General features: G+C 69.6%; 59 protein-coding genes, 1 tRNA gene and 1 pseudogene (2 of these 61 running past the window's edge). 30 read left to right on the plus strand and 31 right to left on the minus strand.

What is annotated here, in order from left to right; translation table 11 throughout:
- The 3 genes from HKK72_RS00570 to HKK72_RS00580 form a co-directional block, all read left to right on the plus strand.
- Positions 1-46 carry the 3' portion of a GNAT family N-acetyltransferase gene (locus HKK72_RS00570; protein ID WP_187232190.1) on the plus strand. Its footprint begins 554 nt before the window's first position, so only the last 46 of its 600 coding nucleotides appear in the window; its start codon lies beyond the left edge, outside the window; the stop codon is at positions 44-46.
- Positions 47-534: 488 nt separating this feature from the next.
- Positions 535-1,029, plus strand: coding sequence for a hypothetical protein (locus HKK72_RS00575; protein ID WP_187232191.1), 495 nt, complete (start codon positions 535-537; stop codon positions 1,027-1,029).
- Between the two features lie 85 nt (positions 1,030-1,114).
- Positions 1,115-1,414 carry a type II toxin-antitoxin system VapB family antitoxin gene (locus tag HKK72_RS00580; RefSeq protein WP_187232192.1) on the plus strand — a complete coding sequence of 100 codons (300 nt, stop codon included), beginning with the start codon at positions 1,115-1,117 and terminating at the stop codon, positions 1,412-1,414.
- A 69-nt stretch (positions 1,415-1,483) separates the two neighbouring features.
- On the opposite strand, the gene HKK72_RS00585 is transcribed toward HKK72_RS00580, so the two are convergent.
- The 6 genes from HKK72_RS00585 to HKK72_RS00610 form a co-directional block, all read right to left on the minus strand.
- Complete coding sequence (locus tag HKK72_RS00585; protein WP_187232193.1) at positions 1,484-2,227, minus strand: RDD family protein; 744 nt, start codon at positions 2,225-2,227, stop codon at positions 1,484-1,486.
- Between the two features lie 114 nt (positions 2,228-2,341).
- A tRNA-Ser gene (locus HKK72_RS00590) sits at positions 2,342-2,428 on the minus strand.
- Between the two features lie 10 nt (positions 2,429-2,438).
- Entirely contained in the window at positions 2,439-2,876 is a 438-nt protein-coding gene (gene tadA / locus HKK72_RS00595) for a tRNA adenosine(34) deaminase TadA (RefSeq protein ID WP_187232479.1), read from the minus strand.
- A gap of 49 nt (positions 2,877-2,925) precedes the next feature.
- Positions 2,926-3,375, minus strand: a complete 450-nt coding sequence (locus HKK72_RS00600) for a tRNA adenosine deaminase-associated protein (protein ID WP_187232194.1) — start codon at positions 3,373-3,375, stop codon at positions 2,926-2,928.
- Positions 3,376-3,471: 96 nt separating this feature from the next.
- A complete protein-coding gene (locus HKK72_RS00605; RefSeq protein ID WP_187232195.1) occupies positions 3,472-3,957 on the minus strand; it encodes a tRNA adenosine deaminase-associated protein in 486 nt (161 codons plus the stop codon).
- A gap of 91 nt (positions 3,958-4,048) precedes the next feature.
- Positions 4,049-4,231: a hypothetical protein gene (locus HKK72_RS00610; protein WP_187232196.1), complete on the minus strand. Its 183-nt coding sequence runs from the start codon at positions 4,229-4,231 to the stop codon at positions 4,049-4,051.
- Between the two features lie 70 nt (positions 4,232-4,301).
- Here HKK72_RS00610 and upp point away from each other — a divergent pair, with 70 nt between their 5' ends.
- The 5 genes from upp to HKK72_RS00635 all read left to right on the plus strand — a co-directional run bounded on the left by upp (position 4,302) and on the right by HKK72_RS00635 (position 7,652).
- Complete coding sequence (upp, locus tag HKK72_RS00615; protein WP_187232197.1) at positions 4,302-4,940, plus strand: uracil phosphoribosyltransferase; 639 nt, start codon at positions 4,302-4,304, stop codon at positions 4,938-4,940.
- 169 nt (positions 4,941-5,109) lie between these two features.
- Positions 5,110-5,361: a hypothetical protein gene (locus tag HKK72_RS00620; RefSeq protein WP_187232198.1), complete on the plus strand. Its 252-nt coding sequence runs from the start codon at positions 5,110-5,112 to the stop codon at positions 5,359-5,361.
- A gap of 75 nt (positions 5,362-5,436) precedes the next feature.
- The gene (locus tag HKK72_RS00625; RefSeq protein ID WP_187232199.1) at positions 5,437-5,598 is read left to right on the plus strand and encodes a hypothetical protein; all 162 of its coding nucleotides are present in this window, start codon (positions 5,437-5,439) and stop codon (positions 5,596-5,598) included.
- Entirely contained in the window at positions 5,595-6,122 is a 528-nt protein-coding gene (locus tag HKK72_RS00630; RefSeq protein ID WP_187232200.1) for a PH domain-containing protein, read from the plus strand. Before HKK72_RS00625 ends, HKK72_RS00630 begins: the two co-directional genes overlap by 4 nt.
- A gap of 159 nt (positions 6,123-6,281) precedes the next feature.
- Positions 6,282-7,652, plus strand: a complete 1,371-nt coding sequence (locus HKK72_RS00635) for a helix-turn-helix domain-containing protein (RefSeq protein WP_187232201.1) — start codon at positions 6,282-6,284, stop codon at positions 7,650-7,652.
- 351 nt (positions 7,653-8,003) lie between these two features.
- On the opposite strand, the gene HKK72_RS00640 is transcribed toward HKK72_RS00635, so the two are convergent.
- The gene (locus tag HKK72_RS00640) at positions 8,004-8,864 is read right to left on the minus strand and encodes a DMT family transporter (RefSeq protein ID WP_187232202.1); all 861 of its coding nucleotides are present in this window, start codon (positions 8,862-8,864) and stop codon (positions 8,004-8,006) included.
- Entirely contained in the window at positions 8,864-9,541 is a 678-nt protein-coding gene (locus HKK72_RS00645; RefSeq protein ID WP_315987003.1) for a B3/4 domain-containing protein, read from the minus strand. The genes HKK72_RS00640 and HKK72_RS00645 overlap by 1 nt, the downstream gene beginning before the upstream one ends.
- A gap of 197 nt (positions 9,542-9,738) precedes the next feature.
- Here HKK72_RS00645 and HKK72_RS00650 point away from each other — a divergent pair, with 197 nt between their 5' ends.
- Positions 9,739-10,302, plus strand: a complete 564-nt coding sequence (locus HKK72_RS00650; RefSeq protein ID WP_187232204.1) for a helix-turn-helix domain-containing protein — start codon at positions 9,739-9,741, stop codon at positions 10,300-10,302.
- 139 nt (positions 10,303-10,441) lie between these two features.
- Positions 10,442-11,485: a WD40/YVTN/BNR-like repeat-containing protein gene (locus HKK72_RS00655; RefSeq protein ID WP_187232205.1), complete on the plus strand. Its 1,044-nt coding sequence runs from the start codon at positions 10,442-10,444 to the stop codon at positions 11,483-11,485.
- A 50-nt stretch (positions 11,486-11,535) separates the two neighbouring features.
- Here HKK72_RS00655 and HKK72_RS00660 read toward each other — a convergent pair whose 3' ends face one another.
- A complete protein-coding gene (locus tag HKK72_RS00660; protein WP_187232206.1) occupies positions 11,536-11,826 on the minus strand; it encodes a hypothetical protein in 291 nt (96 codons plus the stop codon).
- Positions 11,827-12,010: 184 nt separating this feature from the next.
- On the opposite strand from HKK72_RS00660, the gene HKK72_RS00665 reads away from it, so the two are divergent.
- Positions 12,011-13,195 carry a lipase family protein gene (locus tag HKK72_RS00665; protein WP_187232207.1) on the plus strand — a complete coding sequence of 395 codons (1,185 nt, stop codon included), beginning with the start codon at positions 12,011-12,013 and terminating at the stop codon, positions 13,193-13,195.
- A gap of 499 nt (positions 13,196-13,694) precedes the next feature.
- On the opposite strand, the pseudogene HKK72_RS40460 reads toward HKK72_RS00665, so the two are convergent.
- Positions 13,695-14,168: pseudogene (locus tag HKK72_RS40460) on the minus strand (aminotransferase class I/II-fold pyridoxal phosphate-dependent enzyme); the annotation flags it as partial.
- Between the two features lie 417 nt (positions 14,169-14,585).
- On the opposite strand from HKK72_RS40460, the gene HKK72_RS00675 reads away from it, so the two are divergent.
- Positions 14,586-15,128, plus strand: coding sequence for an NADPH-dependent FMN reductase (locus HKK72_RS00675; RefSeq protein ID WP_187232208.1), 543 nt, complete (start codon positions 14,586-14,588; stop codon positions 15,126-15,128).
- Between the two features lie 27 nt (positions 15,129-15,155).
- Here the strand turns inward: HKK72_RS00675 and HKK72_RS00680 are convergent, their stop codons facing one another.
- From HKK72_RS00680 to HKK72_RS00690, 3 genes are read right to left on the minus strand one after another with little or no spacing between them, the layout of a single operon-like run.
- Positions 15,156-15,932 (minus strand): ABC transporter permease subunit, encoded by a 777-nt coding sequence (locus tag HKK72_RS00680; RefSeq protein WP_187232209.1) that lies wholly within the window; start codon positions 15,930-15,932, stop codon positions 15,156-15,158.
- On the minus strand, positions 15,929-17,494 hold the full coding sequence (locus HKK72_RS00685) for an ABC transporter permease subunit (protein WP_187232210.1): 1,566 nt from the start codon (positions 17,492-17,494) through the stop codon (positions 15,929-15,931). Before HKK72_RS00685 ends, HKK72_RS00680 begins: the two co-directional genes overlap by 4 nt.
- A complete protein-coding gene (locus HKK72_RS00690) occupies positions 17,491-18,423 on the minus strand; it encodes an ATP-binding cassette domain-containing protein (protein ID WP_187232211.1) in 933 nt (310 codons plus the stop codon). The genes HKK72_RS00685 and HKK72_RS00690 overlap by 4 nt, the downstream gene beginning before the upstream one ends.
- A gap of 109 nt (positions 18,424-18,532) precedes the next feature.
- On the opposite strand from HKK72_RS00690, the gene HKK72_RS00695 reads away from it, so the two are divergent.
- Both HKK72_RS00695 and HKK72_RS00700 read left to right on the plus strand, forming a co-directional pair.
- Positions 18,533-19,744: a sensor histidine kinase gene (locus tag HKK72_RS00695; RefSeq protein ID WP_187232212.1), complete on the plus strand. Its 1,212-nt coding sequence runs from the start codon at positions 18,533-18,535 to the stop codon at positions 19,742-19,744.
- Entirely contained in the window at positions 19,741-20,409 is a 669-nt protein-coding gene (locus tag HKK72_RS00700) for a response regulator transcription factor (RefSeq protein WP_187232213.1), read from the plus strand. The genes HKK72_RS00695 and HKK72_RS00700 overlap by 4 nt, the downstream gene beginning before the upstream one ends.
- On the opposite strand, the gene HKK72_RS00705 is transcribed toward HKK72_RS00700, so the two are convergent.
- The gene (locus tag HKK72_RS00705) at positions 20,390-21,250 is read right to left on the minus strand and encodes a class I SAM-dependent methyltransferase (protein WP_187232214.1); all 861 of its coding nucleotides are present in this window, start codon (positions 21,248-21,250) and stop codon (positions 20,390-20,392) included. The genes HKK72_RS00700 and HKK72_RS00705 overlap by 20 nt on opposite strands.
- A gap of 95 nt (positions 21,251-21,345) precedes the next feature.
- Here HKK72_RS00705 and HKK72_RS00710 point away from each other — a divergent pair, with 95 nt between their 5' ends.
- From HKK72_RS00710 to HKK72_RS00730, 5 genes are all read left to right on the plus strand, one after another.
- On the plus strand, positions 21,346-21,933 hold the full coding sequence (locus HKK72_RS00710; protein WP_187232215.1) for a TetR/AcrR family transcriptional regulator: 588 nt from the start codon (positions 21,346-21,348) through the stop codon (positions 21,931-21,933).
- 99 nt (positions 21,934-22,032) lie between these two features.
- Entirely contained in the window at positions 22,033-22,431 is a 399-nt protein-coding gene (locus tag HKK72_RS00715; RefSeq protein WP_187232216.1) for an ArsR/SmtB family transcription factor, read from the plus strand.
- Positions 22,428-23,081, plus strand: coding sequence for an SRPBCC family protein (locus HKK72_RS00720; protein WP_187232217.1), 654 nt, complete (start codon positions 22,428-22,430; stop codon positions 23,079-23,081). Before HKK72_RS00715 ends, HKK72_RS00720 begins: the two co-directional genes overlap by 4 nt.
- Before the next feature lie 13 nt (positions 23,082-23,094).
- Complete coding sequence (locus tag HKK72_RS00725) at positions 23,095-23,790, plus strand: DUF998 domain-containing protein (RefSeq protein ID WP_187232218.1); 696 nt, start codon at positions 23,095-23,097, stop codon at positions 23,788-23,790.
- The gene (locus HKK72_RS00730) at positions 23,787-23,972 is read left to right on the plus strand and encodes a hypothetical protein (protein ID WP_187232219.1); all 186 of its coding nucleotides are present in this window, start codon (positions 23,787-23,789) and stop codon (positions 23,970-23,972) included. The genes HKK72_RS00725 and HKK72_RS00730 overlap by 4 nt, the downstream gene beginning before the upstream one ends.
- A gap of 52 nt (positions 23,973-24,024) precedes the next feature.
- Here HKK72_RS00730 and rox read toward each other — a convergent pair whose 3' ends face one another.
- A complete protein-coding gene (rox, locus tag HKK72_RS00735; protein ID WP_187232220.1) occupies positions 24,025-25,572 on the minus strand; it encodes a rifampin monooxygenase in 1,548 nt (515 codons plus the stop codon).
- A gap of 266 nt (positions 25,573-25,838) precedes the next feature.
- Positions 25,839-28,250, minus strand: a complete 2,412-nt coding sequence (gene dnaB, locus HKK72_RS00740) for a replicative DNA helicase (protein WP_187232221.1) — start codon at positions 28,248-28,250, stop codon at positions 25,839-25,841.
- Positions 28,251-28,581: 331 nt separating this feature from the next.
- Between dnaB and HKK72_RS00745 the strand changes: the two genes are divergently transcribed.
- Together HKK72_RS00745 and HKK72_RS00750 are read left to right on the plus strand one after the other, a co-directional pair.
- Positions 28,582-29,910, plus strand: a complete 1,329-nt coding sequence (locus HKK72_RS00745) for an MATE family efflux transporter (RefSeq protein ID WP_187232222.1) — start codon at positions 28,582-28,584, stop codon at positions 29,908-29,910.
- A 53-nt stretch (positions 29,911-29,963) separates the two neighbouring features.
- Positions 29,964-30,152: a hypothetical protein gene (locus HKK72_RS00750; RefSeq protein WP_187232223.1), complete on the plus strand. Its 189-nt coding sequence runs from the start codon at positions 29,964-29,966 to the stop codon at positions 30,150-30,152.
- Here the strand turns inward: HKK72_RS00750 and HKK72_RS00755 are convergent.
- The 7 genes from HKK72_RS00755 to HKK72_RS00785 form a co-directional block, all read right to left on the minus strand.
- Complete coding sequence (locus tag HKK72_RS00755; protein ID WP_410050271.1) at positions 30,131-31,045, minus strand: peptidoglycan recognition family protein; 915 nt, start codon at positions 31,043-31,045, stop codon at positions 30,131-30,133. The genes HKK72_RS00750 and HKK72_RS00755 overlap by 22 nt on opposite strands.
- A 200-nt stretch (positions 31,046-31,245) precedes the next feature.
- Entirely contained in the window at positions 31,246-32,094 is an 849-nt protein-coding gene (locus HKK72_RS00760; protein ID WP_187232224.1) for a peptidoglycan recognition family protein, read from the minus strand.
- 162 nt (positions 32,095-32,256) lie between these two features.
- Positions 32,257-32,703: a 50S ribosomal protein L9 gene (gene rplI / locus HKK72_RS00765; protein ID WP_187232225.1), complete on the minus strand. Its 447-nt coding sequence runs from the start codon at positions 32,701-32,703 to the stop codon at positions 32,257-32,259.
- 14 nt (positions 32,704-32,717) lie between these two features.
- The gene (gene rpsR, locus HKK72_RS00770; RefSeq protein WP_187232226.1) at positions 32,718-32,954 is read right to left on the minus strand and encodes a 30S ribosomal protein S18; all 237 of its coding nucleotides are present in this window, start codon (positions 32,952-32,954) and stop codon (positions 32,718-32,720) included.
- Positions 32,955-33,085: 131 nt separating this feature from the next.
- Positions 33,086-33,667, minus strand: coding sequence for a single-stranded DNA-binding protein (locus HKK72_RS00775; RefSeq protein ID WP_187232227.1), 582 nt, complete (start codon positions 33,665-33,667; stop codon positions 33,086-33,088).
- Between the two features lie 41 nt (positions 33,668-33,708).
- Positions 33,709-33,999: a 30S ribosomal protein S6 gene (rpsF, locus tag HKK72_RS00780; protein ID WP_187232228.1), complete on the minus strand. Its 291-nt coding sequence runs from the start codon at positions 33,997-33,999 to the stop codon at positions 33,709-33,711.
- A 120-nt stretch (positions 34,000-34,119) separates the two neighbouring features.
- A complete protein-coding gene (locus HKK72_RS00785) occupies positions 34,120-34,287 on the minus strand; it encodes a hypothetical protein (protein WP_187232229.1) in 168 nt (55 codons plus the stop codon).
- A gap of 134 nt (positions 34,288-34,421) precedes the next feature.
- On the opposite strand from HKK72_RS00785, the gene HKK72_RS00790 reads away from it, so the two are divergent.
- Both HKK72_RS00790 and HKK72_RS00795 read left to right on the plus strand, forming a co-directional pair.
- Positions 34,422-34,724 (plus strand): hypothetical protein, encoded by a 303-nt coding sequence (locus HKK72_RS00790; RefSeq protein ID WP_187232230.1) that lies wholly within the window; start codon positions 34,422-34,424, stop codon positions 34,722-34,724.
- A 30-nt stretch (positions 34,725-34,754) separates the two neighbouring features.
- Positions 34,755-35,525, plus strand: coding sequence for a deoxyribonuclease IV (locus HKK72_RS00795; protein ID WP_187232231.1), 771 nt, complete (start codon positions 34,755-34,757; stop codon positions 35,523-35,525).
- A gap of 37 nt (positions 35,526-35,562) precedes the next feature.
- On the opposite strand, the gene HKK72_RS00800 is transcribed toward HKK72_RS00795, so the two are convergent.
- Both HKK72_RS00800 and HKK72_RS00805 read right to left on the minus strand, forming a co-directional pair.
- The gene (locus tag HKK72_RS00800) at positions 35,563-36,030 is read right to left on the minus strand and encodes a barstar family protein (RefSeq protein WP_187232232.1); all 468 of its coding nucleotides are present in this window, start codon (positions 36,028-36,030) and stop codon (positions 35,563-35,565) included.
- A gap of 136 nt (positions 36,031-36,166) precedes the next feature.
- Positions 36,167-36,832, minus strand: a complete 666-nt coding sequence (locus tag HKK72_RS00805; protein WP_187232233.1) for a helix-turn-helix transcriptional regulator — start codon at positions 36,830-36,832, stop codon at positions 36,167-36,169.
- Positions 36,833-36,981: 149 nt separating this feature from the next.
- Here HKK72_RS00805 and HKK72_RS00810 point away from each other — a divergent pair, with 149 nt between their 5' ends.
- On the plus strand, positions 36,982-37,911 hold the full coding sequence (locus HKK72_RS00810) for an oxidoreductase (RefSeq protein WP_187232234.1): 930 nt from the start codon (positions 36,982-36,984) through the stop codon (positions 37,909-37,911).
- Here the strand turns inward: HKK72_RS00810 and HKK72_RS00815 are convergent.
- The 4 genes from HKK72_RS00815 to HKK72_RS00830 all read right to left on the minus strand — a co-directional run bounded on the left by HKK72_RS00815 (position 37,884) and on the right by HKK72_RS00830 (position 43,628).
- Positions 37,884-38,981 (minus strand): hypothetical protein, encoded by a 1,098-nt coding sequence (locus HKK72_RS00815; protein WP_187232235.1) that lies wholly within the window; start codon positions 38,979-38,981, stop codon positions 37,884-37,886. The two genes, HKK72_RS00810 and HKK72_RS00815, sit on opposite strands and share 28 nt — an antisense overlap.
- A gap of 12 nt (positions 38,982-38,993) precedes the next feature.
- The gene (locus tag HKK72_RS00820; RefSeq protein ID WP_187232236.1) at positions 38,994-40,484 is read right to left on the minus strand and encodes a glycosyltransferase family 87 protein; all 1,491 of its coding nucleotides are present in this window, start codon (positions 40,482-40,484) and stop codon (positions 38,994-38,996) included.
- Between the two features lie 9 nt (positions 40,485-40,493).
- A complete protein-coding gene (locus HKK72_RS00825) occupies positions 40,494-42,692 on the minus strand; it encodes a transglycosylase domain-containing protein (protein WP_187232237.1) in 2,199 nt (732 codons plus the stop codon).
- Positions 42,693-43,232: 540 nt separating this feature from the next.
- A complete protein-coding gene (locus HKK72_RS00830) occupies positions 43,233-43,628 on the minus strand; it encodes a DUF5318 family protein (RefSeq protein WP_315987004.1) in 396 nt (131 codons plus the stop codon).
- A 195-nt stretch (positions 43,629-43,823) separates the two neighbouring features.
- Here HKK72_RS00830 and HKK72_RS00835 point away from each other — a divergent pair, with 195 nt between their 5' ends.
- The 3 genes from HKK72_RS00835 (at position 43,824) to HKK72_RS00845 (ending at position 47,018) form a co-directional block, all read left to right on the plus strand.
- Entirely contained in the window at positions 43,824-44,432 is a 609-nt protein-coding gene (locus HKK72_RS00835; protein WP_187232239.1) for a PadR family transcriptional regulator, read from the plus strand.
- A 48-nt stretch (positions 44,433-44,480) separates the two neighbouring features.
- Complete coding sequence (locus tag HKK72_RS00840; RefSeq protein WP_187232240.1) at positions 44,481-45,560, plus strand: inositol-3-phosphate synthase; 1,080 nt, start codon at positions 44,481-44,483, stop codon at positions 45,558-45,560.
- 117 nt (positions 45,561-45,677) lie between these two features.
- The gene (locus HKK72_RS00845; RefSeq protein WP_315987005.1) at positions 45,678-47,018 is read left to right on the plus strand and encodes an MFS transporter; all 1,341 of its coding nucleotides are present in this window, start codon (positions 45,678-45,680) and stop codon (positions 47,016-47,018) included.
- Between the two features lie 23 nt (positions 47,019-47,041).
- On the opposite strand, the gene HKK72_RS00850 is transcribed toward HKK72_RS00845, so the two are convergent.
- On the minus strand, positions 47,042-48,340 hold the full coding sequence (locus tag HKK72_RS00850) for an adenosylmethionine--8-amino-7-oxononanoate transaminase (RefSeq protein WP_187232241.1): 1,299 nt from the start codon (positions 48,338-48,340) through the stop codon (positions 47,042-47,044).
- 24 nt (positions 48,341-48,364) lie between these two features.
- Positions 48,365-49,813: a CCA tRNA nucleotidyltransferase gene (locus tag HKK72_RS00855; protein WP_187232242.1), complete on the minus strand. Its 1,449-nt coding sequence runs from the start codon at positions 49,811-49,813 to the stop codon at positions 48,365-48,367.
- Positions 49,814-49,881: 68 nt separating this feature from the next.
- Here HKK72_RS00855 and HKK72_RS00860 point away from each other — a divergent pair, with 68 nt between their 5' ends.
- The 3 genes from HKK72_RS00860 to murJ all read left to right on the plus strand — a co-directional run.
- Entirely contained in the window at positions 49,882-50,436 is a 555-nt protein-coding gene (locus HKK72_RS00860; protein WP_187232243.1) for an aminoacyl-tRNA deacylase, read from the plus strand.
- A gap of 96 nt (positions 50,437-50,532) precedes the next feature.
- The gene (locus HKK72_RS00865; RefSeq protein ID WP_187232244.1) at positions 50,533-52,749 is read left to right on the plus strand and encodes a DUF6049 family protein; all 2,217 of its coding nucleotides are present in this window, start codon (positions 50,533-50,535) and stop codon (positions 52,747-52,749) included.
- On the plus strand, positions 52,715-54,430 hold the 5' portion of the coding sequence (gene murJ, locus HKK72_RS00870; RefSeq protein ID WP_187232245.1) for a murein biosynthesis integral membrane protein MurJ. It continues 9 nt past the right edge of the window; only the first 1,716 of its 1,725 coding nucleotides appear in the window; its start codon is at positions 52,715-52,717; its stop codon lies off the right edge, out of view. Before HKK72_RS00865 ends, murJ begins: the two co-directional genes overlap by 35 nt.

The raw sequence follows: 54,430 nt of genomic DNA on the forward strand, positions 1-54,430 counted from the left end.
CGATGTGAATCACCCCCGGTCCGACTCCGGGACCGTAGCCCCTTGACAAGCTCGTCGACCTGGCCGAGGTAATTCTCAATGGTTAAATGGCATCCGCCGAGATCCGCCGGCGGCAGTGGGGCCAAAGGTCCGTTCAAGGCCGCCGAGAGTTTTCTCCGGTGGATGCAGAGGCATGGCCAGGGCGCGAAGCCGTCCGACGCGCTGCCGCATCACGGTGGGATTCCCGCACATCCCGTCGGGATCAAAGGCGCCAAACAACGCGAACATGTCCCGGGAACCCCTGAATTCGAAGCCCGGAAAAGGCGCGGTCAACAAGGATCGGCCTGGAACGGGGACGAGAGATATGCGAACGAACACACCTATGAGGCGTGGTCGCGCGGAACGACCAACCCGCGCAACCCCAGACAACGAGATCTTGACTTTGGGTACACTACCGGCCATACGGTCGACGGCAAGCCTCAGACGAAGGTCCGTGTGCACATGGACGACAAGGGCATGATCCACGGACATCCAAAGACTTAACAGGTGAAATCAATGGATGAGATTCTACGGAGAATCGAGCAGACCTACGGGTCACTATCGGATCCGAAATTCTTCTTCGTCCGCAGGGCCTTGGAGGAACGCCCTTACGATGCCCTCGTCGAGTCGATCGCCAAGAACTTCAAAGTCACCGAGGACACCGACGAGAACGACGACCTCGCTTTCAATTATCTCGTTTCCAGCGACAACCGTACATGGGCGATGTCGATCTCCATGGTCGGGCCGTACGCGCTGCTGGCCCGGGTCGGCCAGGCATGGGACGAGATTCTTACCCCCTCCACCGACGACCTCTCCGACCATGAGCGTTGGTTGCTGAGCCGGCTTACCGATTCCGGCCTCCGGCCGCTCGGCCGAGAGGAGCTCGAAACCCCCGTGGCCCTCAAGCTCACCGGTCCGGATGACGTCCGCGTCTATCACGCCCTGTTCACCGACACCGACGGTCTGCCGTGGGACAAGGAGACGCTACGGCGACTCGGACTGATCGACTGAGGCCGATGCCACCGACCGGGGCCGGGGCGACCATTCCTGTTCCTCTGGTCGGCCCGATCTCGCCGAGCCACGTAGACTCCACTGCGTGATCTTTAAGTCGGTAGGCGAAGGGCGCCCTTATCCCGAGCACAGACTCGAGTCTCGGGACTGGGCGAAGATCCCCCCGCGCCAGGTCCGCCTGGACCAGCTGATCACCACGAAGCGGGAGCTCGACCTGCACTCGCTGCTCGCCAGGGACTCGACGTTCTACGGGGACCTCTTCCCGCACGTCGTGCAGTGGCACGGCGAGCTGTACCTGGAGGACGGGCTGCACCGCGCTCTGCGCGCCGCACTCCACCAGCGGCTCGTGCTGCATGCCCGGGTGCTGGACCTCGACGCCCAGTGAGCGGGCGGCCTCCGGCCGACGTGCCGGCGCCGCGCCTCTCCTCCCCCGTGTTCACGCGCCCCCTGCGGCCTACCGCCCGTCCCACGGCCCGGGCACGGCGCCCTGGCCGGGCGTGATCTTGACGACCACCGTGCCGGCGAACTTGTCGTGCAGGCACTGGCGGTGCGGCCTGTCCCAGAGATGCCACAGCACATCCAGCAGACCCAGTACGGGGATCTGCCCCGCGACGGCATAGGCCCCGGCGCGCTTGGCGGCGGTGCCCCCGGTCAGAGGAGCGCGGTCGGGCAGCGCGACGACCCTGGTCTTCATGACGCGCTTGCCGACGGTCTGCCCCGATCTCCCCTGCTGGAGCCAGTCGTAAAAGAACGTGATCACCGCCTGTACCAGGCCGATCAGCAGGCTGAGGCCGAAGAACGCCAGTTCCTGCCTCAGCGCCGCTTCCAGGTCGGGCTCGCCTGCGGCGGTCTCGGGGTACGGAAGTCCGAAGTACCAGACATAGAGCCAGATCCACAGCGGCAAGACCACCAGGCCGATGATGACGGTGTCGACGATCCGGGCGACCAGCCGCTGCCACCACTCGGCGAGGGTCGGGTCGGCCGGTGGCGGCGCATGGAGGTAAGGAGGGGCTTGGGGGTACGGCTGATAGGGCGGCGGCGCCCCATGGGCGCCCGGCGAGCTGCCGGGCACCGGTCCCGGCGTCCCGTAAGGCCGTCCGTATGGTGGCGGCTGAGGCTCGGCGGCCGGACCAGGGTCGGGCAGCGGCTCGGACGGCGGGGCGAAGCCGGGAGGGTCGTCCTTGGAATCCTGCGACATGACCGGATCATCCCCGGCGAGCCCGGCGCCAACAAGGGCACGGCCGGGTCCGGAAAACGACGAAGCCCGCTCCGCGGGGGGAACGGGCTTCAGCGTGCTCGTTGGTCGGCTCGGCGGTGGAGGTGGGATTTGAACCCACGGATGAGTTGCCCCATCACACGCTTTCGAGGCGTGCGCCCTCGGCCACTAGGCGACTCCACCGCGGGGAAGCCTACCCGACTCTGCGGCGCGCGAAGAACTCGGTGAGCAGAGCTCCGCACTCCGGTGCGAGCACCTCGGCGATCACCTCGGGCCGATGGTTGAGCCGGCGGTCCCGTACGACGTCCCAGAGAGATCCGACCGCGCCGGCCTTGGGGTCGACGGCGCCGTACACGACCCGGTCGACCCGGGCGAGCACGGCCGCGCCGGCGCACATGGTGCAGGGCTCCAGTGTGACGACCAGCGTGCAGCCCTCGAGCCGCCACGCGTCCAGCCGGGCGGCGGCCCGGCGAAGCGCGACCATCTCGGCGTGACCGGTGGGATCGGCCGTGCGTTCCCGCTCGTTGTGACCGGTGCCGACGATCTCCCCTGCGGCGTTCACGACCACGGCGCCCACCGGGACCTCCCCGGCCTCGCCCGCCCGCCGGGCCTCGGCCAGCGCCAGCCGCATGACCTCGTCGAACTCCGTCGGCTCGGCGAGCCCGCCGGGGTCGGTCGGCTCAGTCACGGAGGCGGTCGAACTCCTCGGCGAATCCGGTCTGCTCGGCGACGGTCAGCAGCGCGTCGCCGGGCAGCGCCCGCTCGCTGAGCTCGAGCAGCCGCTTGGCGTCGACGCCCAGATCGTCGAGCAGGTCGGCGTCACCGCTCGCGTCGCCGTCGAGTGGTGTCTCTCCGACCGACTGGCTGAGCAGGCCCGCGAGGTCGCTGGTCAGACCGGCGGCCGAGTCGGACACGAAGACGCGCGGCTCATCCTGGTCGTCCATGCGGATGACGGCGAACCACTGGTCGTCCTCTTCGAGGAGCAGCAGGACGGGGTCGCCGGTCGTCTCCATCGCGACCTCGCGCATCACGTCGGCGACGTCGTCTATGCCCTCTGCCTCGGCCAGTTCGGTCTCGGTGCCCAGCCAACCCTGCTCGGTGCGGGCGAAGACGGCAGCGAAGTACGGCATGTCTCTCATTGTGACCTAGTGACGACCGCGAAGCATCCGTGTCAACGATGCGGTCAAGGGATTCACGGCACATCGGGCCCCGCCCACGGGGCGGGATCAGCCGATGCTGTCGATCGCGCGCTCGAACGGGTGGCCGAAGCCGAGACGGCCGGCGATGCTCAGCAGCATCTCGTCAGGATAGAGGTCGAGATCACCGGAGAGCGCGCCGAGCTCCATCTCGTCCAGACCCAGGTCCGCGAAGATCGACATGTCCCCCACGGGCAGCACCTGATCGAGTTCCTCGTCCTCGGGCACCGGAATGTCGAGGTAATCGAGGACCTGCCGGGCCAGTCCCCACTCGACCGACGCGGTCACGTCGGAGAGGAACACCATGACGTCGTCGCCCAGCACGCGGATCGCGACGAAGAAGTCATCGCCGACCGCCGCCAGCCCGATCGTGCCGCCGATGCCGGGCTGCTGCCGCAGAGCGTGCACGAACCCCGCCAGATCACCGGTGAGGGCGACCGGGAGCAGCTCTGTCTCCCAGCTGTCGTCCTCCCGGAAAACCACAACAGCGAAGTCAGTCATGCTTACGTCCGTCATCGTCACCCCACCGCCGCGGTACCTGCCTGGGAATGGTCGCAGATGCGGCGTGCGGACGCGCGCTCCACCCCGAAACTCGCGGTGCCCTCGGTCAGATGATCCGGAACGTACGCATGCGAAGCGTCGCGCGGATGGCGGCACGGCGAGATCGGCGGGGGGCGACCCTCCGCCGGAGCTCCCGGGCCTCGGCAAGCTCGCGCAGGAAGATCGCGCGGCGTTGGAGCCGCTCCCGGACCTCCTCGGGACTCGGTTCTTCGGGACGTTCAGCGGTCATGCGCCACTTCCTTCCCAGCCCAACGGCATCCATTCGGCACAGCAAGAGACGGCTGGGTACCTTTGCTCACATGAAAATCCTGGCGGTCGCGCACCCGCTTGTCGCGCACAAACTGACCACGCTACGTGACGTGCGAACCGACTCGCCCACCTTCCGCCGGCTCGCGGACGAGCTGGTCACGCTGCTGGCGTACGAGGCGACGCGCGACGTTCGTGTCGTCGACACGAGCGTGGACACCCCGCTTCAGTCCACCGAGGGCGTGCGGCTCGCGCGGCCCGCCCCCGTCGTGGTGCCCATCCTGCGGGCCGGGCTCGGCATGCTCGACGGCATGACGAGGTTGCTGCCGACCGCCGAGGTCGGCTTCCTCGGCATGATCCGCGACGAGGGGAGCCTCCAGGCCCAGACGTACGCCACGCGGCTGCCCGACGACCTGTCCGGCCGGCAGTGCTATGTCCTCGACCCCATGCTGGCCACCGGCGGCACGCTCGCGGCGGCCATCCGATTGCTGCTCGAACGGGGGGCGCGTGACGTCACCGCGCTGTGCCTGCTCGCGGCGCCCGAAGGGTTGAGGTTCCTGGAGGACGCGTTCACCGACGCCGCCGCGCCCATCCGGGTCGTCACCGCGGCGATCGACTCGCACCTGAACGAGCAGGGATTCATCGTGCCCGGTCTGGGCGACGCCGGAGACCGGCTGTACGGGGTGGTCTGACCGCAGGCTCGCTGGGGATCCCTTTAATCCGGCATGGGTTGATCGCTGGACTACCGAGGGTAATGAACCGCTACGGAACGGCTACGGTCGTTCCCTCCGCCGCCGTGACCATCGGGGGTCTGACGGAGGGCGCCGACCAGGGGCGCGTGAGCGATGTTCGAGGAGCGTCATGGCCCACCCAGCGGGAAGCGAACTACCCGGTTACGAACAGGTGACCGCGAGCCTCATCGAGGAGTTCACCGGCGTCCACCCGCCGGCGCTGGTGTCTCGCTGCGTCGCGGCGGCCCGGCACAGCTCCGAGGACGTGACCGGCTCGGCCACCCCGGAGCTCGTCGAGAGCATCGCGCGCAAGCATTTGCGGATCCTGGCCACGGTGGCCGCGGAGCGACGACGCCAGATCACCTTGGACAACACGCCTTGACCTGCTTTACCGGGCGTTGCCGCTAGTGTAGAAACGGAGCTGGGTCTGTGGGTCAGCACGTTTCGGGAGGCAGTCGTGCCCGCCAAGGATTACATCCCCTGGGTGGCCACGGCGATCACGCTGTGCCACCCGCTCGAATCATCCGTGTGGACGGCCCCCGACGTTGAGTCCGGCGCCGACGGCCTCGCCTCAGCGGCCGGCGCCCTGCCCGCCCTCGTCCACACGCCCACCTCATGAGGCTCGTGACGCCCGGCGACTCCGCCCCGGCGTCCGTCAACCGCTACCTCCTTCCGCATGAGAATCAGGTCATCACCGTGCGGCGCCACCCGGCGGTGCTCATGCAGCCGGTCGCGCTGGTGCTCGGCGGGCTGATCATCGCGGGATTCCTCAGCAACACCATGGCCGGCACCGCGGGTTCCGCGGTCAGCTGGATCTGGTGGGCCTGGTTGATCCTGCTCGCATGGTTCGTCTGGAAGGTCGCCGAATGGTCGGTCGATTACTTCGTCATCACCAACCAGCGCATGATCCTCACCACCGGCCTGATCACCCGCAAAGTGGCGATGATGCCGCTGACCAAGGTGACGGACATGGGCTTCCAGCGTTCCATCACCGGGCGCATCCTCGGCTACGGCGAGTTCGTCCTCGAGTCCGCGGGGCAGGAGCAGGCGCTGCGTACCGTGGACTACCTGCCCTATCCCGAGCAGCTCTACCTCGAAGTCTGCGAAATGATCTTCCCCAACAAGAACCCCTCTGATGATTGACGAAGACGCCCACATCCGGTTCAAGGCGATCCGGCCGATACGACGAGAACTGCATAACTTTGTCTGCAATGCTTGGGTTACTCTCGATGTGAGCTGTGTCTCAGCATGCAATCATGTCGGAACCAGTACCGCCTGATTACTTCCGTTAAGTGAGTTCACATGCCGGGTCTTGGCAATGTCGGTGAGCGAGTCCGCGACCTGCGTCTGACAAGGCGCCTGTCACAGGCGCAGCTTGCCGGGCATGACCTTTCTGACAGTTACATCTCATTGATCGAGTCCGGCAAACGCACCCCCACGCCGGCGGTGCTCCGGCTGCTCGCCGAACGCCTCGGCTGCACGGCCGAGTACCTCTCGGAGGGAATCGCGCCGGAACAGCGCGCCCACCTCGAGGTGCGTGAGCGCCACGCCGATCTCGCGCTGCTGGCCGGCCGGCCGGCCGTGGCGCTGGCGGGTTTCGACGAGGTGATCGAACACACCGACGACCCCGAGCTGACGGCCCGCTCCCTGCGGGGACGCGCGCGCGCACTCGAGGCGATGGATCGCTACGACGATGCCATCGGAGCCCTCGAGTCGCTGCGCGAGCAGGCGGAACGAGACCCGGGCCGATCGAGCTGGCTGCCGCCCGTGATCTCGCTGGCCCGCTGCTATCACGCCGCCGGCGACCTGGGACAGGCCATCGCGCTGGGCGAGCGGGCGCTCGCCCGGCTGCACGAACTCGAACTCACCGTCGGGCAGGAGCACACCGAAGTCAGCCGCGTGCTGCTGCTGGCCTATGTGGACCGGTCCGAGCCGGACCGCGCGCACGGACTCGGCCGGAGCGTCCTGGTCGACGCCGAGACCGGCGGCGTGCCGATCTCGCTCGCCTACCAGCGGGCCAGTGCCAAGGCCCTCGACGAGAGCGCCGTCGGCGACGCGCTCTACTTCGCCGAGCAGGCACTGGCGGCGCACGTCGAGGGAGAGCGGCTGCAGGCCCACGCCCGGCTCCAGATGGCCGGGGCCCGGGCGCTGCTGCGCGGCACCGCGCCGTACGGCATCGGCGCGGCCGGATGGGACGCCGCACAGGAGGCACTGGGCCTCTTGCGCGCGTCCGCGCCCGTACTGCAGGGAGCCGAGGCCACCCAGTGCGCGATCGAGACGGCCCGGGCGCTGGTGCTGCTCGGTGAGCCGGCCCGGGCCGTGCACACGGCCGAAGAGGCGCTCACCAACCTCGTCGGCGACTCCCCGCTCGAACTCGTGGACAGGACGCGGGCGCTCGAGACGGTGCGGGCCCGGCTGGTCCTCGCCCAGGCTCGATTGGCCCAGGCCGACCGCGGCGCCGCCACATCCGTGCTGCGCACCGCGACCACCGAACTCGACCGGATCACTCCCAGTAGGCCGACCGCGCACCTGTACCGCGAGCTCGGCGATCTGTACGAATCCGCCGGCGACACCGCCGGAGCCACCGGTGCCTACCGTCGGGCCCTGGAGGCCGCCGGGCTGCGTCCGATCTCACGAGCGCAGCACGTCGCCTCTCACGTGGTCGGGCTGTAGGAGCATTCGCGCGCCGGCCTCCGCCCCGCGCGTACCGCCCGCTCGGGAGGCACCGGGGCGGCCCCGGACGAGTGGCGGCGAAGAGCTCCGCTCGGCCACCCACAACCGCCCTACGCTGGGACGAAGCGTTCATCCGGTTGGCCTAACATAGGTCCGGGGGGATGCCCCGCTCGTCGGAGGGACCTTGGCTTCGCGCACGGCCCGCTGCGCGTCCCCGGCCGTTTCGAAGCGCCGATCAGGCAGCCGATCGGCCGGATGACGCGAGGAATCGGGGGCGCGGACCGTGCGGGACAAGGTCCCTCCCGGGCCGGGCCCCCGGACCGGTCGCCCATTCGGCCGAGGGCGACCGCCTCAGCCGAGGGTGACGAGGGCGACACCGGCGACCGCCACCGCCAGCCCGGCCCGCTGGATCACCCGAAGCCGCTCGCTGTAGACCACCCGGGCGAGCAGCACGGTCACCGCGGGATAGAGCGAGGTCAGCACGGCGGCGAGGCTGAGCATCCCCTGCTGGGCGGCCAGGAAGTACAGCGCGTTACCGGCGGCGTCGAGCACGCCCGAGAACGCCACGAGGACCAGGGTCGCGGTCCCGGACAGGCTCGCGCCCTTCGGCCCACCCGCGATCAGAGCGGTGACCAGGAGCAGAGCGAATCCGCTCGTCCGTGAGGCGACGAGCGGCCACAGCCCGCCGTCGTCACCTGCCTCGTTCAGCATGATGAAGAAGCCGCCGAAGGCGAAGCCGGATACGGCGGCCATGAACGGACCGCTGTCCAGCAGCGTCCGGCGGGAAGCACCCTCTTCGGTTCTGCCGCCGTCCTCCATGCTCACCAGAGCGACGGCCGCCACGCAGAGGACGACCCCGGCGAGGACGGTGCCCTCGAGCCGTTCGCCGCTCAAGGCGCCGGCCGCGACGGGCAGGATCGCGGCCGCGAGTGCGGAGACCGGCGCCACGACGCTCATCGGACCCTGGGCGAGCGCGCGGTAGAAGGTGAGGATGCCGGTGCCGCCGGCCAGGCCTCCCGCGAACCCCCAGGCCATGCCGTCGCTCGGCGGCGCTCCCGTGGTGAGGACGGCGGCGGCGAGCAGCAGCACCAGGCCCACCGGCATGCTCAGCAGCAGGACCCTCAGCGCACTCGAACGCCGTGAAGCGGCGCCGCCGAGGAAGTCGGCGACTCCGTAGCCGAGCGCCGCGCCGATGCCGAGCAGCGTCACCATCAGGTGCCCAGGGGACCGACGAGCCGGCTCTCGATCTGGACGTCGGGCGCGATCACGCGCAGCCGGGTGGCGAGGTCGTCGGCCGCCGCACGGAGTGTGCCGAGGGCGTACGGCTCCAACCGCTCGAAGATGAACAGCGCGTTCTTGGTCGATTCGGTGATGCGGGTACGGGTGCACTGGCGCCAGTTCCAGCGGCGGCAGGTGACTCCCTCGTCGTCGCGCCAGACGACCTCGCCCGGCTCGGGGTGCTCGACCACGGGCTCCCCTCCGGCCACCGTCTCGAACGCCTCGTCGCCACCGGCCCGCACCAGCCGGGCCGCGCCGCGGTAGCCGTCGAGATCCTCGCCCCCCACCGGCAGGACGTACTCGACGCTGACGGCGTTGTAAGCGTCCACGACCCGGTTGATCGCAGGCAGCGATTCAACCCGCCGCAGCAACGCGTCGACGGAGGGCCGAGTCCGCTTCGGCTTGGCCCCGAACCCTCGGTAGGCCTCCTGCCAGGCCGTCACGTGCGGATGGGCGGCCGCGTCCGCGGCGCCGTCCGCGGCGGTGTGCAGCCAGCCTGCCGAGACCGGGTCGCTCGGCCCGTTGCTCAACCCCTCGGCGGTCATGAGCAGAGCCGCGAAATCCGGCCGAAGGCTCCACACGGCGCCATCAACCGCGATCTTCTCTAGCACGCTGACGCTCCCTCTGCCATGACAGTCCTTCTGCCGTCGGTCATCATAATGTAATGCAGAGTGCATTATAACGACCGAGCGGCCGATTCATCGCCAGTCGGCCCGGCCCGGTTGGCCCTACTGTTGTCGCAGCCGGGTGAGCCGACGGCGAGGCGACCGCTCCAGGCCGCCGCCGGGGCGGCGGACCAGGAGGTGCGATGAAGGAGTCGGAACCGGTCGGCGAGGCGGTGGCGAGGACCGTACGCGCGCTGCGCTCCGAGCACGCGTGGAGCCTCGACCAGCTGGCCGGCCGCGCCGGGGTGAGCAAGGGCGTCCTCGTCGCACTCGAGCAGGGGCGGGGCAATCCCAACCTGGGCACGCTGGTCCGCATCGCCGACGCGCTCGGCGTGCCGCTGACCCGGCTGGTGCAGGTCGAGGAGGAGCCTCCGGTGCGGGTCTTTCCCGCGGACCGGCACGTCGTCCTGTGGCGCGGCCCCTCGGGCGGAAGGGGAACGCTGCTCGCCGGCAGCGATCCGCGCCCGTCGGTGGAACTCTGGGAATGGGAGATACAACCCGGCGAACCCCATGAGAGTGACGCGCACATCCCGGGTACCCGTGAGATCGCCTACGTCGAGCGAGGAACTTTGACTCTCACCGTCGACGGCAAACGGCATGTGATCGGGACGGGCACGGCGGTGGTGTTCGCCGGAGACCGGCCGCACTCGTACGGCAACGAGCACGACGAGGTGTGCCGCTTCTTCCTCGCCGTCCTGGACCTCTGACGCGACACCGCACGTGAGGTGCCTTTTCAGGAACCGCCGCCGCATTCGCAATCGTTGACCGGTGAGGGCGCCGCGACACCCGCCCGTCACGGCCTCCACGTCACGCACGGGCATCCGACCATCGGGAGGGCCACGGACGGTGAGCCAGAGCAGAGCCCCCCTCAGGCCTACCCGGGTGCGGGGCGCCACGATGCTGCTGGGCGACGGAGCGGCCGCCTGGACGGCGGTGCCGGCCGACGTCTCCGAGCCGCAGTACCTGCTGAACGACGTGACGGCGTTGTCGCCGTCCGAGGCGTGGGCGGTCGGGCAGGCTCAGGACCATCCGGTGGTCGCGCACTGGGACGGCACGCATTGGACCGCCGCGCCGGCCGAACGGCCGCCCGGTGCCGTCGGCGCGGGGCTGCTCGGCGTGGACGTCGCCGCCCGGGCGGCCGCCATCGCCGTCGGGGGTGCCTTCGATCGGCTGGCCGGCGAGAACATCCCCCTGGTCCAGCACTGGGACGGCGCCCGATGGAACGCCGTCGAGCTCGGCCGCGGGCATGTCCTGACCGACGTCACCATGCTCTCGGCCGCCGAGGCATGGGCGGTCGGTCACGGGTTCCGCCCAGGCGACGAAGACCTCACCCCCGTCGCGCTCCACTGGACCCCGGGCGGCTGGGCCCGCGCCACGACGCCGCCGATCAGCAGGGGCCGCCTGCTCGCCGTCGCGGCGACCTCGCCACGGGACGTGTGGGCGGTGGGCGCGGCGGGCCGGAGTCCACTGATCCTGCACTACGACGGCCGAGTCTGGAGCCGGGTGCGGAGCCCGGCCGGGTCGCGGCCGCTCACCGACGTGGCCGCGCTGACCCCCTCCGACGCCTGGGCGGTGGACGGCGGCGGCGTGCTGTGCTGGAACGGCCGGTCATGGCGGCGCATGGACACCCCGCTGCTCACGTCGGCGAACACCGTCAGCGCGCTCGCGCCGTCGGACGTCTGGGTGGCCGGGGCGAGGGGCGAGCTCGCCCACTTCGACGGCCGGAACTGGAGCCGGGCCGGCTCTCCCCCACCGCTGGGCGAGGCGGCCGTGTGGCTCGGCTCGGCCTCGGCGGCGCCCCGCACGGTGTGGATGGTGGGCTCCCAGCAGACCGCCGACTCGGCACCCGCCCTGCGGCACACGTACGCGACCGATCGCGGCAAGAGCTGAGACCTGGACCGTGCAAGCGCTCCCCGCGCACCTGACCGGCCGGGCCCTCGTCAGCGGGGCATCCGGTCGGCGGTCTCGGTGACCAGCTGGTGCAGGAGCGGCGTCAGCTCAGGGCGGTCCTCGAGCAGTTCGTCCAGGCGCGCCCGCCAGGCTCCGGCCTCCGCATACGTCACGTCCTCGGCTTGGAGGCGTATGCGCGTCTCGGCCAGCTTGAGCTGGAAGATGACGCCGAGGTGCTCCCCCACCATCTCGCTGAGCCAGTAGTAAGCGTCGGCGTTCGCCGCTGCGGCGAAGATGCGTCCGCCTTCCCAGGCGACGCGCGGCCGGTGGAGGACACCCATGGCTGGACGTTAGCCCCTGCCGCCATTGCCGACAAGACCTGATCGCGCGGACGGAATTCCAGGGTCAGAAGTGAACGTGAAAAGTACTCGCATGTCTATTGACCGCTTCTCTACTCGAGGGTAACAATCCGCCTAGCGGCCGCTCCAGAGTCAGTTCTCCCACCCCCTCCCCGAGGAGCCGACCATGAGCGCACGCGTCCGTCTCGGGCGCGCCCCGGCGATTCTGGTCGCGTTGATCGTCGTGTTCAGCATGGCGATTCCGCACCGTGCCGCCACCGCCGCCGACTTCTACACCCCGCCCTCGCCCCTGCCCTCGGGCAATTCCGGTGACGTGATCCGGTCCGAGCGCATGAACTACAAGGCGACCATTCCGGCGCTCGCCCGGGCGTGGCGGGTGCTCTATCTGTCCACCTCGGCCACCGGGCAGCGGATCGCCGTTTCCGGTGCGGTCATCGTTCCGGTCCTGCCCTACGGCGGACCACGCCCGATCATCGGATACGCACCGGGTTCACACGGCCTGGGTGACCAGTGCGCGCCGTCCCGGGAGATCGACGCCGGCACCGACACCGAGGCCTCACTGATCTCGGTGCTGCTGGCCCGCGGCTGGGCGGTCGCGGTGACCGACTACGAGGCCTTGGGAACGCCAGGCGACCACACGTACATGGTCGGGCCCTCGGCGGGGCACGCGGTCCTCGACGTCATGCGCGCCGCCACCCGGCTGCCGGGCGCCGGGCTCAGCGCGTCGGCCCCGATGGCCGTCAGCGGCTACTCGCAGGGCGGAGGCGCCGTCGGGTGGGCCGCTCAGCTCCGCGGCGACTACGCCCCCGAACTGCCGATCAAGGGCATCGCCGCAGGCGGAACGCCGGCCGACCTGAACGCGGTGGCGGCGAACCTCGACGGCGGTCCGGAGTTCGGCTACGTCGCCATGGCCGGCATCGGTTTCGACGCGGCCTATCCGGAGCTGCCCTTCCAGGAGCTCCTGACCCCTGAGGGCCGTGCGCTGTTCGCCGACATCCGTGACGACTGCCTCTCGGAGATCCAGAGCAAGCTGGCCGATCGCCGGATGAACGAGTTCACGACCGTGCCGGACGTGCTGAGGCTGCCCGCGTGGCAGGCCCGGCTGGCCGAGAGCAGGCTCGGCGGCGCGACCCCCCACGTGCCGATGCTGCTCTACCACGGCCTTCTGGACGTGACGATCCCCATCGCACAGGCCGGCACGCTTCGCCGCGCCTACTGCTCGCGCGGCGTCTCGGTGCAGTGGAACGTCTACCCCGCCGACCACGTGGGCACGGCGGTCCTCGGTGCGATCCCGGCGGGCGGCTGGCTGTCCGACCGGCTGGCCGGCCGCGGCGCGCCGACCAACTGCTGACCGCGTGCGGCGGATCCGCCCATGGCCGGGTGCCGGCGCGGCGCCCGGCCGTGGGTCTCGCTAGATCCGGGCCCGAGACGGCGCCCGCATCGCGGCACGAGGCCATTCGCTCGACCGCCTCGGTGACCCGCTCGGGTGCGGTGGCGAAGTTCAGCCGGGCGAATCCGTGACCGGGGGCTCCGAAGTCGGGGCCGCTGGACAGGGCGACCCTGCCCCATCGCAGGAAGATCCCGGTCGGATCCTCGCCGAACAGGAGCCGGCGGCAGTCCAGCCAGGCGAGATAGGTGGCCGCGGGCGGCGAATAACCGATCTCGGGCAGGTGTTCGGCGAGCAGACCGCCGAGCGGGCGCCGGTTGCCGTCCAGGCCCGCCATGACCTCGTCCAGCCACGGCTCACCGCTGGTGAACGCGGCCCCGTCCAGCGACCCGAACGGCACATGACGTGCCTTTGGATAGGTCAGCGGCGCGTGGATCTCGTCGACCACGACCCGTACCCCGTAACGGTCCGCGAGTTCCGCGACCGCCAGCAGTTCGGCGCGGTCGAACACGACGCCGGTCGGGTTGTGCGGGCTGCACAGCAGGTACGCGTCGGCGCCGGCGGCGAAGTCGCGTTCGAGCCGGGCGAGGTCGAGCCCGTGACCGGACGGACCGAGTGCGAGCGGGCTCTCGACGATCCGGCGGCCGATGCGCGGCAGCCAGTAGAAGAACGGCGGATATGCGGGGGTGTTCACGACGACCCGGGCGCCGGGCTCGGTCACCAGCTGGAGAGCCTCGACGATGCCCGCCATCACGTCCGGCACCAGCCGGATGCCGGCCGGATCCGGCGACCATCCGTAGCGCCGGCCGGCGAACGCGGCGAACGCCTCCGGCAGCCCCCCGGCGAACGCGTATCCGGTGTCGCCACGACGGACGGCCTCGGACAGCGCCTCCGTCACCGGTTCGGCGAGCGGTGTGTCCATCTCCGCCACCCACATCGGAAGCACGTCCGGTGGATGCGCCCGCCACTTGGAGCTGCGCCGTTCCCGCAGCTCGGCCAGGCTGTGCAGGGTGAGGGGCCCCTTCCTCCGGCCGGTGCCGACGGTGAAACCGGTGCTGTTCAACGAACACGCCTCCGTTCGATGCGGCCCCGCGGCGGTGGCTGCTCATGGTGGTGCGGGTTCACGCGCCGAGTCGCCGCCGAGGCGATGGTCCACAACCGATGCCCACCTATCGCCGTTTCTCACCACCTGACCGGCCTTCATCACGTGGTGGTTGACCTCGATATTGCTTGAGGTTCTAGCGTTCGTCCTGATCAGGACACGGACGTGGCCCGTGCGGCGGACGCAGGCTTGTCGCAAGGTCACAGGCATTCGTGGTCAAGGAATCAGCATCCGTTCAGAAGGGATCCCGTCATGTCCGAAGAACCGTTCCAGCTCGCGGTGTTGATCGGCAGCGTCCGGAAGGGCCGGTTCGGCCCGACCGTCGCCGACTGGTTCGTCGGCCGGGCCGAGCAGCGCGGCGACATGAAGGTCGATGTCGTCGACCTGCTCCACACCGAGATACCGAGTGCCGACTTCACCTCCCGCGTCGGCGCCACGGACGCCTTCGTCGTCGTCACACCGGAGTACAACCACGGCTATCCGGGAGAGTTGAAGCTCGCCATCGACTCGGTGAACCGGGAGTGGCACGCCAAACCGGTCGGCTTTGTGTCGTACGGCGGGCTGTCCGGCGGCCTGCGGTCGGTCGAACAGCTTCGAGCCGTCTTCGCCGAGCTCCACACGGTCACGGTCCGCGAGACGGTGAGCTTCCACAACTCACGGGTCAACTTCGACGAGAAGGGCGACCCTCGCGACCCCGAGGCCGTGAACGCGGCGGCCGGTGTCCTTCTCGACCAACTGGCGTGGTGGGCGCACGCGCTGCGCGAGGCGCGGGCGGCCCGTCCCTACGGCACCTGATCTCGCGCTCCGTCGGCCACGTGCCCCTCACGCATCGCGCAGCCGGAGCAGCAGCCCGCCGGTGAGAAGTGCCGCCGCGGCCCAGGCGGTGAGTACGCCGAGGCCCGCCCATGGGTCGAGGGGCAGGTCGGTGAGATCGATGGTGGCCTGAATGGTGAGCCCGGCGTTCATGGGCGAGATCCTCCACAGCAGCCGCTGCCAGTCCGGATCGCGGATCATGCTGCCGATGATCGGGAAGAGGTAGAGCACGCCGAGCACGGCACCGATGGCCGCGGCGGAGTCCCGTACTGCGGCGGCGATGCCGAGGCTGAGCAGGGCGATCAGGACGAGGTAGAGGACCGAGCCTGCGGCCGCGCGCAGCGTCGGCCCGTCGGCCAGTGACAGAGGAGGGTAGCCGTGCGCGAGGGTGAAACCGTTGCCGGGCAGGATGAGCCGCCCCGCCAGCACGGACGCGAGCACGGCGATGATCCCCGCGGCCATTGTGAGGCCGATCAGGACGGCGGCCTTGGCGGCCAGCACGGTGGCCCGGCGCGGCATCGCGGTGAGGGTCGTGCGGATCATGCCGGTGCTGTACTCACCGCTGATCGCCAGTACGGCCAAGATGGCGACGATCGCCTGGCTCACCTGGATGCCCATGAGGCTGAGCTTGACGGCATCGTAGTTGCAGCGTGCCGACGTGCAGGTCGCGGTCGCGGCCGCCGCGGCGCTCACGGCGGCGGTCAGCGCGACGAGGGCGAGCAGCAGCCAGGCGGCGCCTGTCACGGTGCGCACTTTCGTCCATTCCGCGTGCAGTTCCGGTCTCATGCGTCCCTCCGGCGCAGCAGGAGGACGGCCGAGCCGAGAGCGAGCGCGGTGTAGCCACAGAGCACGGCGAAGCCGGCCCACGGCGCCAGCGGGTAGTAGCCCATCTGCGGCGCGTAATGGCTGATCACCTGCGGGTATTCCGGAATGCTCTGCTGGATCGCGAAGCCGGCGGCCGGGGTCAGCCGCAGCAACCACTGCGCCGCGCCCTCGGGCAGAACGGAGATGGTCGCGAGCATGTAGGGGAGGACGATCACCACGACGGCGGTGATGACCGCCATCGCACTGCGCCGGAACAAGGCGCCGAGCGCGAGGGCGAAGACGGCGGCGACGGCGAGCAGCGCCGCGGTGCCGACCACTACCCGCAGCTCGGTGAGGGGGGTGACGGGGAGGACATAGTTGCCGTTGGAGCGCAGGATCCGCGTGCACACCGGGACCGCGACGCCGGCGGCGGCCAGCCCTGCGACGAAGGTGACCGTGCCCATCACCATCGCCTTCGCCGCCAGCACCCGGCCTCGCCGCGGGTCGGCGAGCAGCGTGGTACGGATCAGGCCCCGTCGGTATTCGGCGGTGACGAACAGCACCGCCACGACGATCACCACGATCAGCCCGGTGAAGACGCCGCCGAGAGTGCGCTCGATGGCCTGACCGTCCTCGGCCCCGAGTGGTCCGATGTCGCCGGTCCCGGTCACGGTGAGCGTGCCGCCGGACTGCTCGAGCCCGTTCGGGCGATGGAAACGCTCCCAATCGGTCATTTCTGGGCTGTCCCCTACCTCGACGCGGCTCCACGCACCGCCGGCCGCCTTGCCCTGCAGGGTGACCTGGTCGAAGACCGCCGTGGTCTGGGTGAAGCGCATTTGTCCTCTGCTCCCACCGAGCCCGACCCGCTCCACCGTCAGATCGCCGGGCGAGTTGGCGAAGAGCCCCACCCGCACCGTCGCCGGCAGCCCGGCCAGGCGAGCCGTGCCGACCTTGGTCCACTGCTTGCCGTCGGTCGACTCGTAGCCGGTGAGCGTGTCACCGGAGCGGGTCAGCCGCAGCCATCGCGGGGATGCCGCCGAGACACCGCCCGGTCGGCCGGCCGTGTCGTGCGTGAAATCGTGCTGCATCCGCACCCCGTGCTCGCCGGTGAGCATCACCGCCGCGTAGGCCGAGCCCGGTTCGGTGCTCTGCTTGATGATGATCCCGGCCTTCGCCCACGGCACCAGGCCGGGAACGAGCTGGTCGTGGTTCGGCGGAGGATAGGTGATGATGCCGGTCATTGAGGTCAGGCGGGCGGTGATGCTTCCGTCTCCGGCCAGTGGCTGGTGCACGAAGTAGAACCTGTCGTTCACCGCTTCGCCGCCCGGCCCCACCGGCGGGGTGGGGCAGGGACCTTCGGGGCATGACGTGTGACTGCCTGCCGCGGTGAGCAGCCCGAGCAGCACGGTGAGCAGCGCCGCGACCACCATGGCGATCACCCAGCCGCGGACCGTCCGGAATTTGGTCCATTCCGCGTGCAGCAGGCGCGCCATGCCACCGCGCCCGGCCCGCAGGTCCGAGCGGTCGGGAATCGTGGTGCTCATCGCGACGCCTCCTGTCCTGTGACGGCGCGGAATTCGGCCGCGTCCCGGGTGAGCTCCAGGTAGGCCTCCTCGAGCGTCGCGCGGTGGGCCGCCACCTCGAAGAACGGCACCGCCCTCGCACCGAGGAGCGCCACCACTCTCTCCGCCGCCAGCCCGGACAGCGTCAGCGTGTCGTCGCCGAGGGCGGCGACGGTGGCCCCCGCGTGCTCCAGCACCCTCGCCGCCTCCGACGGCGCCGTGGTACGGAGCGTCACCCGGTCGCCCGACACCGCGGCGAGCAGCTCCGCCACGCCGGCGTCGGCGATGACCTTGCCGCGGCCCACCACCACCAGATGGGCGGCGGTGTCCTGCAGCTCACTCATCAGATGGCTGGACACCAGTACGGCGCGGCCCTGCCCGGCCAGCTCGATGAGGAAGGCGCGCATCCACACGATGCCTTCGGGGTCCAGGCCGTTGAACGGCTCGTCCAGAATGATCACTGGCGGGTCGCCGAGCAGTGCGGCGGCGATTCCGAGCCGCTGCCGCATGCCCAGCGAATAGCCGCCCGCCTTCCGCCGGGCCGCCTGCCGCAGACCGGCCTGCTCGATCACCTCATCGACCCGCTCGGTGGTCAGCCCCTGGGAATGCGCCAGCCACAGCAGGTGGTTGCGGGCGGAGCGGCTCGGCTGCAGCGCCGCGGCGTCCAGCAGGGCCCCGACGTGGCTCAGCGGGCAACGCAGGCTCTGGTACGGCCGCCCGCCGATCAGCGCGCTGCCCTCATCGGCCGCGTCCAGGCCGAGGATCACCCGCATCGTGGTGGACTTGCCCGCCCCGTTGGGGCCGACAAAGCCGGTGACGTGCCCCGGCTGCACCGAGAACGACATCCCGTCCAGTGCCACGGTCGGCCCGAAACGTTTGCGCAGGCCGTTGACTTCGATGGTTGCTTCCATGCGTTCGGTTGTACGGATACCGCCATAACGTGGGCCGAACGGAGACCGTAATGTCGTTGTTAGGTCCGGGGCGGCATCCTGGGGGTCAGCACGGAACGGGAGAGGACTGATGGGGATTCCGCGACGTCCGGCGCTGCCGCGCCGCACTGTACGGCAGCGCTTCACCGCCCTGTACGGCGCCTTGTTCCTGCTGTCCGGCGCCGGGCTGCTGACCATCGCGTACCTCGTGACCTCCGGATCGATGAGCTCCTCCCGGAGCGCGCCCTTCCAAAACCCTCCGCGCCCGCAGTCGTCGCTCGCGGCCGCCCAGGAGCACATCGCCCGGCTGCAGGAGCAGCTGTCCCGGCAACAGACGGCCCAATCGCGTCAGCTCCTGCTCGGATCGGTGGTGGCGCTCGCCGTCATGGCCGTGGTGTCGGTCGTGCTGGGCCGGATCGTCGCGGGCCGGGTGCTGCGCCCGCTGCGGATGATGACCACGGCCACGCGGCGGATCTCCGCCGACAACCTGCACGAACGGCTGGCCGTACCCGGCCCCGCCGACGAGGTGAAGGATCTCGCCGACACCATCGACGGACTGCTGGAACGGCTCGAGGGCGCCTTCACCGCTCAACGCCGCTTCGTCGCCAACGCCTCCCACGAACTGCGCACCCCGCTGACCACCATGCGCGCGTCACTGGACGTCGCCGTGGCCAAACCGGAGCCCGTACCGCCCCAGACCATCGCCCTGGCCGACCGGCTGCGAACCGAACTCGACCAGGTCGATCGGCTCCTGGACGGCTTCCTCATGCTCGCCCGCACGCAACACGGCGCCCTCCCCGAACCCGCGACACTCTCGCTCGGCAGCGTCGTGTCCGCGGCACTGGCCTCCCGGGCCGCCGACATCGGCGCCAGGGACCTGACCGTGCACGACGCCATCCGCCACGACGGCGCGCTGGTGCGGGGCAGCCGGACGCTCCTGGGTCGGATGGTCGACAACGTGATCGACAACGCGATCGGCCACAACCACGACGGCGGCTGGATCCGCGTCGCCGCCGGTACCGAGGGCGCGACCGCGAGCCTGGTCGTCGAGACCGGCGGGCAGGTTCTCGACCAGCGGCAGGTCGCGCAGCTGGCCCAGCCCTTCCGCCGGCTCGGCGCCGACCGGACCAACGCAGGCGACGGGGCAGGGCTCGGGCTGTCGATCGTGGCGGCCATCGCCACGGCGCACGGCGGCACCCTCGACCTGCGTGCCCGACCCGAAGGCGGCCTGCTGGTCGGCATCTCGCTGCCCCTGGCGGCCCACCCGGTGGCCGGCCCCGGGCGGGCAGGTGCCCAGGCGTGAGAGTGCTCGTCGTCGAGGACGCGCGGTCGCTCGCGGCCGTCCTGGTCGAGGGCCTGCGCGACCAGGGCATGGCCGTCGACGCCGCTCACGACGGGCTCGAGGCCGCGGCCAAGCTCGACGCCAACTCCTACGACGTGGTCGTGCTCGACCGTGACCTGCCGGGAATCCACGGCGACACCCTCTGCCAGATGATCACCGATCGCGACGACCGGGTCATGGTCTTGATGCTGACCGCGGCCGGCTCTCCCGAAGACCGGGTCAGCGGCCTGGGCCTCGGAGCCGACGACTACCTCGCCAAGCCGTTCCATTTCCCCGAACTCGTGCTGCGCGTCCGCTCCCTCGCCCGCCGCCGGCCCTCGGCGCGGGCCCGCGTCCTGCGCGCGGCGGGGATCGAGCTCGACGCCCTGCGGCACACCGTCACCCGGGACGGACGCCGGCTGGACCTCTCGGTCAAGGAGTTCGGGGTCCTCGAAGCACTCCTGCGCGCCGCCCCCGCCTTCCTCAGCGCCGAGGACCTGCTCGAACAGGTCTGGGACGAGCACGCCGACCCGTTCACCAACACCGTCACGGTGACCATCGGCCGCCTGCGCCGCAAACTCGGCGGCCCACCCGTCATCATCACCAGACCGAGTGTCGGCTACCGCATCACCGACCCGCCCGGGTAGGTCCCGAAACCCTCGGCTCGACGGCGCCGGTTCGCGCCGCGGCGACCACGACGGCGGTGTAACGCAACGTGAACTCGCCCCCGAACGCGTCGATCGCGGCCCCGATGCCCGCCAGCACCGACTGCAGCCCGGCCGGCGGGAGCCGGGTGTGGCCGCCGGTGGTCGGCAGCTGGTCCAGCCACTCGTCCCGGGTGTAGGACCGCTCCCAGTCGAATCGCCAGTGCTCCGGCTCGCCGAACGCGCCCGCCTGCCGTATCCCGTCGGCCGCCTTGGTGCGCAGCAGCGCGTACCCGTCCGAGCCGGACCCGGCCCATCTGGCGGCGAGCGAGTCCGGCATCAGCCGGCGGTAGACCGCGGCGAAGGCCTCTGCCACGTCGGGCGGCGGTTGGCTCACGTTCCAGAACACTGCGAGCGTGCCGCCGGGCCGCAGCGCCTCGGCCGCCTTGGCCGCTCCCGCGATCGGGTCCACCCAGTGCCAGGTCTGGCCGGCGACGACCGCGTCAAACGCTCGGTCGGCGGGGTCCCAGGCTTCGAACGTCGCGACCTCGACCTCGAGCCCGTGCCGTCGCGCCCAGTCGGCCATCCGCGCGTCGGGCTCGACTCCGAGTACCTTGCAGCCGGCCGCCTGGAACTGCCGGGCCGCTATGCCGGTACCGCAGCCGACGTCGACCACGTCGGGCCCGGGAATGGCGGCGACGATCCGGTCCACCATGGCATCGGGATAGCGGGGCCGGGTCCGGTCGTAGCGTTCGGCGTCCACGCCGAACGACTCCGCCACCTCCCGGTGTCGATGAGGCTCTGGTTCGGTAAGAGGCGCTCGCTCCGGCGGTATAGTGGGCATGCGCCCACTATAAATGGGCATGCGCCCACTCGTCGACCCGGGCAGGACCCCGAGAGCCGAGAGAGCGACGACCACATGAGGGACGGAGATGCACGGTGCCGACAGGGGTGGCCATCCGCGACGCGCGTGAGCAACTGTTCGACGCCGCAGAGCGCGTACTGCTCCGGGACGGGCCGAATGCGCTGACCAGCCGGGCGGTCACCACGGAGGCGGGCTGCGCCAAGGGCGTTTTGCACCGGCACTTCGCCGACTTCGACGCCTTTCTCGCCGAGCTCGTGCTGGACCGCATCGCCCGGATCGACCACCAGGCCGCCTCCCTGCGCGAGTCCGCCGGGACCGGCACCGTCGCCGGCAACCTCACCGGCGCACTGACGGCCCTGTTCGGGTCGGTCGCCGTGGCCATCGTCGCCCTCATCACCTTCCGGGATGACCTGCGCGCCCGGCTGCGCCGGTCCAGGCCGACCGGCGTTCCGGTCCTGACGGAGGCCACGGCCATGATCGCCTCCTACCTCACCGCCGAGCGCGAACTGGGCCGCATCGCGGCCGACGCCGACGTCGACACGCTCGCTCCCACGCTGATCGGGGCCGGGCACCTGCTGTTCGCCGACCGGAAGGGCACCCCGCCGGAGGCCGGAGCCGTCCACAGGGTCGTGACCACGGTCATCGCCGGCGTCATGCGATGACGATCGGTTCGTGGACGTGGCCTCGGCTCTCGGTTGGCCTTGCCTGCACGCGGTATTCACTCTTGACTTATATAAGCTGCAAATGACATCCTCATTGCCGTGCAGGCCTTCGACGTTCTCGGCGACCCGGTCAGACGCCGGATCTTGGAGTTGCTCGCCGACGGCGAACTGACCGCAGGCGCGGTCAGCGAGGGCATCCGGGCAGAGTTCGGGATCTCGCAGCCGGCGGTATCGCAGCACCTGCGGGTGCTGCGGGAGTCCGGGTTCGCGACCGTCCGCGCGGACGGCGCCCGGCGCCTGTACTCCGTCGACTCGGCACCACTACGGGAGGTCGACATCTGGCTGGAACGCTTCCGCCGGTTCTGGATCCGGCGCCTGGACGCGTTGGGCACCGAACTCGTGCGCGGCAAGCGCCGACGCCGCAAGCAACGCGAGAACACTGCCGGGCCGCGGTCTGCGGGCAGGCAACCGTCTACGAAGAGCGAGGAAGACAAGTGATCGACATCGTCAACCAGATCAACGCCACGCACCGGGAGATCGGCGACCACGCGGTCGCCACCGGCGAAGGACGGTCGCTGCTGCTGCGCCGCACCTATGACGCCCCGATCGAGGATGTGTGGAGCGCGTGCACCGAACCCGACCGGATCAGCCGATGGCTGGCCCCGATCGACGGCGACCTGAGGCCCGGCGGCACGTTCCAGCTGAAGGGCAACGCCGGCGGAGAGATCCTGCGCTGCGAAGAGCCCCGCCTGATCAAGGTGACCTGGGTCCTCGGGGAAGGCATGGTCACCGAGCTCGAAGTCCGCCTCGCGCCCGGCGATGACGGCGACACCGTCCTGGAGCTCGAGCACGCCACGCCCGCCGAGATCCTCGACGAGCTGGTGCGAACCTACGGGCCCGGCGGCACGATCGGAGTCGGCGGCGGCTGGGACCTCACGCTGCTCGGCCTCGACCTGTTCCTACGCGGCACCGAGTTCGACCCCGCCACCTGGGAGGACACCGCCGAGGCAAAGGAATTCGCCACCCAAAGCTGCCACGCCTGGGGACCCGTCATCCAGGCCGCCTGGGGAACCAGCGACGACGACATCGCCGCGGCCATCGCCTTCGGAGTGCAGCACTTCGCCCCCGAGACCACAGAGGACCCATGAGAGGCGCAGACCGATGACCGAGAACGTCATCACCACAGGGGACGGTAGGGCGCCGGGTGCGGCCGTGGGTCCGACGAGGACGCTGCTGACCTGCGGCATCGTCGCCGGCCCGCTCTATATCGTCGTGGTCGTCCTGCAGATGCTCACCCGGGACGGGTACGACATCAGCCGCCACCCGGCCAGCATGCTGAGCAACGGCGACCAGGGATGGATCCAGATCGCCAACTTCGCGGTCAGCGGCCTGCTGTTCGTGGCGTGCGCGATTGGGCTGCACCGGGTGCTCGGTCCGGCGGCGGGCCGGGGCGGCATCTGGGGACCGCGGCTGATCGGCGTCTTCGGCGCCGGGATGGTCGCCGCGGCCGTCTTCTCCGCCGACCCCTCCGACGGCTTCCCGCCGGGGACGCCGACCGGTCCGCCCACGAGCATCAGTTGGCACGGAGCCGTGCACTTCCTCGTCGCCGGGATCGCGTTCTTGGCGTTGATCGCCGCGTGCTTCGTGTTCGCCCGGCGGTTCGCCGCGGCCGGCCGCCGCGGCTGGGCCGCCTTCAGCAGGGTGAGCGGCGGGCTCTTCCTGGCGACCTGGATCTCGATCTTCGCGCTGCAGGGCGCCCGGGTGGCCAATGTCGCCTTCGCCGTCGCGATCGCGCTCGTCCTGGCATGGACGTCGCTACTGGCCGCACACCGGCTGACCCGACCCGGCGAGGAATGAGAGCCGCAGGACAGACGGTGTACGCGCAGGCGTTCAACGCCGTGTTGTACGGCTACCTCGCCGGGGCCCTGGCCGAGACCCGGACAGCGCGACTGGCTACGGACGCCGGCATGGCCGCCCATGCCGGCGGGCGGTGGATGTCCGACGAGAACGCCCACGACATGAACCAGCCCCCGCCATGATCTCGACCCGAGCCGGGCGTGTTCGCATTCACTTTCGGTTGCTCAGGCGAGATCAGTTGGCGGGCTTGCCGAACCAGCGGGAGAGGTGGTCGTCCAGGTCCTGCTGATCGTCGCCGATCCAGGCGACGTGGCCGTCGGGGCGTAGCAGGACGCACGGAACATCCAGTACCGCAGTGGGATCCGCGAGGTGATCGACCCGGTCCGACCAGCCGCCGACGGTCAGGCGTTCGGTGCGGTCCAGCAGCAGACCGCGGCCGCGATGCAGCAGACTGTAGAGGTGGCCCTGTTTCACGTCGATGTCGCGCAGGCGGCGGCCGAGCAGGTCGGGGCCTTCGCCGAAGTCGTAGCGGATGCCGATCGCGGTGATCTTCTCGATCAGATGGCGGTTCACCTCGTCGAAGTCCATCAGTTCGGTGAGCAGCCTGCGCACGGCCTGTGGGCCCGGTTCGGTGGACATCAGTTCCATCTGGGCGCGGGTGTTGTCCAGCACGTCCTCGGCGACCGGATGACGTTCGGCCTGGTAGGTGTCCAGCAGTGTTTCCGGCGCCCAGCCGCGGATCTGCGCGGCCAGTTTCCAGCCGAGGTTGAATGCGTCCTGAACGCCCAGGTTGAGGCCTTGACCGCCGGCGGGTGGATGGATGTGCGCCGCATCGCCGGCCAGTAGCACCCGCCCGACGCGATAACGCTCGGCCAGCCGGGTGGCATCCCCGAAGCGGGACAACCAGCGCGGGGAGTGCACGCCGAAATCGGTTCCGGCGATGGTGCGCAACTGTTGTTTGAAATCTTCGAGGGTGGGCGGTTCCGCGCGGTCGCTGACTCCCGCGGAGAAGACTACGACGCTATAGACCCCTTCGCCGAAGGGCCTGAGCCAGAATCGCTGATAGGTCTCGCTGATTTCGGTCACCTTGGCGGCGATCTCCTCCTGCGGCACACCCACTTTCATCTCGCCCATGAGCGTGTCGGTCCGTGAGGGCTCGCCGGGGAAGCCGACGCCGAGCAGTTTGCGCACCGTACTGCGCGCGCCGTCACAGCCGATGAGGTAGCGCGAACGCAGCTGTTCCCCGTCGGACAGCTCGACGGTCACGCCCTCGTCGTCCTGCTCGAAACCGGCGACCGCACAACCGCGCCGGACCTGCGCGCCCAGTTCGATCGCATGTTCTTCGAGCAGATGTTCGATGACCGGCTGCGGGATGCCCAGCAGATAGGCGTACGCGGAATCCAGGCCCTCGGGCGCGGGTTTGGTGATGGCGGCGAAGATACCGCCGACCGGACGCTGTCTTCCGCGTTCGAGAATGCGATCCAGCAGTCCGCGCATTGCCATCAGTTCGAGACTGCGAATATGCAGACCGACTATGCGGACGAACGACACGGGCTCGGTTTCCTTCTCCAGAACGAGTACCCGCACATCGTGCAGCCGCAGTTCGGCGGCCAGCATCGCACCGGTCGGCCCGCACCCGGCAATGATCACATCGAAGACGAGGGGCGCGCGATCGGCGCCGGAGGCCGGCGACCAGAGAACTCCGGGGACGTCGCCCACCGTGGAGTCACGCTCGACCCTGTCGTTCGACGGCGGCTCGGCGGTGACCTGCTGAGAGTGCATAGGTGTTGCCTTTCGGGAGTGCCTTGTCGGCGAGGCGCTCCCGGCGACACCTACGTCAAATCGCCCGACCGTGACGGAAGGGGGAGCACCCACATCGATACAGCGTTCATGGGTCTCACCTCCTCGGGCGGTGTCACGGTCAACGGCAAGCTACAAGCCCGAGCACCATCCCGTCCAACCCTTTCCCCGCCACGTGATCACGACTCCCAACGGGCCCGTGCGGTTGCAACTGTTCACCGAGCCGCGGAACCTACAATGTCGACGTCTTACTGGGCCATGTCGACGAAGCGGCTGTAGTGCCCCTGGAAGGCGACGGTGACGGTGGCGGTGGGGCCGTTACGGTGCTTGGCCACGATCAGGTCCGCCTCGCCTGCCCGAGGCGATTCCTTCTCGTACGCGTCCTCACGGTGCAAAAGCACCACGACGTCCGCGTCCTGCTCCAGCGATCCCGATTCGCGCAAATCGGACACCATCGGCTTCTTGTCCGTGCGCTGCTCGGGACCACGGTTGAGCTGGGACAGGGCGATGACCGGGACCTGGAGCTCCTTGGCCAGCAGCTTGAGCGACCGGGAGAACTCCGAGACCTCCACCTGGCGGCTCTCGGCGCGCTTACCCGATGACATGAGCTGCAGGTAGTCGACCACGACGAGCCGGAGGTCGTGCCGCTGCTTGAGCCGGCGGCACTTGGCCCGGATCTCCATCATCGACATGTTCGGGGAGTCGTCGATGAACAGCGGTGCCTCGGCCACCTCGCTCATGCGCCGGGCCAGCCGGGTCCAGTCCTCGTCCTGCATCGTGCCCGACCGCATCGCGTGCAGGGCGATCCGGGCCTCGGCCGACAGCAGCCGCATGGTGATCTCGTTGCGGCTCATCTCCAGGCTGAAGAAGGCCGAGGTGAGGCCGTGCTTGATCGACGCCGCCCTGGCGAAGTCGAGGGCGAGTGTCGAGTTGTGGGTGGGGATCATCGATCGGGTGGCGAGGTACAGATGGTCCGGATGATCGATCTGGACGCACCGCACCGGCACGCTCCGCACCGGACGCACCGACGTGATGGTGCGCGACCCCGCACGTGCGTGCGCGACCGAGCCGCTCTCCTTGTGCGCCAGCTTCTTGCGCTCGAGCATGAAGACCTCGTCCGAGGTCGAGAAGGCCAGGGTGAAACCGCCGGGCGACGTGGCGCGGCCACTGACCCGATCCGCACGAAGGGAACACCGGTAGCCGAGGCTGTTGACGAGTTCGTGGACGTCCTCGGCGAGCCCGCGCCCCGTCACGCCCAACCGGACCCGGCCGCCCCTCGCCACCGTGCCGCCGACGTCGAGCAGGCCGGCCAGCAGTGCACGGCGCTGCGCCGCGGACGCGCGCAGATAGGCGGCCGGGACGCGCCGCTCGTCCAGCACGCCGAGCTTTCGCAGGATCGCCTGAACCGTGCCGTGGCCGCGGGTGCCCTTGGGGCAGGGAAGCTGGAGCGCGTACGTCGATCCCATGACCGGGACCGGCTGGACCCCCGCTGCCTCGATACGGACGAGGATCTCCGGCTCGGCGGTGGTGATGCGGGCCGCGGCGGTGTGCCCGCCGCCCAGCCACGCTCCGAGCGCGTACGGCGCGAGCACGAGATCGCGCTCGGGGAGTTCGAGCTGCCGGGTGTTCACCACCGAATGGTTCAGGCGCCGGTCGCCGGTGGGATGCCGGATCGTCGCTGCGATCTGGCGGGTGGTCTTCACCGAAGCGAACACGCGCCGGCGGCCACCGCGTTCGGGAGCGGCCGCCGCCCGGGCCGCCCTTCGGGACGCGTGCGTATCGGTGAGCCACTGATGCTCGGCGTCGGCTATGACGGCGCTGCCGTCCTCGAACGTGATCTCGTAGCACGGCCGGCCGGCCATCACCTCGGTCGCGCCGACCACCCTCGTCGGCGAACCGTCGGCGGCGAGGAGCCGGTCGCCGACCTGAACCTGGCCCATGGTGGTCCAGCCGTCCGGCGTCGGCAACGGCGTGTTCAGCGCGAGCGCCTTGCCCATGGCCGGTCGCGCGGCCACGATGATCATCTGACCGGGGTGCAGGCCGTTGGTGAGCGCGTCGAGATCCTGGAAGCCGGTGGGGACTCCGACCATCTGGCCGCCGCGGCTGCCGATGGCCTCGATCTCGTCGAGCGCGCCGGGCATGATCTCGCTCAGCGGCACATAGTCCTCACCGGTCCGCTTCTCGGCGATGGAGAGGACCTCGGCCTCGGCCCAGTCGAGGATCGCGTCGGCGTCGGCCCCGTCGGCCGCGTAGCCGCGCTGGGTGATGCGCGTGCCCACCTCGACCAGCTTGCGCAGGACCGCCCGTTCCTGAACGATCTTGGCGTAGTAGCCGGCGTTGGCGGCCGTCGGCACCGATGAGATGAGCGTGTGCAGATAGGGCGCCCCGCCCACGCGGGCGATCTGGCCGTTCTTGGTGAGGGTGTTGGAGATGGTGACGGCGTCGGCGGGCTCGCCGCGGCCGTACAGATCGAGGACCGCGTCGTAGATGAGCTGGTGCGCGGGCCGGTAGAAGTCCTGCGTGCGCAGCGTCTCGACCACGTCGGCGATCGCGTCCTGCGAGAGCAGCATGCCGCCGAGCACGCACTGCTCGGCCGTGAGGTCGTGTGGCGGGGTGCGTTCGAATTCCCGCTCATGGGGCGGAATCTCGGTAACGCTCATCGGGCACCCCCTCGTCGCAATCGCCACCTGGAGCACGAGCACCTCAGGTTTACCGCCCGGGTCTGACATTCTCCGGCTCATCACGCGCCCCGGCAAAACGATCTGTGGAGGGTGTTGTGGAGCCGCTGTGCAAACACGCCGAGACCGTTGTGCACGACCTGTGGAGAACTCTGGGGACAACCAGGTCATGGCGGCCCCGATCACCGCCGTGAGCTGGGAGAAGATCGTCCACCGCCTGTGTGCGAAAGAAACCACGACATCCACCGCTCCACGGGAGCGTAATGTGTCAGTCTTAGTTGAGTCATTACAAGACTGGTACTCTGCCGTCGATATGGCGCTTCCCTCAGTGCTGCGGCACCCTCACGATCGGGAGATCCTGCGGCTGGCCGTCCCGGCGTTCGGCGCGCTGGTGGCCGAGCCGCTCTTCCTCCTCGCCGACACCGCCATCGTCGGTCATCTCGGCACGGCGCCGCTGGGCGGCCTGGGCGTGGCGGGACAGGTCCTCGGCACCCTCGTCAACGTCTGCGTGTTCCTGGCGTACGGGACCACCGCCGCCGTGGCGCGGCAGGTGGGCGCGGGCCATGTCCGCGAGGCCGTCCGGCAGGGCATCGACGGCATCTGGCTCGCCGTGGGCATCGGCCTGGTGTTGATCGCGGTGGGCTGGCCGCTGAGTCCCTGGATCATCGACGCCTTCGGCGCGTCCGCCGAGGTGGCGCCGCAGGCCGAGACCTTCCTCAGGGTGAGCCTCTTCGGCATCCCGGGGATGCTGGTCGTGCTCGCCGGCACCGGCGTCCTCCGTGGACTGCAGGACACCAAGACGCCACTGCGCGTGGCCATCGGCATGTTCGGTCTCAACCTCGCGCTCAACGCGCTCTTCGTGCTCGTCCTCGGCTGGGGCATCGCGGGATCGGCCTGGGGCACGGTGATCGCCCAGACCGCGGGCGGAGGCGTCTACATCGCGACCGTGCTGCGCGGGGCACGCAGGCACGGCGCCCCGCTGCGTCCTGACGCCAGAGGCCTGCGCGCCTCCGCCACGGCCGGCGTCAACCTGCTGATCCGAACGCTGAGCCTGCGGGTCGTGCTCATCGCCGGCACCGTCGTCGCCACCCACATGGGCGACGCCGAGATCGCCGCCTACCAGGTCGGATTCCAGGTGTGGACACTCCTCGCGTTCGCACTCGACGCCATCGCCATCGCCGGTCAGGCGATCACCGGCCGCCAACTCGGCGGCGCCGACGTGGCCGGGGCCCGGGCGGCGACCCAGCGCATGGTGCAGTGGGGAATCGCCTGCGGAGTGCTGTTCGCGCTCGTGGTGCTGGCCGTGCGCCCGTGGCTGCCCGCCCTGTTCACCCAGGACCCGGCCGTACGGCACCTCCTGCTCAGCACACTGATCGTCATCGCGCTGCTGCAGCCGATCGCGGGAGTGGTGTTCGTGCTCGACGGTGTGCTGATCGGCGCCGGCGACATGCGCTACCTGGCCATCGCCGGCGTGCTCACGATGGCGGCGTTCCTGCCGGCCGCGGCCCTGGTCCACCTGCGCGGTGGCGGCCTGGTCGCACTCTGGGTCGCGATCGGGGTGTGGATGGCCGCCCGGTTCGCCGCTCTGGGACTACGGGCCCGCAGCGACGCGTGGCTCGTCACAGGCGCGGTACGGCGGTGACGGATCATTCGAGAACACACTCGAACGACGCACTGATCCGCTAGAATTCGAACATGTGTTCAACACACGGGGAGCGCCTGGCCCGGCTGACGAAGGCGATCGACGATCTTGCCTTGGACGGACTGACCGGGCTGCCGCCGGAGGCCTGGGCCGAGCGGGTGGCGGGCATCTGGTCGCTGGTCGAGGGGATCGATCCAGAGATCGCCCGCCGCCGCACCCTCTACACCGGACCGGACTCGTAGTCCCCGAAGTCGAAGTCATCCTCATTGCCGGCATCGCCAGAATTACCGGTATCACCCATGTCTCCCGTGCCCGGCGTGGTCTTCGGTCCCGGCACCATCGGCCCGGGACCACCCAGCAGCGCGGCGGCCTGACGGCGCAACTCCGGCAACCGGGCGTACAGCACATCGCCCGGGCAACTGGTCGCGTTGAAGTCACGGTGACCCACGATCGCCCGGTACGGATCCAGGCCGTAGACCGTGCACAGCCATCCGCACACCCGGACCAGCGAGGACCACAGCGCGACCGGCACCGGGGCCCGCATGTAGTTGCCCTCGTTCTCGATGCCGATCGTGTGGCTGTTGTGGTTCAGCGTCTGCGCGCCGACCGCGTGCCGACCGGCGAGGATCGCCCGCAGACTGCGATTGCGGCCCTCCATGATGTGGCCGCCCCGGCTGATGGTCAGCTGCTCACCGATGTCGGACCAGCCCCGGCCGCCCATGTGGAAGCGCTGAATCGCCCGCGACAGCCGGTAGGCGTGCGCCAGCGAGTAGTCGCCGGTGTTGGGCGTCGCGGTGTGATGCACGACGATGCGGTCGGGAGCACCGCGCAGGACTTGCGCCCGGTCCTTGGGCCGTCTCGCCCGCCACGCCCGACGCGGGTGGATGAGCGGAGACTCTCCGTCCGCGGCGGCCGCCGCCACGGGCCCGCCGTAGACCAGGGCCGCGCCGACCGTCCCCCCGGCCAGGCCGACCCCGATCGCTCCGCCGAGCAGCCCGCGGCGCGACACCCCGCCCTCCGGTGACCCGTGCGGCGACGGCCCGCTCCCCGGCTCGTCACCCGCCCGCACCGGCGGGCCCTGCACCTGCGGTCCGTCCACGAGCGATCCGCGGTCCGGCAGTTCATCACCCGGCAACTCCCCACGCTCCTCCCCCGCTACGGAACCCGATTACCGACCGTAGCGGGAGAGGACCTGGTCACCAAGGAAGCGATCACCAAGGATCCGATGCTCAGGGATCGGATCGTCAGGGAGCCGGTCACCCAAGGACCTGGTCACCAAGGAGTTGGCGGCCCGGCGGGACCGCCGCCGCGTTCCACGTCGCCGTCACGTCTCGGCTACCCGCGTTCTCCCGCCGCCAGAGCGGGGCCGTGGTCGAAGGCGCGCCGCGGCCCGCGCAGGCCGCGGCCCAGGTCGGGCAGCGGATGCGCGGCGCCGGCCGCCCCCACCAGGCCCATCGCGGCGGCGACGTCCTGGCGCAGCCTCGGCAGCATGCCGTAGAAGGTGTCGCCCGGGCAGGCCGTCGCGACATAGTTCCGGTGCCCGACGATGCCGGAGGACGGGGCGATTCCGTACAGGTCACAGAGGTAGGCGCACAAGCGCACCAGTGTGTTCCACAGCGCGGTGGGCGGGCCGGTGGACGTGTAGAGACCCTCGCATTCGATGCCCACCGTGTGCTCGTTGTGCCCCGCGCACTGCGCGCCGACCACATGGGTGCGGGTGTCGAGCGCGTAGATCGTACGGTTGCGGCCCTCCATCAGATAGCCGCCCCGGCTGATCGTGAACTGCTGTCCGACGTCTGCCCAGCCGTTGCCGTCCATGTGGAAGTTCTGAATCGACCTGGACAGCGCGTACGCGTGGTTCACGGAATAGTCGGTCGAGTTCGCCGTCGCGGTGTGGTGGACCACGATGTGGTCGGGCACGCGGCTCAGGATCGTCGCGGTGCTGCGGGGCGCGCGGGCCTGCCATTGGGCACGCGTGGAGATGTAGGGCCGGGTCGCGGCGGACGCGCTCGAACCGAGACTAGTGGCGGCGGCCAGCACGGCCGCTCCTCCGAGCGTGACGGCGCCGCCGAGCAGCCGGCGGCGGCTGGGCCGGCCCGCGAGGCCAGGGCCGGTGAGCAGCGGGCCGGTGAGCAGTGGTTCGGCAGGCTCGGGAGGCGGTGTCGGAGACAGGGCATCGGACATGGCGGGGTCCTCTCGTGGCATCCGAGATGGTTACCCATGGGTATCAAGAGGCTCTTGATCGAGCCATGGCGAGGACTGCCAAACCAAACCGGCACAAAAGCCGTTTCACGTAAAACAAGGCCGGACCCGTACAGGTCCGGCCTTGTTTACAGCTTTGTCAGATCAGTTACCGATCACCTGAAGTTCGATCGTGGCGCTGACCTCGGGGTGCAACCGCACCGACACCTGGTGCGCGCCGATCGTCTTGATCGGGTTACCCACCTCGATACGACGCTTGTCAAGGTCGGGGCCACCCGAGTCCCTGACGGCCACGGCGATGTCGGCGGCGGTAACCGAGCCGAACAGCCGGCCGCTGTCACCCGCCCGCGTGGGCAGGCGCACAGTGAGCGACTTGAGCCGGGCCGCGATCTCCTTGGCGTGATCGAGACTCGCGATCTCGCGGGCCGACCGGGCCCTTCTGATCAGTTCGATCTGCTTCTCCGCGCCAGTGGTCCACTTCATGGCGAAACCACGAGGTACGAGGTAGTTACGGCCGTAGCCGTCCTTGACCTCGACCACGTCGCCGGGCTCGCCGAGACCGGTCACCTGCTGAGTGAGAATGAGCTTCATGATCCCGTCCCCTCTCAGCGCGCGGTGCTCGTGTACGGCAGCAGCGCCATCTCACGAGCGTTCTTGATCGCGGTCGCGACGTCGCGCTGGTGCTGAGTGCAGTTGCCCGTCACCCGACGGGCGCGGATCTTGCCCCGGTCGGAGATGAACTTACGCAGCAGCGCGGTGTCCTTGTAGTCGACGTAGGAGATCTTCTCCTGGCAGAACAGGCAAACCTTCTTCTTCGGTTTACGAGGAGGTGGCTTGGCCATCGTGGTGCTCCTTTGAGGAGAGCCCCGTTCACACGGGGATGACACTGAAACTGGACTGTGTGCCCCTGGTGGGCGCTGTCATGTCCGCGTTGTATGGGGCACGTGCACGCGGACGCGCTGATCTGATCGCGTTAGAACGGCGGATCGTCGGAGAAGCCGCCGCCGCCTCCGCCTCCGCCACCACCGGTGGCCCAGGGGTCGTCGGGCGGAGCGCTGCCGCCGCCGGGGCCGCCGCCGCCGGGGCCGCCGCCGCCGGGACCGCCGCCGTAGCCGCCACCACCGCCGCCACCGCCGGAGTAGCCCCCGCCGCCGCCGCCGCCGAAGCCGCCGCCCCCGCCACCCTGCCGCTGGGTCTTGTTGACCTTGGCGGTGGCGTTCTTGAGCGACGGGCCGACCTCGTCGGCCTCGATCTCGTAGACGGTGCGCTTCTCACCCTCGCGAGTCTCGTACGACCGCTGCTTGAGCCGGCCGGAAACGATGACGCGCATGCCCCGCTGGAGGCTCTCGGCGCAGTTCTCCGCCGCCTGCCGCCAGACGTTGCAGGTCAGGAAGAGGCTCTCGCCGTCCTTCCACTCGTTGGTCTGCTTGTCGAGGAAGCGGGGGGTGGACGCCACGCGGAAGCTCGCGACGGCCTGACCGCTGGGGGTGAAGCGCAGATTCGGATCCTCGACGAGGTTGCCGACGATCGTGATCTGAGTATCGCCTGCTGCCATGGACTCGCTCCGGCTGATCTTGACTCAGTGGCCTTGGTGGCTCAGTGGGCCTCGGGACGGATGACCTTCGTACGCAGGATCGTCTCGTTGAGGTTGAGCTGCCGGTCGAGTTCCTTGACCGTGGCAGGCTCGGCCGTCAGGTCGATGACCGCGTAGATGCCTTCGGACTTCTTCTGGATGTCGTACGCCAGGCGCCGGCGGCCCCAGACGTCGACCTTTTCCACACTTCCACCGTCGGTCTTGACGACCCCAAGGAACTGGTCGAGCGACGGGGTTACGGCGCGCTCCTCGACGGATGCGTCGAGGATCACCATGAGTTCGTAGCGACGCATGCTGTGTCCCTACCTCCTCTGGACTGATGCGGTCACGGTCTCTCCGTGACAGGAGGGCTCTTGCGTCTCACCGCGGGCATGACCGGATTTGTTCGCCCTGCCACACGGGACCGACCCAGGTTACCAAGAGTTTCCAGGGTGCGAGCTCGTAGCGAGACTCCTGCGCCGGTCGAGCTCGCTGATGATGTCCACCATGCGAGACCGCATGCGAGCCGTCTGGGTGGTCAGCAACGACAGCTCCTCCACCAGCTCGGCGTCGCCGATCGCCTCCAGATCGTGCGTTTCCATCACGGTCCACCTCCGTCCCCATCGAAGCTGTGTTCGACACTACCGCGAGGGGCCGACAAACCGGCGGGTTGACTGAAACCATGCCGGGGACCACCCTCTGAAGGAGGAGTTCTCGCACGTCACGAGGGGGTGGCATGATGCCACTGGCGCTCCCCGGCCGACCGCACGTCACGTTGAACAACGACGGCGACCGGCATCCCAGAGAGAATTCGCTCGCGGTGACCGCGTTCGCCGTGGGGGTGACCGCGCTGGTCCTGGGCCTGATCGTGCACGCGCACGTCTTCGGCGCGATCGCGGGTCTGATCGGCCTCCCGCTCGCGCTGTACTCCCAGATGGTCTCCGCAACGATCGGCGAACGCTGGCTCAACATCGTCGGGCTGATCGCCGCCTTCGTCGGCCTCGGGCTCTCCCTGGCCCACGGCGGCTTCACGCCCTGACGATCGTGACGAACCCGTAGGCTTGCGGACATGCGCATCGGTGCCCACGTCGACCAGACCAACCCGCTCGATTCCGCGAACGCCCGCAAGGCGGAGGTCGCGCAGTTCTTCCTCGGCGACCCGCAGGGCTGGAAGAAACCGGTCGTGCCCGAGGGAGCGGCCGCCGTCCGAGAGGCCGGCGTGGACGTCTACATCCACGCCCCGTACGTCCTCAACGTGGCGACCTCGAACAACCGGATCCGCATCCCGAGCCGCAAGCTGCTCTCCCAGCACCTAGAGGCGGCCGCCTCGGTCGGCGCCAAGGCGCTGATCGTGCACGGCGGTCACCTGCTCAAGGACGACGACCCGCAGATCGGTTACGACAACTGGCGGAAGGTCTTCGAGCGGCTGGACGACTGCCCGATCCCGATCTACATCGAGAACACGGCCGGTGGCGGCAACGCCATGGCACGCAAGTTCGAGCGGATCGCCCGGCTGTGGGACGCGCTCGACGGGCTCGCCGATCTCGACCGGCAGGTCGGCTTCTGCCTCGACACCTGCCACGCGCACGCGGCCGGCGAGGAACTGATCGACGCGGTCGACCGGATCAAGTCCATCACCGGGCGGATCGACCTGGTCCACTGCAACGACAGCCGCGACTCCTTCGGCTCCGGCGCCGACCGGCACGCCAACCTCGGCGACGGCGAGATCGACCCGGAACTGATCCTCACGGTCGTACGGGCGGCCGGCGCCCCGGTCGTGGTCGAGACCCCGGCGGAGGGTCAGGCCGCCGACATCGCCTGGCTCCGCGACAACCTCTGAGGGATTCGGGCAAGGCGCCGCCCGCCGCGGGCGCCCGTCACGCGCCGAGCAGGGGCAATCCGGCCGCCACCGGGTCGTCGCCCTCCCCTGGCAGGAGCACGGTCATCGGGGTGTCGCTGTCGCGCCACAGGTCGACGGCCGATTCGAAGATCTCGATCGCGGTGCCGAACGCGGCGGGGTCCTCCTGCGACAGCGCCTGCCATCCCGCGTAGACCACGAGGAACCCGGTGGCGGCGGACGCCCAGGTGAGATCGGTCAGGCAGTCGCCGAGGGCGTCCCAGTCATGATCGAACCAGTCGGGGAAGGTAAAGCCCTCGGCGCACAGATCGAGGAACTCGCCGGCGTCGGTCACGCTCTGCCCGGCCAGCCAGAACAGCCGCCGACCGGCCTCGCGCGCCGCGTCGGCCACGTCTCCGCGGCGGGTGGCGCCGGGAACCGCCCACCTGTAGACACCCGGCTTGGCCGCCCCGGTCAGCAACGCCTCGATGCCGCCGAGCTCACTCATGCTGTCCTCTCGATGATCTGAAGATCCGGTACTGGTCCGCGGTGCGGGAAGCCGCCTGCCATTCTTCCCCGTGGTGGCGCTCCCGGCGCCCGGAAACCGTCCACACGGAACCGCCCGCCCGGAACCCGTCCGCCGGCTACGCGTCCAGCCCGAGCTCACGAGCTCGGGCACCGGCCTGGAAGCGGGAACTCGCGCCGAGCTCGGTCATGAGCTCGGCCACTCTACGGCGGTAGGTCCGCAGGGAGAGCCCGAGCCGGCGAGCCGCCGCCTCGTCCTTGAGCCCCTCGCCGAGCGACCGCAGGATCCGGCGATCCTGCTCGTCGAGCGCGAACCGACCGGCCCGGCGGAAGTCGGCCAGATCAGTGGCCGCCTGCCACGTGGCCCAGAACAGCGAGATCACCCCGTTGAGCACATCCGGCGAACGCACGACGGTGTAGTCCCGTACGCCGCGCACCGGTGGCCCCGCGAGGATCGCGATCCGCCGGTCGATGATGATCGTCTCATGTGCCAGAGCGGCCGCGCAGATCCGCACCCGGACCCCTCGCCCGGCCACCTCGACGAGGTGCCGCTCGGACTCCTCGTCATCGAGGACCCGTGGGCTGAACAGCTTGTGCACGGCGGCCCCCGGCGACGCTCGCCGCGCCGCGACGATCCGCTCCCGGCTGCCGGGCATCGCCCACGTACGGAGGTCGGCGGCGGCGCAGACGAACTCCTCGCGCGCGCCGGTGAGCAGGTGCCCGGCGTGCTCCATGAGCTCCCGCTCACCGTGCAGCGTCACGTTCCGATGCGGATCGACGTTCATCGCGATCCAGTGTGCGACCGCCGTAGACCCAGGTCAAACCGTCTCCGTCCGGCGCACAGAGCGGCGCCGCCAAGGTCGGCGCCCGGTCGAGATGGCAGCTTGCTGCCACCGGCTCGCTCAGGATGCGGCCCCGCAGCAGAGTTGTGGGCATGACGACAGATCACATCACGGCCACCGCGTCCGGGCACTGGATGCTGGGTGGCGACCTGCGGGTCTCCCGCATGGGTTTCGGGGCGATGCGGCTTCCGGCGCGCGGCTGGAACGGGCCGGCGGGTGACCGCGACACCGCGCTCGCCGTGCTGCGCCGGGCGGTCGAGCTCGGGGTCGACCACATCGACACCGCCTCGTTCTATGCCCATGGCGACCTCTCCGCCAACGAGCTGATCCGTTCGGCGCTGCACCCATATCCGGACCAGCTGGTGATCGCCACCAAGGTCGGGCCCCAGCGGGGGTCCGAGGGCCGGCTGTCGGAGGCCGGCCCGTCCGAGCTGCGCGCCGCAGTGGAGGGCAATCTCACCGAGCTCGGCCTCGACCGGCTCGACCTGGTCTATCTGCGCGTCGGCGGCATCGACGGGCCGACCGGCGACCGGATCGGCGAGCGTTTCTCGGCCCTCGCCGCGCTGCGCGACGAGGGGCTCGTCCGCCACCTCGGCGTCAGCAACATGAGCGCCGAGCAGCTCGCCGAGGCCCAACAGATCGCGCCGGTGGCGGCCGTGCAGAATCGGTTCAGCGTCACGGTCCAGGAGGACGTGGAGCTGCTGGAGATCTGCGCACGGCAGAACATCGCCTATGTGCCGTTCTTCCCGCTGGGCGGATTCGGGCTGCCGGACGACGACCGGATCAACCGGGTGGCCGAGCGTCACCGCGTCACGGTCGCCCAGACCATGCTGGCCTGGCTGCTCGCCCGGTCACCGGCCATGCTCGCCATTCCCGGCACTTCCACGCTCGCGCATCTGGAGGAGAACGTCGGCTCGGCCGGGCTCCGGCTGAGCCCGGAGGATCTCACCGAACTCGGGCGCCGTGACCAGCTGAGCGTCCATGCCCCCGGCCGTCAGCCCGCCCAGGAGCCCGAGGTGTAGAGGACCACCTGGACGACCAGTAGCGGCACCGAGAGCGCGAGCAGCGCGACGTACGCCCATGGCCGGCGTACGCCGAGCACGCCGAGCGCCAGCCACAGCGGCCACCACACCAGGGTCGACCGGCCGATCGAGAGATAGAACGCCGAGGTCATGAGCGCGACGAGCTGCAGGCCGACATAGCTCGACTCGGCCCAGCGCCTCTTGGCGAGCAGCCACAGGGTGAGCACGACCCCGATCACCGCCGCGGCCAGCTCGACCCGGAACGCGTGGGTGAACTGGTTGTCGGCGTGGAAGGCCGCGTTCCACGTGGTCTCCCACGCCTGCCACGGCCATACCGTGTCGCGGCCCCAGCCCTTCTCCTGGGCGATCTGCCAGGCGTTGAACCTCCCGGTCCAGTGCCAGAGGTAGGCCCAGTACGCCGCCGGCGCGAGGAACGGCACGATCAGCCAGGGGGCCTGCCGCCACTGCCGCCGCTCGCCGGTCAGGAACTCCACGACGAGCGCCAGGGCCAGGAAGACGCCGGTGATGCGCACGCCCGCGGCGGCGAAGCCGCACAACGCGGCGGGCGCCCACCGGCCCTGGCGGGCCAGCAGCCAGGCGGGCAGCGCGAAGGCCAGGAACAGCGCCTCGGAGTATCCGGCGAGCAGGAACAGCGCCACCGGGCAGAGCAGCAGCGCGATGACGGCGCGCTGCCCGGTGCCGGCCCCGAACTCCTGGTCGCCCAGCCGGGCGAGCGCCACCATCGCCACGGCGCCCGCCGCGAAGGAGACGAGGAGAGCCGCCAGCCGCCAGTCCGGCACGATGAGGTGGGTCGCGCGCACGACGAGCGGGAAGCCGGGGAAGAAGCCGGGCAGGCCGGCGTCAGGGGGTTGTGCCGGATCCCCGCCGTAGCCGTACCGCGCGATCTCGATGAGGTGGTCGACGTCCCACTGCGTCCACCGGTCGAGGAACGGCTCCTGTAGATCTCCGCGGACCAGCGTCCGGCCGGCGACGATGGCGATGAGCACCATGCCGGCCCTGGACAGCAGCCACGTGCCCAGGGCCGTACGGTCACGCGAGTTCAGGATCACGGATCCGCTCGGCTAACCGGCAGGCTGCAGCCGCGACCGGCCGAGCCCGCCGCGGATCGTGCGCAGGCTGAGCCGGTCGGGGGCTCCGTCGAGCACGCCGCCCGCGGGGTCGTCGTCGCCGTCGGCTCCCCGTACCGAGTCGTGCTCGGGACGCAGGATGTCGATCAAGATGAGGACCACCAGCAGCAGCACGGTGAGGAATCTCGCGAACAGCCCGATGTAGTAGACGTTCACGCTGATGCCGTCGCCCGGAACCTCGAAGCGCGAGAGCGCGGACAGCGTCGTACCGAGATCGGCTCCCTCGACCTGCTGGGTCACCGAGAGCAGGTACCACCAGATCGCCAGGAAGTAGACGAACTCCCCGGCCTGCCAGATCAGGTAGGCGGGCAGGCGCGGCCTGGCCAGGGCGACCAGTGGCAGCAGCCACAGGACGTACTGCGGCGACCACACCTTGTTCGTGAGCATGAACGCCGCCAGCACCAGGAAGAGCAGCTGCGGCAGCCGCGGCCTGCGCGGGGCCGCGAAGGCGAGGACGCCGATGGCCACGCAGAGGACGGCGAACGCGCCCTGCCCCATCAGGTTGAGGTGGCCGACATCGCGCGCGGCCGGCAGGCCGTGGTCGACGAGGTAGAAGAAGACCGAGCCCCAGTCGACGCCGCGCTCCTTGCTGAACCCGTAGAACCGCAGCCAGCCGTCCGTGGCGAACAGCATCACCGGGACGTTCACGACCAGCCATGCCCCGGCGGCGCCGGCCAGGAGGCGGAGCAGCTCGCGGTGCCGGCCCGCGCGCAGGCACAGCAGCACGAAGGGCCACAGCAGCACGACCGGATAGAACTTCGCCGCGATGGCGAGGCCGATCAGCACACCCGCGGTAATGTGCCGCTGCCGCGACCACGCGGCGACGCCCAGGGCGCAGAGGGCGACGGCGAGCAGGTCCCAGTTGATGTACGCGGCGAGCAGCAGTCCGGGTGACAGGGCCACCATCAGACCGGCCCGGGTGTTCCTGCGTCCCGCGGCGTACGCAGTCGCGAGCACCGCGACCACCGCGAACACCCCGAGGAGCAGTGCGGTGACGTCGTAGAACGCCATCCCCTGTTCGGTGTCGAACAGCGCGCGCACCAGGACGTTGACCAGGTGCATGAACCAGCCAGTCAGTACCGGATACTCGACCGGCTCAGGGATCTTGTCGAAGTACGGGATCTTGCCGTCGGACAGACCCCGGTTGAAGTACAGCGGGTAGACGTCGGTGTAACAGGCGTGGGTGACGGTCTTGGCGAAGTCGAACCCCACGGAGCGGCACGGCAGCTTCTGGACATAGCCCAGCACGCAGACGAGCACCGTGCCGCCGACCAGGACCGGCGCGAACCTGCCGAGGCCCCGAGCCGGTCCTCGCTCCCTGTTCGGGCCGCGTTCCCTGTTCGAGCCGCGGGGCCCGGGGCCACCGTCACCGGTGGCACCACCGGACCCCGCGATCACGCCCGATTCGGACGAGGACTGCGACATGGACGCACACTAATCCTTGATCCGTGCGAGCGTCTGCGAACGTGACTGTGTTTGCGTGTTGGGCCTGCCGTCGTTGGGATCCTTGCAACGCGGATCGCCCTGATGCCGCTGGCACCACCAGTCGGGCGGAGGATTCTGCGGAGGCGTGTTGGGGTCGCAGCCGAGCGGCATGTTGAACTCGTTGCACGGCTGGCCGGGAATCGGCCCCTGCGTCGGCGGCGGCGACTGCTGGTCACGGCACCTGGGCTTGAACTGGTCGCGCGGCCGGCTGCAGTCGCGGTCGTCGTCCTCCGGCGTGGGCGTCGGCGTGGGCGTCGCCGGCGGCGTGGCGAACTTCTGGTTCGTGCCGCCGAATACGGGCGGCGGGAACTGGGCCGGGCTCATGCCCTTGGTCGCCTCGGCCATGTAGGCGTGCCAGATCCTGGCCGGCACCAGACCACCCTCGACCTCCCCGAGCCCCTGCAGGAAGAGAGTCTTCTTCTTGTCGTTGTACATCGTCACCGCGGTCGAGACCTGAGGGACGTATCCAACGAACCAGGCGGCGACGTTCTTGTCCGTGGTGCCCGTCTTGCCGGCCACCGGCCGGTCGGGCAGCGCCGCGGCGGTGCCCGTGCCGCGCTGCACGACCGCCCGCATGGCGTGGGTGGCGTCCGCGGCGACGGCCTGGTCGAAGACCTTGTGCTTCTCCCAGCTGAGCTTGCGGTAGACGCTCCCGTCGGTGCGGGTGACCTTCCTGATGACGTGCGGCTGGTGGTAGGTGCCGCCGTTGGCGAATGGGGCGTAGCCGGCCGCCTGCTCGATCGGACGCACGTCGTTGATGCCGAGCGCAAGACCGGCCTGGCCCTTGTACGGCTTGAGCAGGTCGCTGGCGATGCCGGCGTCCTCGGCCGTCTTGATCACCTCGGGCAGGCCGACCTTGAGCGCCAGCTGCACGAAGGCGGTGTTGACCGAGCTCTGCGTCGCATGGACGAGATCGGTCACGGTGCCGCCGGCGTGGCTGTTGGGTATCCGGAGGCCACCGGGGGTGCCGTTGGGAACGACGTTCCCCGAGCCGTCGAAAGTGGTCGGCGACTTTCCCTCGACCAGGGTCTTGAGGCTGTAGCCGTCCTTCAGCGCGGTCGCCAGCACGTAGGGCTTCATCGCGGAACCGGCCTGGGCCGAGCCCTGCCAGACGTTGTCGAACTGGTCCTTGAGGTAGTCGTGCCCCCCGTAGAAGGCGACGACCTCACCGCTCGCGGAGTTGACCGAGACCAGCCCGAGCTGGATGTGCTTGCTCGGCAGCTTGTTCGGCGCCGCCTCGGGCACCGCCTTCTCGACCGCGACCCTGGCCGCCTCCATCTTCCTCTTGTCGAAGGTGGTGGTGATCCGCAGGCCCTCGTCGATGATCTGCTTCTCGGTGATGCCCTGCCGTCCGAGCTCGATCTTGGCCCGCTCGATCATGTAGCCCTTCTGACCGGCGAAGGTCTGGCCCTTGTTGATCGGACTGGTGAGCGGCAGGCGCTTCTTATACTGGTCGGCCTTGGCCTGGGTGAGCGCGTTGGTCTTGACCATGCCCTCGAGCACGTACTGGTAACGAACCAGCGTCTCGGCCCTGGCCTCCTTGTCGGCGCTGCGCGGATCGAAGCGCCCGGGCTGCTGGATGATCGCGGCGAGCAGCGCGCCCTCGTCCTCGCGGAGCTTGTCGACTGGCCTGCCGTTGAAGAACGCCCTCGACGCGGCCTGAATGCCATAGGCGTTGCGGCCGAAGTAGATGGTGTTCAGGTAGTCCTGCAGGATCTCCGGCTTCGTCTTCTGCTCGCCGAGCTTGACGGAGATGAACAGTTCCTTGAACTTCCGGCTGATCGACCGCTCGTCGGTGAGGTAGTAGTTCTTGGCGAGCTGCTGGGTGATCGTCGACCCGCCCTGGGTCGATCCGCCGGTCACGTTGACCCAGGCCGCGCGGGCGATGCCGGTCGGCGAGAAGCCCCGGTCGGAGCGGAAGCTCCGGTTCTCCGCGGCGATCACGGCTTCCTGCACGTGCATGGGGACTTTGTCGATCGTGATGAGTTCCCGGTTGCGACCCATCCGGGCGATCTCGGACTTGCCGTCGGCGTAGTAGAAGATCGCGGCCTGCTTGGTGGCGTCCTCGTTCCCCGCCTTGGGGACGGGCGTCATCGCGTAGGCGACCCCGACGAGGGTGAACATGCCGAGGAGGCCCAGGCCGCACACGCCGAGGACGATCTTCCACGAGGGGACGTAGCGTCGCCAGCCGGTCTTCTTCTCCGGGTCGTCGGCGGGCTTCTTACGACGTCCGCCTCCGGGGCCGCCTGGTCCGCCCGGTCCGCGTCCGCGGCCACCGGGCCCACCCGGGCCGCCGGGACCGCGGCCACCGGGGCCGCCGGAGCCGCTTCGAGGACCCAGGCCACCACTGCGGGAACCGACGGGGGCACCACCGCGGGCACCGCCCGGACCTCCGCCGCGGCCACCGGGGCCGCCACGTCCGCCGGGGCTGCCGGGGCCGCCTGGGGTCTGCCCTCCTGGGGTTGACGGCAGACGAGATCCACCGCCGGGCACGTTCGGTCGGCCGGGACGAGGGGGATTCGGCCGGGATCCTGGTCTGCCCGGCCCATCTGGCCCTGTCCCTGGCCCGTATTGGCTTGGGTAACTCACGCGACCTCGTTCAACTGGGGTACGTCCATGGTGCGTCGTACGACAGTACTGCGCAGGCGAGTGAGCGCGGACCGCCCTGCAGCGTCTGGTCTTCGCCTGTCATCGAGGCTCATCGCCGCTGGCGGCGGGATGCTCCCCATGACCCAGTACGTACGACACCGTCAAGTGGTTCCAGGCGCAACTTTGACACACTTCGACCACATAGACCCGGAATTCACCATATTCCTGGGCCATCTGGGCGAGCTCGTCAGTGGCCTTGATCCGGCCCGCGTAGCGGCCGAGCTCGTCGCCGTACACGTACGTGACATGGGTCAACCTCTCCCTGCGGCAGACGGGGCACAGCTCGTCGGTCGGCTCGCCATGGTACTTGGCCGCGCGGAGCAGGTAGGGGTGGGCGTCACAGGCGTCGGCCATGGTGAGGTGCCCGCCGTGCAGCTCCGCCAGGGCGGCGCGCCGGGCGAGCCCGTAATCCACAACCAGTCGCCGGGACCACACATCAGCAGCGTACGACCCGGCCGATAACGAGGGGAAGATCACAGTCTGCGCCCCCGGGGCACGCGCCCCTCGGCCCCGCCGACATGGGGACTTGCGAGCGGGCCCGACAGTACGTATCTTCTCGATGTATCGGCTCGATACATTGAGTCGATACATCCAAGCGACACATCCAGCACACTGATCGGTGGTCGGGACATGAGCAGTAGAAAGGGCGCGGGCGTGCTGGAACTCGCCGTGCTCGGACTGCTGCACGAATCCCCCATGCACGGGTACGAGCTGCGCAAGCGGCTCAACACCCTGCTGGGCATGTTCCGCGCGTTCTCGTACGGATCTCTCTATCCGTGCCTCAAGCTGCTCCTCGGCAAAGGACTGATCGTCGAGGATCGGCCGGAGGAACCGCTGAACGTTCCCCTGGCTCTGCAGAGCCGCCGGTCCAAGATCGTCTACAAGCTGACCGCCGAGGGCAAGGAGCGGCTCGAGGAGCTGCTCACCGAGGCCGGTCCGGCAGCGTGGGAGGACGAGAGCTTCGGCGTTCACTTCGCCTTCTTCTCGCACACTCACGCCGATGTACGCCTCCGCATCCTCGAAGGCCGGCGCAGCCGGCTGGAAGAGCGGCTGGAGAGCGTACGGGCCGCGCTCGCGCGGACCCGGGAACGAGTTGACAGCTACACCCTCGAGCTGCAGAACCATGGGCTCGAGTCCGTCGAGCGCGAGGTCCGATGGCTCAACGAGCTCATCGGCCGTGAGCGTGCGCAGGCGGCGACAGAGAACAGCAAGGACAAGACCGAGGACGGTCTCCGCTGATCGCGGAGCAAATCGTCCGTCCCCCGCCACAAGAGAAGGAGCAACCGGATGGGTTCGGTGCGCGTAGCCATCGTCGGAGTGGGCAACTGCGCCGCTTCGCTCGTCCAGGGCGTCGAGTACTACAAGGACGCTGACCCGGCGACGCGAGTGCCCGGTCTCATGCACGTCCAATTCGGCGACTACCACGTGGGCGACGTCGAGTTCGTCGCCGCCTTCGACGTGGACGCGAAGAAGGTCGGACAGGACCTGGCGCATGCCATCACGGCGAGTGAGAACAACACCATTAAGATCTGCGACGTGCCGCCGACCGGCGTCAACGTCCAGCGCGGCCACACGTTCGACGGCCTCGGCGAGTTCTATCGCGAAATCATCCAGGAGTCGGACGCACAGCCGGTCGACATCGTGCAGACGCTGAAGGACACCAGGGCGGACGTCCTGGTCTCCTACCTGCCGGTGGGCTCCGAGGAGGCCGCCCGCTTCTACGCCCAGTGCGCGATCGACGCCGACGTGGCGTTCGTCAACGCGCTGCCGGTGTTCATCGCGAGCGACCCGGAATGGGCTGAGAAGTTCACCAAGGCGGGCGTTCCGATCGTCGGCGACGACATCAAATCGCAGGTCGGCGCGACCATCACGCACCGCGTCATGGCCAAACTGTTCGAGGACCGCGGCGTCGAGCTGCTGCGCACGTACCAGCTCAACTTCGGCGGGAACATGGACTTCATGAACATGCTGGAGCGCAAGCGCCTCCAGTCCAAGAAGATCTCCAAGACCCAGTCGGTGACGTCGCAGATCCCGCACGAGATGGCCAAGGCCGACGTGCACATCGGTCCGTCCGACCACGTGCCGTGGCTCGACGACCGCAAGTGGGCCTACGTTCGGCTCGAGGGCCGCTCGTTCGGCGACACGCCGCTGAACCTGGAGTACAAGCTCGAGGTCTGGGACTCCCCCAACTCGGCCGGCGTCATCATCGACGCCGTGCGCGCCGCCAAGATCGCCAAGGACCGCGGCATCGGCGGCCCGATCCTGTCGGCCAGCTCGTACTTCATGAAGTCGCCGCCCGAGCAGTACAACGACGACCAGGCACGTGACGCCGTGGAGGCCTTCATCCGCGGCGACATCGAGCGCTGATCCGCCCCGGCGGTCGCGAACGCGACACGGCAACGCCGAGCACGACGAACACGGGAACGCCCCGACGGTGCGATGTCACCGCCGGGGCGTTGCCATGACCGGACGTAGGCTGATCATGTGAACACCGGCGACCTGGGATCGGTGCTGCGGGGCCGGGACTTCCGCCGCCTGTACGCGACCCGGCTGACCTCCCAGCTGACCGACGGCGTCTTCCAGATCGCCCTGGCGAGCTACGTGTTCTTCTCGCCGGAGAAACAGACCACGGCCGGCAAGGCCGCCGCCGCCTTCGCGGTGCTCCTGCTGCCCTATTCACTGGTCGGCCCCTTCGCGGGCGTCTTCATCGACCGCTGGTCCCGCCGGCAGATCCTGGTCTGGGCACCGATCGTCCGCGCCGCGCTGGTCGTCGGGGTGGCCGGCCTGCTCGTCGCCGGCCAGGACGGCGCGCCTTTCTTTCTGGCGGCGCTGCTCGTGATCGGCGTCAACCGCTTCTTCCTCTCCGCCCTCTCGGCGGCTCTGCCCCATGTCGTCGGCCGTGAGCTGCTCGTCATGGCCAACTCGCTGTCGGTGACCTCGGGAACGATCATCGCCTTCGCCGGGGCCGGCCTCGGTTACCTGCTGCGCAAGGTGCTCGGCGGCGAGCAGTCCGGCACCGCGATGATCCTCCTGTGCACGTCGGGGCTCTATCTCCTGGCCGGACTGGTGGCCAGGACGTTGCGCCGGGATCAGCTCGGCCCCGACCTGGACCGGGCGCTCCCACAGACCAGGGAGGCGCTCGGCAACGTGGTGCACGGCCTGGCGGACGGAGCCGGGCACATCTGGCGGCGCCGCCCGGCCGCCCTGGCCCTCGCCGCCATCTCGCTGCACCGTTTCCTGTACGGCATCACGATGATCATGGCGGCTCTGCTGTTCCGGAACTACTTCAGCACAAGCGCGGACACCGGCCTCGACCGCTTCGCGCTGTTCCTCGGGGCCTCCGGAGCGGGCTTCCTGGCCGGCGCGGTCATCACCCCCTGGGCCGTCCGGCTGATCGGCAAGAACGGCTGGATCGCCTCGCTGCTGCTCTTCGCCGCGGTGATCGAGACTGCTCTGGGGCTGCCGTTCCGCGAGATCCCGTTCCTCGTCGGCGGTTTCGCGCTGGGACTCGTGTCCCAAGGAGTGAAGCTCAGCGTGGACGTGATCGTCCAGGAGACCATCGAGGACGCCTACCGCGGGCGGGTGTTCGCCGTCTACGACATGCTCTTCAACGCCACCTTCGTCGCGGCCGCCGCGGTCGCCGCGGCGACGGTACCCTCCACCGGCAAGTCCCACGCCGTGCTCGGCGTCGTCATCGCGGTCTACGCCTGCGCCGCCGTCGCCTACCGGCTCGCGGCCCGCTCACCTGCCCCCCTCACCGCCGACGACGGCACCACCGAACGCCGCATCGCCGAACACGGTGAACGGGGCGACGGAGGCGCCTGAACCCGGCGTGAGCCGGCGTGGGGTCAGATCGCGCGGACGGCGGCCACCATGGCGCCGGTGATCCGACCGATCTCGTCCGGCGAGCAGATGTACGGCGGCATGGTGTAGATGAGGTCGCGGAAGGGGCGCACCCAGACGCCGCGGTCCATGACGATCTTCTGTACGGCCTGCACGTCCACCGGCCGGGTGGTCTCAATGACGCCGATCGCGCCGAGTACGCGCACGTCGGCGACACCCGGCAGCCCGCGGGCCGGCTCGAGCCCCGCCGACAGCCCGCGCGAGATCGCCGTGACCTCGTCACGCCAGCGGCGCGAGAGCAGCAGTTCGATCGACGCGCACGCCACCGCGGCGGCCAGCGGGTTGGCCATGTACGTGGGCCCGTGCATCAGGGCCCCGGCGTCACCGGAGGAGATGCCGTCGGCCACCCGGTCAGTGCAGAGCGTCGCCGCCATGGTCAGGTAACCGCCGGTCAACGCCTTCCCGACGCACATGATGTCGGGAACCACGTCCGCGTGATCACAGCCCCACCACGGGCCGGACCGGCCGAAGCCCGTGGCGATCTCGTCGGCGATGAAGAGCAGGTCGTGCTCGTCGGCGAGCGCGCGCAGCGCCGCGAGGTGACCGGGATGGTAGAAGCGCATTCCGCCGGCGCCCTGCACCACGGGCTCAACGATGATCGCGGCCAGTTCGTGCGCGTGTGCGGCGACCATCGCGGCCAGTTCGTCGAGATACGCCGGATCCGGCCCGTCGCCCGAGCCGGTCTGCCACAGGGGCGGCGGCGGCGCGAACACGTGTGAGGGCAGCACATCGGAGAACAGATGGTGCATGCCGTTCACCGGATCGCAGACGGCCATGTCGCCGAACGTGTCACCGTGGTAGCCGCCGCGGACGGTGAACAGCCGGTGCCGTTCCGGCCTGCCCTGTGACCGCCAGAACTGCAGGGCCATCTTGATCGCGACCTCGACCGCGACCGACCCCGAGTCGGCGAAGAAGACCTTGGTGAGCGGCTCCGGCGTGACCTTCAGGAGCAGCTCGGCCAGCCGCAGCGCCGGCGGGTGCGTGAGCCCGCCGAACATCACATGGGCCATCCGGCCCAGCTGGTCGGTCAGCGCCTCGTTCAGCACCGGATGGTTGTAGCCGTGGATCGCCGCCCACCACGACGACATCCCGTCGATGAGCTCCCGCCCGTCGGCCAGCGTGAGCCGTACGCCCTCCGCCGACACCACCGGGTGGGCGGGTGCGGTGGCCGGCATCGGGGCGTACGGGTGCCACACGTGTTCCCGATCGACGGCGAGCAGCCGCTCGATCTCCTCGGCCTCCATGGCCCTCCTAGTGCCGTCCATCCGTCACGTGGGCAGGGCGATGCCCTGCTCGCGGGCCCAGCGGAGCAGCTCGGCGGTGGCCGCGTCCTTGCCCATGGGGCCCTGGTCGAGACGCAGGTCGAGCAGGAACCGGTAGGCCTTGCCGACGTCCGGGCCCGGCTTGATGCCGAGAACGGTCTGGATCTCGTTGCCGTCCAGCTCCGGGCGGATCTTGGACAGCTCCTCCTCGGCGGCCAGCCGGGCGATCCGGTGCTCCAGCTCGTCGTAGGTCCGCGCCAGGTTGGCCGCCTTGCGCCTGTTCCTGGTGGTGCAGTCGGCCCGCGTCAGCTTGTGCAGCCGCGACAGCAGGTGCCCGGCGTCGCGCACGTAGCGGCGGACGGCCGAGTCGGTCCACTCGCCCGTCCCGTAGCCATGGAAGCGCAGGTGTAGCTCGACCAGCCGCGACACGTCCGAGATGACGTCCTTGGGGTAGCGCAGCGCCGTCAGGCGGGCCTTGGTCATCTGTGCGCCCACCACCTCGTGGTGGTGGAAGGTGACCCGGCCGCCGTCCTCGAACGACCTCGTCTTGGGCTTGCCGATGTCGTGCAGCAGCGCGGCCAGTCGCAGTACCAGGTCGGGGCCGTCCTCCTCCTGGGCGATCGCCTGTTCGAGCACGATGAGCGAGTGCTCGTACACGTCCTTGTGCCGGTGATGCTCATCGATCTCGAGCCGCAGCTTCGGCAACTCGGGGAGCATGTGGGCGGCGAGCCCGGTCTCGACCAGCAGGGAGAGGCCGTGCCGCGGATCGGATCCGCACAGCAGCTTGGAGAACTCGTCACGGACCCGCTCAGCCGAGACGATCTCGATTCGTCCGGACATGTCGCGCATCGCGTCGACCACGGCGGGGTCGACCGTGAATCCGAGCTGGGAGGCGAACCGCGCCGCGCGCATCATCCGCAGTGGATCATCGCTGAAGGAGTCCTGCGGGCGGCCCGGGGTGCGCAGCCTTTTCCGCCGAAGATCCGACAGCCCGCCGAAGAGATCGACGAAGCCGTGCCCCGGCAGCCTGGCGGCCATGGCGTTCACCGCGAAATCTCGCCTGGCCAGATCCGCATCTAGCGAAGTTCCGTACAAAACTTCCGGTTTGCGGGACTTTGGATCGTACGATTCGCTGCGATAAGTCGTAATCTCGACTTGATAGTTCCCCTTGCGTAGACCGACGGTGCCGAACTCGATCCCGATCGTCCAGACCGCGTCAGCCCATCCGTCCACAATCTCGAGAATCCGTTCAGGCCGGGCGTCGGTCGTGAGATCGAGATCATTGCCGGTTCTGCGCAGGAGAGCATCGCGTACCGGTCCGCCGACCAGCGCCAGCTCATGGCCGGCGGCCGCGAACCGATGGCCGAGTTCATCGGCGACGGGGGCAACGCGACGCAGCAGCTCGGCGATCGCCTTCTGCTGCTCCGGGGTCAGGTCGTCGTTCGGCACGGGCATCGAGCGTAGGTCCTTGCTGGGTCGCTGACAAAAGGATTTGCCCACGTTGGAGACCACGGAGGCAGACGATGAAGGACGCTCTGGCCATTCACCGCATGCTGCTCGAACGCGAGACGCTGCACGAGATCGTACGGCTTCCGCATGCCGTCGCGAACGCCGACGAGCTGCCCGGAGCGGGCCTGCCCGCCCACCGCTGCCTGGCGACTCGTGTTTACGCGTTCACCGGGAGTGAACGACGGACGACAGGCTACCTCGCCGCAGTGATCGTCTCGGCGGGCAGCACTGTCGGCACCGAGGCGGTGCGCCAAGCCCTCGGAGCCCGCACGGTCCGGCCGGCCCGAGCCGACCTGATCAATACCGTCACCGAGTTCGCCGCCGAACTCGTCTGCCCGCTCATGCTGCCCGAGTCGATGACCGTGCTCGTCGACCGCCGGCTCACCGACCGACTGCGAGATGACGATGTCGTCTACACCGCCACAGGGGAGCCGTGGACCGCACTCGGCATCAGGACGTTCGATCTTCTTGCCGCCAGTGGCGCCGAGCCCGTCGATCTTCGCCCTGTCATCACGCCCGCGATGGCCCCGCCTCTCCGGTCCCGGCGGTCTCGCCGGGCCACAAGGTGATCGAGGAACGTCCGACGGAAGGGCGGGCGGCACTACCATCGGGCAGGTGATGCGGCGAACCACCGCCCCTGGCCCGCTGGCGGGCACGGCGTGAGAATGCGAGTCCTTCAGGCGGGAACCCGCGGAACCGTGGCCATGCTCATAGTGCTGCTCTCCGCCGTTCCCGTCGGTCCCGCGAGCGCCGCCGCGCGGGCTCCCTCGTCGGCCGTCCCGCTCCAGGCGGTCGCATCGCGAACCGGCCCCGCACAAGGGGTGCGCGAACCCGCGACCCGGCACTCGCGCGGCAGGGCCCCGGTGGCCGTCGTCCTGCAGACGATCACCCCGAAGACGGTGCGGCCGGGCTCGAAGATCACCATCACCGGTTACGTACAGAACCAGACGAGCCAGCAGATGACCGGTGTATCGGTCCGGCTGCGCTGGCGGAGCCAGCCCATGAACGGCCGTACGGAACTGGCGCAGTACGCCGCGCCCAACGCCCCGGCCCTCGTCTCGGCCGCGCCGGCCGTGCAGCTGAGCGGACCGGCCGCGCCGGGCCGGCAGGTCAAGTGGCGGCTCGACACCACGGCGCGGGATCTCCGAATGACCGCCTTCGGCGTCTATCCCATCGCCGTGGAGGTCCTGAACGCCACGACGCAGTCCGTCGCCACCCAGCCCACCTTCCTGACGTTCATGCCGAGCGGCAAGGCCTTCCAACCGAAGCCGACCGAGGTGGCGTGGGTCTGGCCGATGATGGACCAGCCACACCGCACCACCGGCACGACGTTCACCGACGACCACCTCGAGACCGAACTGTCGCCCACAGGACGTCTCGGCGGTCTCGCCCAGATCGCCGGGCAGGCCGGCGGACAGGCCAGGAGGCCTCGCACCCCGATCACCTGGGCCATCGACCCCGCACTGCTCGACGACGCGCGGGAGATGAGCAAGGGCTACACGGTCAAGAGCGCCAAGGACACCAAGGCCACCAAGAGACCCAAGAGCAAGGTCGCGGAGAACTGGCTGGCCGCGGTGAAGGCGAGCGGCGAGCCCTATTTCGCCACGCCCTACGCGGATCCGGACACCGTCGCGCTCGTCCGCCAGCGGATGAGCGGGCATCTGAAGTCGGCCTACACCAACATGACGGTCGCCACCGACGTCCTGGGGCGGCCGCCCACGACGAAGATCGGCTGGCCGGTCAACGGGGTGGCGGGCCAGCAGTCGCTCGACGCCATGGCGGCGAACGGCACCGGGACCTTCCTGATGAGCAGTGACGTCCTGCTGAGCACGGCCCCTCAGGGCTACACCGCCGACGCGACCACGAGGCTGCAGACCGCGCACGGCACCAAGAGGACCCTCGTCTACGACGCCACGATCAGCAACATCGTCAGCGGCGACACCCAGTCGCCGGGCGCGGCGCTGCTGGCCGAGCAGAGGTTTCTGGCCGAGACCGCGATGATCACCGCGGAGCTGCCCAATCAGCCGCGCACACTCGTCATCGCCCCGCAGCGGCGCTGGAATCCGAAACCGAGGTTCGCCGAAAAACTGCTGGACTACACCGCCAGGGCGCAGTGGCTCAAGGAGGTGCCGCTCAGCGCCATCGAGAAGGATTCCCCCACGCACCGTACGTTCACGGGGTATCCCGTCGGATACGAGGAGAACGAGCTGGGCGGCCCCTACCTCAAGAACGTCCGCGAGATCGCGACGCGAGCGATCCGCTTCTCCGGCATCTTCGACCGGACGCCCGACGCGATCACCTACGAACGGTCCGTGCTGAGGATGGAGTCGAGCTACTGGCGCGGGCGTGACCGCCGGGCCCGCGCCTTCCGGCAGACGGTCGGCGCCGCCATTGACAACACGATCGACGATGTCCATCTCGTGACCAAGAACATCGGGCTGGCCGGCAACTCCGGCTTCATCCCCATCACCGTGGCCAACGACCTGACGGAGGGCACCGTCAACGTGGTGCTCCGGGTGACCTCGGAGAACCCGGGGCGGCTGGAGATCGGCGGCGGCACCAGGGCCGGGGCGTCCCGCGAGTGGCAGCTGAAGATCAGCCCGCGGAAGAAGGAAACCGTGGCGATGCCGGTCGAGGCCAACGCCAACGGATACACGAACCTCGTCCTCGAACTGCGCGCACCGAAGCAGAAGCGGAAGTTGGGCGAGGCCGCCTCCATTACTGTTCACACGACAGGCTATGGGCGGATGGCTCTCCGTATCACGGGGGGCGCGCTTGCCGTACTCTTCATCGGCGTCGCGGTTCGCGTGCTGCGGGCCAGGCGGCGTAACGGAGCGGAGGAGTCCGATGGTGCAGAGCCCGGGGGGCACGCCGGAGGCTGAGCCCTCGGTGGGTCACGGCCGGCCGCGGGAGGAGCCGCCGGCCAAGCCGCGCAGAAGGTCCTCGAGCCTGGTGCGCTCCGGCATGGTCATGGCGCTCGGCACGATCGCCTCCCGGGTGACCGGCTTCATCCGGACGGCCGTGATCGTCGCGGCCCTCGGGACGGGACTGCTCGCCAACGCCTATAACACCGCCAACACGATCCCCAACCTGGTCTACGACCTGCTGCTCGGCGGCATCCTGACCAGCGTCATCGTGCCGCTGATCGTACGGGCGCGGGAACGGGACCCCGAGTACGGACGCCAGTTCGAACAGCGGCTGTTCACCCTCGCGGTCTTCTTCCTCGGCGGCCTCACGATCATCGCCACGCTGCTGGCGCCCGTCCTGATCAACCTTCTCGGCAGCGGTTTCAAGGGCGATCAGCGAGAACTGGCGATCCTGTTCGCGTGGTTCTTCCTGCCGCAGATCTTCTTCTACGGCGTGGGGGCCTTCGCCGGCGCGATCCTCAACACGCGTGATCGCTTCGGGGCTCCGATGTGGGCGCCCGTGCTCAACAACCTCGTGGTCATCGCCGTCGGGATCCTGTTCGTGCTGACCACCTCGGGCAGGCTCGACCCGTCGAGCATCACGAACTCCCAGGTCAACCTGCTGGCCCTCGGCACCACCGGCGGCATCATCCTGCAGACCATCGCCCTCTGGCCGTCGCTGCGCGCCGCCGGGTTCCGGTGGCGGCCGCGCTTCGACTTCCAGCGCGGTGAGCTCGGCGAGGCGGGCCGGATGGCCGGCTGGACCCTCTTGTACGTGGTCGCCACGCAGATCGGCTTCATGGTGACGACCAACCTGCTCAACAGCGCGGGCGTGCAGGGGCAGGAGGAGGGCATCGGCGAGGGGTTCGGATACACCCCGTACTTCAACGCCTACCAGCTGTTCCAGCTGCCGTACGCGATCGTGGCGGTCTCGGTGATCACGGCGCTGCTGCCGCGGATGAGCGAGCACGCCGCCGAGGGGAACCGGCAGCTGGTCCGTGACGACTTCTCCTCGGGACTGCGGCTGTCGTCGGTCATCATGCTGCCGGCCGCCGCGCTCATGTTCGTGCTCGGCCCCGAGATCGCGACGGTGCTCTTCGCGCACGGCAACGCAACCCATGCGGACGCGCTGGTGATCGCCCACGTCATGCAGGCGCTGGCCATCGCCCTGCTGCCGTTCTCCACGTACCAGCTGATGCTCCGGGTCTTCTACGCCTTCCGCGACACCCGGACGCCCGCGTTCATCAGCCTGATCACGGTCTCGACGAACATCGCGATGGCGTTCACGATGTACCACCTCCTGCCGACCCGGCATATCGTGATCGGCATCGCGGCGGGATTCGCCGTGGCCAACATCGTGGGCACGGTGGTCTGCTGGGCCGTGCTGCGCTGGCGGCTCGGCGGCATGGACGGACGGCGGATCATCAGCGGGCATCTCAAGCTGCTCATCGCCGTCTGGCCGCTCATCGGATTCGCGTTCGCCGTTCACAAGATCGCAGATGCCTGGACCGGCACCTCGACGACCCTCCCAGCGCTCGCCGTGCTCGCGATCGGCACGGCCGGCGGCGGGGCGCTCTACCTGATCTTCGCCCGCCTGCTCAGAGTCGGCGAGGTTCAGACACTTCTCGGTACACTGGCTGGCCGTCTGGGGCGGGGA

This window comes from Actinomadura sp. HBU206391, from assembly GCF_014323665.1.
Taxonomy (GTDB): Bacteria; Actinomycetota; Actinomycetes; order Streptosporangiales; family Streptosporangiaceae; genus Actinomadura_C.

Bases quoted from the DNA above. Each gene is read 5' to 3' on its own strand.
- HKK72_RS00575 (WP_187232191.1), top strand. From the start codon at position 535: ATGGATGAGATTCTACGGAGAATCGAGCAGACCTACGGGTCACTATCG.
- HKK72_RS00585 (WP_187232193.1), bottom strand. From the start codon at position 2,227: ATGTCGCAGGATTCCAAGGACGACCCTCCCGGCTTCGCCCCGCCGTCC.
- tadA (WP_187232479.1), bottom strand. From the start codon at position 2,876: ATGCGGCTGGCGCTGGCCGAGGCCCGGCGGGCGGGCGAGGCCGGGGAG.
- HKK72_RS00600 (WP_187232194.1), bottom strand. From the start codon at position 3,375: ATGCCGTACTTCGCTGCCGTCTTCGCCCGCACCGAGCAGGGTTGGCTG.
- HKK72_RS00605 (WP_187232195.1), bottom strand. From the start codon at position 3,957: ATGACGGACGTAAGCATGACTGACTTCGCTGTTGTGGTTTTCCGGGAG.
- HKK72_RS00610 (WP_187232196.1), bottom strand. From the start codon at position 4,231: ATGACCGCTGAACGTCCCGAAGAACCGAGTCCCGAGGAGGTCCGGGAG.
- upp (WP_187232197.1), top strand. From the start codon at position 4,302: ATGAAAATCCTGGCGGTCGCGCACCCGCTTGTCGCGCACAAACTGACC.
- HKK72_RS00620 (WP_187232198.1), top strand. From the start codon at position 5,110: ATGGCCCACCCAGCGGGAAGCGAACTACCCGGTTACGAACAGGTGACC.
- HKK72_RS00630 (WP_187232200.1), top strand. From the start codon at position 5,595: ATGAGGCTCGTGACGCCCGGCGACTCCGCCCCGGCGTCCGTCAACCGC.
- HKK72_RS00635 (WP_187232201.1), top strand. From the start codon at position 6,282: ATGCCGGGTCTTGGCAATGTCGGTGAGCGAGTCCGCGACCTGCGTCTG.
- HKK72_RS00640 (WP_187232202.1), bottom strand. From the start codon at position 8,864: ATGGTGACGCTGCTCGGCATCGGCGCGGCGCTCGGCTACGGAGTCGCC.
- HKK72_RS00650 (WP_187232204.1), top strand. From the start codon at position 9,739: ATGAAGGAGTCGGAACCGGTCGGCGAGGCGGTGGCGAGGACCGTACGC.
- HKK72_RS00660 (WP_187232206.1), bottom strand. From the start codon at position 11,826: ATGGGTGTCCTCCACCGGCCGCGCGTCGCCTGGGAAGGCGGACGCATC.
- HKK72_RS00665 (WP_187232207.1), top strand. From the start codon at position 12,011: ATGAGCGCACGCGTCCGTCTCGGGCGCGCCCCGGCGATTCTGGTCGCG.
- HKK72_RS00675 (WP_187232208.1), top strand. From the start codon at position 14,586: ATGTCCGAAGAACCGTTCCAGCTCGCGGTGTTGATCGGCAGCGTCCGG.
- HKK72_RS00680 (WP_187232209.1), bottom strand. From the start codon at position 15,932: ATGAGACCGGAACTGCACGCGGAATGGACGAAAGTGCGCACCGTGACA.
- HKK72_RS00685 (WP_187232210.1), bottom strand. From the start codon at position 17,494: ATGAGCACCACGATTCCCGACCGCTCGGACCTGCGGGCCGGGCGCGGT.
- HKK72_RS00690 (WP_187232211.1), bottom strand. From the start codon at position 18,423: ATGGAAGCAACCATCGAAGTCAACGGCCTGCGCAAACGTTTCGGGCCG.
- HKK72_RS00695 (WP_187232212.1), top strand. From the start codon at position 18,533: ATGGGGATTCCGCGACGTCCGGCGCTGCCGCGCCGCACTGTACGGCAG.
- HKK72_RS00705 (WP_187232214.1), bottom strand. From the start codon at position 21,250: ATGCCCACTATACCGCCGGAGCGAGCGCCTCTTACCGAACCAGAGCCT.
- HKK72_RS00725 (WP_187232218.1), top strand. From the start codon at position 23,095: ATGACCGAGAACGTCATCACCACAGGGGACGGTAGGGCGCCGGGTGCG.
- HKK72_RS00730 (WP_187232219.1), top strand. From the start codon at position 23,787: ATGAGAGCCGCAGGACAGACGGTGTACGCGCAGGCGTTCAACGCCGTG.
- rox (WP_187232220.1), bottom strand. From the start codon at position 25,572: ATGCACTCTCAGCAGGTCACCGCCGAGCCGCCGTCGAACGACAGGGTC.
- dnaB (WP_187232221.1), bottom strand. From the start codon at position 28,250: ATGAGCGTTACCGAGATTCCGCCCCATGAGCGGGAATTCGAACGCACC.
- HKK72_RS00745 (WP_187232222.1), top strand. From the start codon at position 28,582: ATGGCGCTTCCCTCAGTGCTGCGGCACCCTCACGATCGGGAGATCCTG.
- HKK72_RS00750 (WP_187232223.1), top strand. From the start codon at position 29,964: ATGTGTTCAACACACGGGGAGCGCCTGGCCCGGCTGACGAAGGCGATC.
- HKK72_RS00760 (WP_187232224.1), bottom strand. From the start codon at position 32,094: ATGTCCGATGCCCTGTCTCCGACACCGCCTCCCGAGCCTGCCGAACCA.
- rplI (WP_187232225.1), bottom strand. From the start codon at position 32,703: ATGAAGCTCATTCTCACTCAGCAGGTGACCGGTCTCGGCGAGCCCGGC.
- rpsR (WP_187232226.1), bottom strand. From the start codon at position 32,954: ATGGCCAAGCCACCTCCTCGTAAACCGAAGAAGAAGGTTTGCCTGTTC.
- HKK72_RS00775 (WP_187232227.1), bottom strand. From the start codon at position 33,667: ATGGCAGCAGGCGATACTCAGATCACGATCGTCGGCAACCTCGTCGAG.
- rpsF (WP_187232228.1), bottom strand. From the start codon at position 33,999: ATGCGTCGCTACGAACTCATGGTGATCCTCGACGCATCCGTCGAGGAG.
- HKK72_RS00785 (WP_187232229.1), bottom strand. From the start codon at position 34,287: ATGGAAACGCACGATCTGGAGGCGATCGGCGACGCCGAGCTGGTGGAG.
- HKK72_RS00790 (WP_187232230.1), top strand. From the start codon at position 34,422: ATGATGCCACTGGCGCTCCCCGGCCGACCGCACGTCACGTTGAACAAC.
- HKK72_RS00795 (WP_187232231.1), top strand. From the start codon at position 34,755: ATGCGCATCGGTGCCCACGTCGACCAGACCAACCCGCTCGATTCCGCG.
- HKK72_RS00800 (WP_187232232.1), bottom strand. From the start codon at position 36,030: ATGAGTGAGCTCGGCGGCATCGAGGCGTTGCTGACCGGGGCGGCCAAG.
- HKK72_RS00805 (WP_187232233.1), bottom strand. From the start codon at position 36,832: ATGAACGTCGATCCGCATCGGAACGTGACGCTGCACGGTGAGCGGGAG.
- HKK72_RS00810 (WP_187232234.1), top strand. From the start codon at position 36,982: ATGACGACAGATCACATCACGGCCACCGCGTCCGGGCACTGGATGCTG.
- HKK72_RS00820 (WP_187232236.1), bottom strand. From the start codon at position 40,484: ATGTCGCAGTCCTCGTCCGAATCGGGCGTGATCGCGGGGTCCGGTGGT.
- HKK72_RS00835 (WP_187232239.1), top strand. From the start codon at position 43,824: ATGAGCAGTAGAAAGGGCGCGGGCGTGCTGGAACTCGCCGTGCTCGGA.
- HKK72_RS00840 (WP_187232240.1), top strand. From the start codon at position 44,481: ATGGGTTCGGTGCGCGTAGCCATCGTCGGAGTGGGCAACTGCGCCGCT.
- HKK72_RS00850 (WP_187232241.1), bottom strand. From the start codon at position 48,340: ATGGAGGCCGAGGAGATCGAGCGGCTGCTCGCCGTCGATCGGGAACAC.
- HKK72_RS00855 (WP_187232242.1), bottom strand. From the start codon at position 49,813: ATGCCCGTGCCGAACGACGACCTGACCCCGGAGCAGCAGAAGGCGATC.
- HKK72_RS00860 (WP_187232243.1), top strand. From the start codon at position 49,882: ATGAAGGACGCTCTGGCCATTCACCGCATGCTGCTCGAACGCGAGACG.
- HKK72_RS00865 (WP_187232244.1), top strand. From the start codon at position 50,533: ATGCGAGTCCTTCAGGCGGGAACCCGCGGAACCGTGGCCATGCTCATA.